The sequence below is a fragment of the Streptomyces sp. NPDC007983 genome, assembly GCF_042958345.1.
In the GTDB taxonomy this organism is placed as follows: Bacteria; Actinomycetota; Actinomycetes; order Streptomycetales; family Streptomycetaceae; genus Streptomyces.
Genome location: NZ_JBIBJI010000021.1, coordinates 56,185 through 113,845, shown reverse-complemented (window position 1 = coordinate 113,845; position 57,661 = coordinate 56,185). Strand labels below are relative to the sequence as shown.

General features: G+C 68.6%; 47 protein-coding genes and 5 pseudogenes (1 of these 52 cut by a window edge). 18 read left to right on the top strand and 34 right to left on the bottom strand.

Going from position 1 to position 57,661, the window contains the following annotated elements; translation table 11 throughout:
• Positions 1–336: 336 nt before the first annotated feature.
• The 12 genes and pseudogenes from ACFZCY_RS38850 to ACFZCY_RS38795 form a co-directional block, all read right to left on the bottom strand.
• Positions 337–1,407 carry a beta-ketoacyl-ACP synthase 3 gene (locus ACFZCY_RS38850; RefSeq protein WP_391184563.1) on the bottom strand — a complete coding sequence of 357 codons (1,071 nt, stop codon included), beginning with the start codon at positions 1,405–1,407 and terminating at the stop codon, positions 337–339.
• Positions 1,408–1,660: 253 nt separating this feature from the next.
• Positions 1,661–3,130 (bottom strand): wax ester/triacylglycerol synthase domain-containing protein, encoded by a 1,470-nt coding sequence (locus ACFZCY_RS38845; protein ID WP_391184560.1) that lies wholly within the window; start codon positions 3,128–3,130, stop codon positions 1,661–1,663.
• 382 nt (positions 3,131–3,512) lie between these two features.
• Positions 3,513–4,826, bottom strand: a complete 1,314-nt coding sequence (locus ACFZCY_RS38840) for a prenyltransferase/squalene oxidase repeat-containing protein (RefSeq protein WP_391184559.1) — start codon at positions 4,824–4,826, stop codon at positions 3,513–3,515.
• Between the two features lie 217 nt (positions 4,827–5,043).
• Positions 5,044–6,003 carry a terpene synthase family protein gene (locus tag ACFZCY_RS38835; RefSeq protein ID WP_391184556.1) on the bottom strand — a complete coding sequence of 320 codons (960 nt, stop codon included), beginning with the start codon at positions 6,001–6,003 and terminating at the stop codon, positions 5,044–5,046.
• Between the two features lie 659 nt (positions 6,004–6,662).
• Positions 6,663–7,018, bottom strand: a pseudogene (locus ACFZCY_RS38830) (isochorismatase family protein); the annotation flags it as partial.
• 341 nt (positions 7,019–7,359) lie between these two features.
• The gene (locus ACFZCY_RS38825) at positions 7,360–8,229 is read right to left on the bottom strand and encodes an urease accessory protein UreD (protein WP_391184553.1); all 870 of its coding nucleotides are present in this window, start codon (positions 8,227–8,229) and stop codon (positions 7,360–7,362) included.
• Positions 8,226–8,927, bottom strand: a complete 702-nt coding sequence (ureG, locus tag ACFZCY_RS38820) for an urease accessory protein UreG (protein WP_391184550.1) — start codon at positions 8,925–8,927, stop codon at positions 8,226–8,228. Before ureG ends, ACFZCY_RS38825 begins: the two co-directional genes overlap by 4 nt.
• Before the next feature lie 40 nt (positions 8,928–8,967).
• Positions 8,968–9,642: an urease accessory UreF family protein gene (locus tag ACFZCY_RS38815; RefSeq protein WP_391184547.1), complete on the bottom strand. Its 675-nt coding sequence runs from the start codon at positions 9,640–9,642 to the stop codon at positions 8,968–8,970.
• 75 nt (positions 9,643–9,717) lie between these two features.
• A complete protein-coding gene (gene ureC, locus ACFZCY_RS38810) occupies positions 9,718–11,739 on the bottom strand; it encodes an urease subunit alpha (RefSeq protein ID WP_391184544.1) in 2,022 nt (673 codons plus the stop codon).
• A 5-nt stretch (positions 11,740–11,744) separates the two neighbouring features.
• On the bottom strand, positions 11,745–12,458 hold the full coding sequence (locus ACFZCY_RS38805) for an urease subunit gamma (protein ID WP_391184580.1): 714 nt from the start codon (positions 12,456–12,458) through the stop codon (positions 11,745–11,747).
• A gap of 606 nt (positions 12,459–13,064) precedes the next feature.
• Complete coding sequence (locus ACFZCY_RS38800) at positions 13,065–13,334, bottom strand: IS3 family transposase (protein ID WP_391184577.1); 270 nt, start codon at positions 13,332–13,334, stop codon at positions 13,065–13,067.
• A gap of 515 nt (positions 13,335–13,849) precedes the next feature.
• Entirely contained in the window at positions 13,850–14,695 is an 846-nt protein-coding gene (locus ACFZCY_RS38795; RefSeq protein ID WP_391184542.1) for an NAD(P)H-binding protein, read from the bottom strand.
• Positions 14,696–14,775: 80 nt separating this feature from the next.
• Between ACFZCY_RS38795 and ACFZCY_RS38790 the strand changes: the two genes are divergently transcribed.
• On the top strand, positions 14,776–15,141 hold the full coding sequence (locus ACFZCY_RS38790) for a cupin domain-containing protein (RefSeq protein ID WP_391184540.1): 366 nt from the start codon (positions 14,776–14,778) through the stop codon (positions 15,139–15,141).
• On the top strand, positions 15,051–15,731 hold the full coding sequence (locus ACFZCY_RS38785) for a cupin domain-containing protein (protein ID WP_391184575.1): 681 nt from the start codon (positions 15,051–15,053) through the stop codon (positions 15,729–15,731). The genes ACFZCY_RS38790 and ACFZCY_RS38785 overlap by 91 nt, the downstream gene beginning before the upstream one ends.
• Before the next feature lie 447 nt (positions 15,732–16,178).
• On the opposite strand, the gene ACFZCY_RS38780 is transcribed toward ACFZCY_RS38785, so the two are convergent.
• Positions 16,179–17,090, bottom strand: a complete 912-nt coding sequence (locus ACFZCY_RS38780) for a LysR substrate-binding domain-containing protein (RefSeq protein WP_391184537.1) — start codon at positions 17,088–17,090, stop codon at positions 16,179–16,181.
• A 227-nt stretch (positions 17,091–17,317) separates the two neighbouring features.
• Here ACFZCY_RS38780 and ACFZCY_RS38775 point away from each other — a divergent pair, with 227 nt between their 5' ends.
• The 3 genes from ACFZCY_RS38775 to ACFZCY_RS38765 all read left to right on the top strand — a co-directional run bounded on the left by ACFZCY_RS38775 (position 17,318) and on the right by ACFZCY_RS38765 (position 19,535).
• The gene (locus ACFZCY_RS38775) at positions 17,318–17,770 is read left to right on the top strand and encodes an NADPH-dependent F420 reductase (protein WP_391184534.1); all 453 of its coding nucleotides are present in this window, start codon (positions 17,318–17,320) and stop codon (positions 17,768–17,770) included.
• Between the two features lie 91 nt (positions 17,771–17,861).
• Positions 17,862–18,797, top strand: coding sequence for an NAD-dependent epimerase/dehydratase family protein (locus ACFZCY_RS38770; RefSeq protein ID WP_391184531.1), 936 nt, complete (start codon positions 17,862–17,864; stop codon positions 18,795–18,797).
• 78 nt (positions 18,798–18,875) lie between these two features.
• Entirely contained in the window at positions 18,876–19,535 is a 660-nt protein-coding gene (locus ACFZCY_RS38765; RefSeq protein ID WP_391184572.1) for an NAD(P)-binding domain-containing protein, read from the top strand.
• Between the two features lie 136 nt (positions 19,536–19,671).
• On the opposite strand, the gene ACFZCY_RS38760 is transcribed toward ACFZCY_RS38765, so the two are convergent.
• Positions 19,672–19,797: a hypothetical protein gene (locus ACFZCY_RS38760; protein WP_391184528.1), complete on the bottom strand. Its 126-nt coding sequence runs from the start codon at positions 19,795–19,797 to the stop codon at positions 19,672–19,674.
• Between the two features lie 130 nt (positions 19,798–19,927).
• Between ACFZCY_RS38760 and ACFZCY_RS38755 the strand changes: the two genes are divergently transcribed.
• Positions 19,928–20,074, top strand: a complete 147-nt coding sequence (locus tag ACFZCY_RS38755) for a hypothetical protein (protein ID WP_391184525.1) — start codon at positions 19,928–19,930, stop codon at positions 20,072–20,074.
• 319 nt (positions 20,075–20,393) lie between these two features.
• Here ACFZCY_RS38755 and ACFZCY_RS38750 read toward each other — a convergent pair whose 3' ends face one another.
• Complete coding sequence (locus ACFZCY_RS38750) at positions 20,394–24,053, bottom strand: LamG-like jellyroll fold domain-containing protein (protein ID WP_391184522.1); 3,660 nt, start codon at positions 24,051–24,053, stop codon at positions 20,394–20,396.
• A gap of 533 nt (positions 24,054–24,586) precedes the next feature.
• Between ACFZCY_RS38750 and ACFZCY_RS38745 the strand changes: the two genes are divergently transcribed.
• The 3 genes and pseudogenes from ACFZCY_RS38745 to ACFZCY_RS38735 all read left to right on the top strand — a co-directional run bounded on the left by ACFZCY_RS38745 (position 24,587) and on the right by ACFZCY_RS38735 (position 27,596).
• Positions 24,587–25,603 (top strand): substrate-binding domain-containing protein, encoded by a 1,017-nt coding sequence (locus ACFZCY_RS38745; RefSeq protein ID WP_391184519.1) that lies wholly within the window; start codon positions 24,587–24,589, stop codon positions 25,601–25,603.
• A gap of 25 nt (positions 25,604–25,628) precedes the next feature.
• Positions 25,629–25,769 (top strand): annotated as a pseudogene (locus ACFZCY_RS38740) (carbohydrate ABC transporter permease); the annotation flags it as partial.
• A gap of 84 nt (positions 25,770–25,853) precedes the next feature.
• Positions 25,854–27,596: a trehalase family glycosidase gene (locus ACFZCY_RS38735; protein WP_391184517.1), complete on the top strand. Its 1,743-nt coding sequence runs from the start codon at positions 25,854–25,856 to the stop codon at positions 27,594–27,596.
• A 283-nt stretch (positions 27,597–27,879) separates the two neighbouring features.
• On the opposite strand, the gene ACFZCY_RS38730 is transcribed toward ACFZCY_RS38735, so the two are convergent.
• Both ACFZCY_RS38730 and ACFZCY_RS38725 read right to left on the bottom strand, forming a co-directional pair.
• Positions 27,880–28,815, bottom strand: a complete 936-nt coding sequence (locus ACFZCY_RS38730) for a hypothetical protein (RefSeq protein ID WP_391184514.1) — start codon at positions 28,813–28,815, stop codon at positions 27,880–27,882.
• Positions 28,816–28,829: 14 nt separating this feature from the next.
• On the bottom strand, positions 28,830–29,471 hold the full coding sequence (locus tag ACFZCY_RS38725; protein ID WP_391184512.1) for a TetR family transcriptional regulator: 642 nt from the start codon (positions 29,469–29,471) through the stop codon (positions 28,830–28,832).
• A gap of 92 nt (positions 29,472–29,563) precedes the next feature.
• On the opposite strand from ACFZCY_RS38725, the gene ACFZCY_RS38720 reads away from it, so the two are divergent.
• The 5 genes from ACFZCY_RS38720 (at position 29,564) to ACFZCY_RS38700 (ending at position 34,700) form a co-directional block, all read left to right on the top strand.
• Positions 29,564–30,535 (top strand): SDR family NAD(P)-dependent oxidoreductase, encoded by a 972-nt coding sequence (locus tag ACFZCY_RS38720; protein WP_391184510.1) that lies wholly within the window; start codon positions 29,564–29,566, stop codon positions 30,533–30,535.
• A gap of 4 nt (positions 30,536–30,539) precedes the next feature.
• The gene (locus ACFZCY_RS38715; RefSeq protein ID WP_391184507.1) at positions 30,540–31,673 is read left to right on the top strand and encodes a hypothetical protein; all 1,134 of its coding nucleotides are present in this window, start codon (positions 30,540–30,542) and stop codon (positions 31,671–31,673) included.
• On the top strand, positions 31,670–32,593 hold the full coding sequence (locus tag ACFZCY_RS38710) for an alpha/beta fold hydrolase (RefSeq protein WP_391184505.1): 924 nt from the start codon (positions 31,670–31,672) through the stop codon (positions 32,591–32,593). Before ACFZCY_RS38715 ends, ACFZCY_RS38710 begins: the two co-directional genes overlap by 4 nt.
• 71 nt (positions 32,594–32,664) lie before the next feature.
• Positions 32,665–33,576 carry a metal-dependent hydrolase gene (locus ACFZCY_RS38705; RefSeq protein ID WP_391184502.1) on the top strand — a complete coding sequence of 304 codons (912 nt, stop codon included), beginning with the start codon at positions 32,665–32,667 and terminating at the stop codon, positions 33,574–33,576.
• 23 nt (positions 33,577–33,599) lie between these two features.
• Positions 33,600–34,700, top strand: coding sequence for a 2Fe-2S iron-sulfur cluster-binding protein (locus ACFZCY_RS38700; RefSeq protein WP_391184500.1), 1,101 nt, complete (start codon positions 33,600–33,602; stop codon positions 34,698–34,700).
• A gap of 544 nt (positions 34,701–35,244) precedes the next feature.
• Here the strand turns inward: ACFZCY_RS38700 and ACFZCY_RS38695 are convergent.
• From ACFZCY_RS38695 to ACFZCY_RS38685, 3 genes are all read right to left on the bottom strand, one after another.
• Positions 35,245–35,688 (bottom strand): hypothetical protein, encoded by a 444-nt coding sequence (locus ACFZCY_RS38695; protein ID WP_391184497.1) that lies wholly within the window; start codon positions 35,686–35,688, stop codon positions 35,245–35,247.
• A gap of 766 nt (positions 35,689–36,454) precedes the next feature.
• Complete coding sequence (locus ACFZCY_RS38690) at positions 36,455–36,946, bottom strand: DUF6114 domain-containing protein (RefSeq protein WP_391184495.1); 492 nt, start codon at positions 36,944–36,946, stop codon at positions 36,455–36,457.
• A gap of 122 nt (positions 36,947–37,068) precedes the next feature.
• A complete protein-coding gene (locus ACFZCY_RS38685) occupies positions 37,069–37,683 on the bottom strand; it encodes a DUF6230 family protein (RefSeq protein WP_391184492.1) in 615 nt (204 codons plus the stop codon).
• 220 nt (positions 37,684–37,903) lie between these two features.
• Here ACFZCY_RS38685 and ACFZCY_RS38680 point away from each other — a divergent pair, with 220 nt between their 5' ends.
• Complete coding sequence (locus ACFZCY_RS38680) at positions 37,904–38,635, top strand: MerR family transcriptional regulator (protein WP_391184488.1); 732 nt, start codon at positions 37,904–37,906, stop codon at positions 38,633–38,635.
• A gap of 58 nt (positions 38,636–38,693) precedes the next feature.
• Here ACFZCY_RS38680 and ACFZCY_RS38675 read toward each other — a convergent pair whose 3' ends face one another.
• Positions 38,694–41,666: a GH59 galactosidase gene (locus tag ACFZCY_RS38675; protein WP_391184485.1), complete on the bottom strand. Its 2,973-nt coding sequence runs from the start codon at positions 41,664–41,666 to the stop codon at positions 38,694–38,696.
• A 169-nt stretch (positions 41,667–41,835) separates the two neighbouring features.
• Here ACFZCY_RS38675 and ACFZCY_RS38670 point away from each other — a divergent pair, with 169 nt between their 5' ends.
• The 3 genes and pseudogenes from ACFZCY_RS38670 to ACFZCY_RS38660 form a co-directional block, all read left to right on the top strand.
• Positions 41,836–41,997, top strand: coding sequence for a hypothetical protein (locus ACFZCY_RS38670; RefSeq protein WP_391184482.1), 162 nt, complete (start codon positions 41,836–41,838; stop codon positions 41,995–41,997).
• 199 nt (positions 41,998–42,196) lie between these two features.
• Positions 42,197–42,840 (top strand): annotated as a pseudogene (locus ACFZCY_RS38665) (integrase); the annotation flags it as partial.
• 3 nt (positions 42,841–42,843) lie between these two features.
• Positions 42,844–43,103 (top strand): annotated as a pseudogene (locus ACFZCY_RS38660) (transposase); the annotation flags it as partial.
• An 843-nt stretch (positions 43,104–43,946) separates the two neighbouring features.
• Here ACFZCY_RS38660 and ACFZCY_RS38655 read toward each other — a convergent pair.
• From ACFZCY_RS38655 to ACFZCY_RS38595, 13 genes and pseudogenes are all read right to left on the bottom strand, one after another.
• A complete protein-coding gene (locus ACFZCY_RS38655; protein WP_391184479.1) occupies positions 43,947–44,426 on the bottom strand; it encodes a winged helix-turn-helix transcriptional regulator in 480 nt (159 codons plus the stop codon).
• A gap of 23 nt (positions 44,427–44,449) precedes the next feature.
• Positions 44,450–44,977, bottom strand: coding sequence for a hypothetical protein (locus tag ACFZCY_RS38650; protein ID WP_391184477.1), 528 nt, complete (start codon positions 44,975–44,977; stop codon positions 44,450–44,452).
• A pseudogene (locus ACFZCY_RS38645) lies at positions 44,974–46,465 on the bottom strand (ABC transporter substrate-binding protein). Before ACFZCY_RS38645 ends, ACFZCY_RS38650 begins: the two are co-directional and overlap by 4 nt.
• Positions 46,466–47,245: 780 nt before the next feature.
• Positions 47,246–48,370: an LLM class flavin-dependent oxidoreductase gene (locus ACFZCY_RS38640; RefSeq protein ID WP_391184474.1), complete on the bottom strand. Its 1,125-nt coding sequence runs from the start codon at positions 48,368–48,370 to the stop codon at positions 47,246–47,248.
• The gene (locus ACFZCY_RS38635; protein ID WP_391184471.1) at positions 48,367–49,494 is read right to left on the bottom strand and encodes an LLM class flavin-dependent oxidoreductase; all 1,128 of its coding nucleotides are present in this window, start codon (positions 49,492–49,494) and stop codon (positions 48,367–48,369) included. The genes ACFZCY_RS38640 and ACFZCY_RS38635 overlap by 4 nt, the downstream gene beginning before the upstream one ends.
• A complete protein-coding gene (locus ACFZCY_RS38630; RefSeq protein ID WP_391184468.1) occupies positions 49,491–50,867 on the bottom strand; it encodes an NtaA/DmoA family FMN-dependent monooxygenase in 1,377 nt (458 codons plus the stop codon). Before ACFZCY_RS38630 ends, ACFZCY_RS38635 begins: the two co-directional genes overlap by 4 nt.
• Before the next feature lie 22 nt (positions 50,868–50,889).
• The gene (locus tag ACFZCY_RS38625; protein WP_391184465.1) at positions 50,890–52,104 is read right to left on the bottom strand and encodes an LLM class flavin-dependent oxidoreductase; all 1,215 of its coding nucleotides are present in this window, start codon (positions 52,102–52,104) and stop codon (positions 50,890–50,892) included.
• 71 nt (positions 52,105–52,175) lie between these two features.
• Positions 52,176–52,400: a putative leader peptide gene (locus ACFZCY_RS38620; protein WP_391184462.1), complete on the bottom strand. Its 225-nt coding sequence runs from the start codon at positions 52,398–52,400 to the stop codon at positions 52,176–52,178.
• A 97-nt stretch (positions 52,401–52,497) separates the two neighbouring features.
• Positions 52,498–53,898: an NtaA/DmoA family FMN-dependent monooxygenase gene (locus ACFZCY_RS38615; RefSeq protein WP_391184460.1), complete on the bottom strand. Its 1,401-nt coding sequence runs from the start codon at positions 53,896–53,898 to the stop codon at positions 52,498–52,500.
• A complete protein-coding gene (locus tag ACFZCY_RS38610; RefSeq protein ID WP_391184457.1) occupies positions 53,895–54,797 on the bottom strand; it encodes an ABC transporter permease subunit in 903 nt (300 codons plus the stop codon). Before ACFZCY_RS38610 ends, ACFZCY_RS38615 begins: the two co-directional genes overlap by 4 nt.
• Positions 54,794–55,723 (bottom strand): ABC transporter permease subunit, encoded by a 930-nt coding sequence (locus ACFZCY_RS38605; RefSeq protein WP_391184454.1) that lies wholly within the window; start codon positions 55,721–55,723, stop codon positions 54,794–54,796. The genes ACFZCY_RS38610 and ACFZCY_RS38605 overlap by 4 nt, the downstream gene beginning before the upstream one ends.
• Entirely contained in the window at positions 55,720–57,069 is a 1,350-nt protein-coding gene (locus ACFZCY_RS38600; RefSeq protein ID WP_391184451.1) for an extracellular solute-binding protein, read from the bottom strand. The genes ACFZCY_RS38605 and ACFZCY_RS38600 overlap by 4 nt, the downstream gene beginning before the upstream one ends.
• 19 nt (positions 57,070–57,088) lie before the next feature.
• Positions 57,089–57,661, bottom strand: the final stretch of a protein-coding gene (locus ACFZCY_RS38595) for an acyl-CoA dehydrogenase family protein (RefSeq protein WP_391184448.1). 624 nt of this gene lie beyond the right edge of the window; 573 of the gene's 1,197 nt are visible here — the last part of the coding sequence; the start codon falls outside the window, past its right edge; it ends in the stop codon at positions 57,089–57,091.

Below are 57,661 nucleotides of genomic sequence, written 5' to 3'. Positions count from 1 at the left end.
TTGAACTCCTCCGAATACCGCTTCGAGTACTGACTACCCACCTGGCACTACTTCCTCTGGAACCTCACGTCCCAGTCTCCAGGTGTCCAGTCACACGGGGAAGCTTCAGTCCTCACCACGTACGCGGAGCACTACAACGCCGGACGGGCTCACCGCGGCCTCGGCCTACGAGCACCCGACGACGAGCCGAACGTCATCCCCCTGCCCGCTGCCACAGTCAGGCGCCGACAGGTACTTGGCGGACTACTCAACGAGTACCACACCACGCCACCCCGACTGCCTCACCAACCACAGGAAACGCCCAGCTCAGCAGCCTGATCGGAATATTGACACCCTTCAGGCGCCGTTTCCAGCGAGGGGTTTGAGGTTCTTCGGCCACGTCAGGGTGGATGCTGCCCAAGTGAACCCAGCGCCGAAGCAGGCCATGAGGACTCGGTTTCCTGCCGTCAGTTGCCCTTGGGCCGCGGCGTGTGTGAGCAGCAGGGGGATGGAAGCCGCGGAGGTGTTGGCAACGTGGCTGATGTTGGACGGCACACGATCCGATGGGATGCCCAGGGCGTTGGCTACCGCTGCACCGATACGTGCATTGGCTTGGTGGACGATGAGCCGGTCGATGTCTTTGGGGCCCCATCCGGTGGCCGAGGCCGCGTCCTTTGCCACCTGACTCATACGGCGCACCGCGTGGCGAAACACTTCGTTACCCTGCATGTGGACGTACCGGCCATTGTCGTTGACCGGCGGTCCCGGTGAGGGATGACGCGAGCCCCCGTCCGGGATGCAGAGAGCTTCGGTGTGCGCTCCGTCGCTGCCCCATGCGACCGGTCCCAGTGCCCCCGCATCCTCTGCCCTGCCCGCCGTCAGAACGACTGCTCCCGCTCCATCGCCGAAGATCGGTGCCGTGGTTCTGTCGGTGGGATTGGTGATGGCTGACATTGTTTCCGCGCCGATGACCAAGACGGTTCGGGCAGTGGCGGAGTGGATGAGTCCCGCGGCGACCGTGGTTGCGTAGAGGAAACCGGAACAGCCGGCGCCGACGTCGAAGGCCGGGACGCAGGGCAAGCCAAGGCGGTGGGCCACAACCGGCGCGGTACTGGGCACAGGGTGATCGGGTGTGGCGGTGGCCAGCACCACGGCGTCGACGTGGGCTACTTCCGCGGATTTCATCGCAAGAGATCCGGCCTCCACGGCCATGTCACTGGTGGCTGTGTCACGGTCGGCCATACGTCGTGTGGCAATGCCGATACGGGTTCGGATCCACTCGTCCGAGGTGTCCAGGGTGAGGGAGAGGTCGGCATTGGTGATGACGCGGGATGGCAGCCAGGACCCCAGCCCCATCAGCCGCGCCGCTACACGTGACGATGGGCTGTCGCGTCGAGTGGGTACGGCGTTGGGTCCGTCATACGTCATTCGTGTGTCCTCTCGGTCGTCTCACCGCTGGCTCGAGGTCGTCCCCTCGCCCTTGGCGTTGGCCACTACGCCGGGCTGGGCGGGCCGGGCCCGGCCTTGTCGGCGTGCATCGGTTTGCGCGGTCCGTCGGCGTCGCCGTTCCGTATGAGGAGGCAGGGGGCAAGCGCGACTGGGGATGGTGTCCAGGATTGTCGTTCTGAGGCCGCCGGACGCTGCCGAACGCGCGTGGCGGGCCCACTGGCGCTCAGGGGACTTATAGGGCGGCGCGTTGGGCAACGAAATCAACGAGAGCGGCGACCGTGGGAATGTGAGCGAGCTCGCCTTCAGCGATGGCTAGGCCGAGGCGGTCCTCGAGTGTCATGGAGAGCACGGTGATGGCCATCGAGTCGATGCCCGCCTGGGCCTGCGTCGCCTCCGGAGTGATGGGCGTCGGGGGCAGGGCGGCCTGATCGACGAGGATGTTCTTGATGTAAGGGAAGTCGATGACGACGGGGGGTCCGCCGTCCGCCGCGGTGGGCGAGGCCGGGACTTCGTCCTTGCCGGGTGCCGTCGGTTGTTCGGGAGGGAGGCGGGTTTGCGTGCCACTCGGCTGGGTGGAGAGCTCTTGTACTGCCTCTTCGAACAGGGAGGGGAGTTGGTGCAGGCCGGGGGCGGCCGCGTCGGTGATGAAACAGACGCTGGTGGTGCCGTTGTAACTGCAGGCGACGATGGATGCGGGCTGGTTACGCGGGAGCCAGTTGAACGGCTGGATACGGGTGACGGGATCGTCCCGGTAGGCCAGCGGCCGGTGGAGGGCAACGTAAGAGGTGCTGATGGCTGCCCTGTCCGGGGTGGTCAGCCGGGTGGCCAAGGAGTGAAAGATCCGCGCTGGGGTGCGATCCATCAGCACGCGCATGGCGGCTCGCCGTGAAGGGTCTTTGACGGCTTTGGTGGCGGCAATGACGTGCTTGAGGCGGATGTCGACTGCCGACTCGTGGCAGGGCAGAGGTGCGGGCGCGAACGTGAACAGATTGCCGGGTCGGTCGCGTTCTGCCGGTCGACGCAGATTGACCATCGTGATGGCCGGCAGCGGTTTGCCGGCACCCCGTGGCCAGTTTTCGGAGCACCAGGTGCGCAGGGCTCCGCTCAAGGCGGCGAGGAAGGCGTCGTTGGTGTCGCCGCCGCAGGGAATGGCTGCGGTGCGCAGCTGCTGGGTGGCCACGTGTGACCAACTGGTGATGCGCTTGCCCGTGAAGGGATGCGTGGGATCGTTCCAGATGCCGTTGGCGGCGCAGGCAGCCAGTGTGTCGCGCATGGCGCCGAGGTAGGTGAGGGCTTCGGGGCGCGGTTCGGGTTCTGCGGTGAGTGAAGGGGCTGTGCCGAACAGGGTCTGGAGGGTGTTGAGGAGGCCCATGCCGTCCTGGGTGCTGTGGTGTGCGCGACAGCAGATGGCGTAGCGGCCGGGTGAGTAGCCGGTGATCATCGACACGTCCCACAGCGGGCCGTGGGTGGGCAGCGGGTGGGTCACGAGTTCCTGAAGAACCGCGTCGAGAGTTTCGGCACCGGGCAGGATGGCACGTTCCATGACGCGTGTGTGCAGGTCAGGAGCAGGGTCGCGCTGCCATCGGGCCTTGAGCCCCGAGCCGTGGAGGTAATGCGTGAGGCGGGGCAAACGGTGCAGGTTCGCCTGAAGGTGGCCGAGGAGTTCCTTGAGAGGTGGGGGCGTGCCTTCGAGGTGCAGCACGACTCCGATGGTCTGAGCGATCGAGGGATGGACTTGTGCCATGTGGTGCATGGCCAGATCTACCGGGGTGGGACGTGAAGACAACGGTGTTCTCCAAGCAGGCGCAGGGTAGGAGGGAAGGCTTCGGCAGGCCGGATCAGTCAGGGCGGCCGCTCATTCCGGAGCGAACAGGAAAATCCGCAGCGGCCGTCCGGATCGCCTGGCGTTCCTCTCGCAGGACGGCCGGATGTTCCGGGGCGAAACCGACACCGGCCGCGCCGCCCGTGACAGGGCAGGTGCGCCCCGCCGGCGATGCCTGAGGCCGCCTGCGGTGGAAGAGCAACATCATGAGGTCCTTCCGAGGTGCGATGGACTGCGGTGCTGCCCTGGAACGGCAAGCTCCTCAAGGAGTGACGCGGCGGGTGAGGTGCGCCAACGAGAGGAGGAGGAAGACGTCGGAGAGAACGGGAACGTGGTACGGGAGCGGCCTGGGCCCGACCATGTCAGGCGGCGCATCGATCCTGCCGTCGGAATGCTGCTGCGAGAGCAGATACTCCGCAGCCCGGACGGCGGGAAGATGGTCGGGCAGACCGGCTGCCACGATCAGTCCGTAGGCGGTACTGATGGCGTCGCTCGGTGTGCCGTCCTCCTTGCCCCAGCCGCCGTCGTCGTTCTGGATCGAGCGCACCAGCCGGACGATTCGTTCACGCACAACCGGGGCCCTGCCCGCGGTGAAGGGCCTGGTAGCCAGATGGGCGCGGAAGAGGGTGTGAAGCCGGCTGTCGCTCCAGCCCGGCGGGAAGGAACCGTCGGGCTCCTGACTGCCGGCGAGGAAGGTCATGGCCTCGTCGATGACACGCTGGTACCGGGAGCCCTGCGTCGCCAGAACGTTGATCACTGCGGCGGTCATGCATGCTTCTGATGGAGTGCCGGCGTAGGTGGGGAACCCGCCGTCCCCGCCACGCACGGAGAGCAGGGCCTGGATGCCGCACTGGACCGGGTTGCGGTAGGCGTGCGGATCCGACTCGTGCAGGAATTCCAGGGCCACCGTGGTGCAATCGGTATCGGCAAGCCGGGCACGATCCGTATAGGACCAGCCCCCGCTCGGATGCTGCAGCCGCAGCACGTGCTGAGCGATCCGCTCAAGAGAGCCACGCGGGGCACCGGCGGTACGCAGAGCAAGGCCGGCAGTGACGGCGGTCCACGTATCGGTGTCCGTGACGAACGGGACACCGCCGTCATCACGCTGATGCAGCAGCGCGGTTCGGATGCCGTCCCTCACGGTGGTGACGTTGCCTGGCAGACGAGACAGCGCGTGCAGGACAAGAAGGTGGATGAGCAGGTTGCCCTCCCACACCTCACCGGGACGCTGCGTGGACAGCAACAGGGCTACGTCTTCGCTGCCGATCATGTCCGATCGGGCCGCTGCGTAGGCGAGGACCACCTTGGCCGCAGTGACCTGTATCGACGCCCACGGATGCAGACCGTGCCGCGGGAACAGCTCACATCCACCAGACGGAGGTTCGGAGCCCAGCATGACGAGGATGGCCTGGAACACCAGGCGCTTTCGCGGACCGGTGAACCGCGGTGCTCGCGCTGCGAAATCATCAGCCGCCCGATAGGCTGATGCGGCCTGCGCTCGCTTCCTCAATACGATCGCAGTGAATGCCTCGTCCCACGAACTGCCATGACGGTGGGGCTGATGCAGGTAGCGCACGAGCCGACTGTGCGCTGATCGAAAGTCGCAGGACCGTCCGCTCCGCTCCAAAAGGGCCAGAAGTAAGGCCGATTCGAGTACTCGGCTCTCGCAGGGGTCGCGCAGGGCACCGTCCAGTCCGATGCGCCGCAGCAGGCAATCCGTCAGACGGCGCCGGGCGGTGCCGAGACCGGGTGGGAACACCCTGGCCGGCCAGTCGGGCAGGACGTGCCCGGCTTCAGGAGGTCTCATGTGATGTCCGTCGTCCCTCTTCAGCTCCGGGCTGGGATGACACCGCGTGCGGTGGAAGCCATTGGGCGTCGAACCGCCCGGTTCGGTCGAGCCAGTACAAAGAAGCATTCACCACGTCGCAGATGGCGGCGGTGTAGGCGGCTACGGATGCGCGTGCCGGCGAGGGCACGCCTCGCCCGTCCGAAAGCTTCAGGGCGAGGCTGCGGAAGTCCTGCAGCCTGGCGTCTCGCATGCTCACGACCGCGTTACGCGACTCGGCGAAGGAGCAGCCCCGCTCGCGTTCCAGCACGGTCAGAAGGTTGTTCTGACCCCGTCTGCGGTCGGCCTCGGCGGAGGCCAGGTCGTTGGTCCAGCCGACGACATCGGCGCCGGCGCACCGCAACGCCCGCAGACGCGCTCCTTCAACACACTGCTCGGGCAGTTCAGGTGAAGGCGCTGCGGCCGTGCACTCCACGATGTCCGTCATCGGAAGGAGCGTGATGGTCCGTCGGCGCAGTGCCACGTAAGAATCCAGGGGCAGCTGATGACATCGCTCGCGGTGGACGGCTTCCTCGCACGTGGCCCGGCTGAAGTCGGTGTAGTCGGCGATGAACCGATCACGCCACCGTGGCGACATCCGCGGAGCTGTACGTCGCCACAGGTCGGCCAACGCCACCTCGGGACCTGTGCTGTCCGGCTGCGGTTCCTCCCCGGCGAGTACGCTGAGCAAGCGCTGCAGGACGGACTCGGCCCGCGAAGCCGACGTTCCCCGCGAGTCACGGTCGAAGTAGTCGTCGATCAGGCAGATGAATGCAGACCACTGGGCCGTCAACGCCACATCCGTCTCGTCTGCTGTCGGCACCATCCGCTCGGCGAGCACATCCAGCCCCATGGCCGCCAGTCGCTGCTGTTCCGAGGCGCTGCCCGCCAGACCTACCTGTTGCACCCAGAGCAGGAGCTGCCTCACATAGCTCGGTCGACTACCTTCAGGGGGCTCGGGGCACGAAGGACCGCCGCTCACGCCTGGTCCCCCTGGTCCGGCATCGGCGACGCGTCAACGCGTCCGGCGATCGTGGCCAAGGGAGTGCCGACCGGCAGCACCGTTACGGAACCGAACGCCTTCGTGAACGCAGTGGCGCCTCCGGCGGCCGCGAACTCCTGTGCCGCGGCGGAAGACAGACCCCACCTGACCTGGTCGCCGACGGCAGCCTGAGCGTCCGCAGCTACGGCAATGGGCACAGCTGCGGTCGAAGACCACACGCAGACCACAGCCGCGATGGACACAGCACGATGGCGCATGAAAAGCCCTTCCTCGACGAACCAACAGCATGACGTGTCGACTTCTCCCCACATCAGCCATATATGACTGCTGCATGAAGAAACCACGCAGAGGAGTGCACCGGGGCCGTGAGTTCGAGCCCCTCCAACACCAGGCGACAGGTCCTCGAACCACAGCTGCGCATGGCGGGCGAGCGGCGGCAGCGTACGTGCCGGATATTGCGTCCGGGCAGGCCATGGGCTAGTTGAGCTTCCTGGCGACGAGCCACCAACTCGCCGTGCTGCGGTAGACCGTCCGCGGTTGACCTGACCCGCCAGGCACTCCTCACGGTCGGCCGCGGGGTTTGGGACGGGAGGCCTCGGGTGGCGGCGGAGCAGGAGGGTGCGTAGCTCGATGATCGCGGTGCTGGTGGTGTCGGCGGCAACCCGGCGGTGCAGTCGAGCAGGACCCGTACGGCGAAGCCCGCTCGTACGCCGTCGAGCGCGGTGGCCTTCACGCAGTGGTCGGTGGCGATGCCGACGACATCGAGATCGCTGACGTCGCGGGCAGGCAGCCAATCGGCCAGTGACATGCCGTCCTGGGTCGAGCCCTCGAAACCGATGTGGTGGTCGCGGGTGGCGACGATGTGCGCGTAACTCCGGTCGGAGGGCCGGACCAGGTCGGCGATGGCGACGGCCCTGTCCGCACCGCCCTTCACCGGAATACTGCGGCCACGAGTCGCGCACCTGACCGAGAGTCCAGCACCTGGCGCAGCCGATGCGGACGTCCGCGGTCGGGGCATCCGGGTCGATCGGCGCCGGGGTGGAGCCTCCGTCGGCCGGACGCGCTATGAGGTCGAGCGCAGCGGCGCCCGCCCCAGCCCGGCACTCCATGCCGAGCGGGGGCAACACCGAGTCCGACCACACCTCAACAAGCGCCCTCGTGCGCCTGGTCGGCCCCTGGAGCTGACCGGACGGCTCGTCTGACGATGCCAGGCCGTCCTGGCATCCGTCAGACGATCACGCCGCTACGAGCCGCGATACTTTCGCCGCCGTTCAACCGAATTCATGCGTCGGGGCGGGTAGTTGCTGATGCTCCGTTCATCTCACGCTGCCGCCGGCGACGGGACGGCGGGAGGGTGGCCTGTGCCGCGTCGAGAAGGTGACGCAGGCGAAGGCCGTCCGGGGCGATGGCGGTGATGAGTGCGGCCGGGCCGACGAGCGGTGTCAGCACGCCCTGGCCGTCTTCCGGGGTGCCACCGAGCAGGTGGACTTCGGGGGGCGTCTGCTCGAAGGCCGGGTCGACGATGAGGAGTTGCCCGGTCGCGCGGCTGTCGGCGAGGACGGCTGGGCCGTCCCAGGCGGGTGCACCTGGTCCGTACTCGGCCTGCTGGTCCAGCAGAGTGCGCCCGCCGCGTCGCACGGTGAGACGAGTCGCTACATGGCCGGGCGGTTCTCCGGTGCGCCCGAGGACCTGTTCTTCGCGCAGTACGAGCCTCGCGGTGGGGGCGAGGTCGACGGTCCAGGTCTGCCGCAGATCACTGCCGGTCGCGCAGATCAACGGCTTGGGCAGCCACCGGAGCTGTGCGTGTTCTCCCACGGTGAGCCGCACGTCGTAGGTGGCGTGCTCGGGCGTTGGGCCCCGCAGGGCGAGGGTCGCGGCGGCGGAGGTGATATGCAGCACGGCGCCTTGCTGTGCGGTGGCTTCGATGCGCAGCCGGTCGCCGCCGAGGGGCGCACTCATGGCGCCGACGACGCATACCCGAGCCTCGGTCCCTCGTGAGCGCAGGCGCCGCAGTTCGAAAGGCCCGTCGCCGTCGAGGACGGGCACGGTGGTGGTGCCGCCTCTGGTGGCTGCCGAGATACGAGCGGTAGCCCGTACGCCTGCGGCACCCCGTTGGGCGACAGCCCTGGTTGGTGGGGTTACGAGGGTCATGCGGGGGCCGCGGTCCAGTCGGTGAGGCGTTCGCGGACCCAGTCGGCGACCGGTTTGATGCCGCCCTCGCTCTTGAGGGAGGTGAAGGCGACAGGGAGGTGACCACGCTGGGCCTTGGCATCGCGGGCCATGCCCTCAAGGTCGGAGCCGACGTGGGGGGCGAGGTCGGTCTTGTTGACGACGAGGAGGTCGGCGGTGGTGACGCCCGGGCCGCCCTTGCGCGGGATGTCGTCTCCGCCGGCCACGTCGATGACAAAGATCTGGCCGTCGACCAGCCCCTTGGAGAACGTGGCGGTGAGGTTGTCGCCGCCGGACTCCACCAGGACCAGGTCGAGAGAGCCAACCTCGTCCTCCAGGTCCTCGACGGCCTCGAGGTTGGCGGAGATGTCGTCGCGGATCGCGGTGTGCGGGCAGGCGCCGGTTTCGACGGCCTTGATGCGTTCGGGCGGCAGGACGGCTTCGCGAAGCAGGAAGTCGGCGTCCTCACGGGTGTAGATGTCGTTGGTGACCACGGCGATGGACAGCTCGTCGCACAGGGCCCGGCACAGGGCGGCGACGGTGGCGGTCTTGCCCGAGCCGACTGGCCCGCCCAGGCCGATGCGCAGGGCGCGTCGGGTACCGTCGGGGCGCTTCGGGCCGGGGGCGCTGTAGGTGTGCCTGTCGGGGAACGTCTCGTCGAGATCGTGATCGAGATGCACGCGTAACTCCTGTCGTTTCGTGGCTTCGTGGTATGGGTGATCAGGAGGCGAACAGGCGTACCGCCCAGGCGGCGTGCTGCTGCGCGGTGATGTCGAGCAGCGGCGCGGAGGCGGCGGGCAGCGCGTCCATCCCCTCCTTCGGGATGCGTTGGGCTGCGGCGGCGGCTGCGGCTGCGGTCTGGTCGAGGTCGAGGGCCAGGCGAGCGAGGAGAGCGGTGGCGTCGAACGGGTCCAGGCTCAGCAGCCGGACGGCCGCCGCGGCCGGCCCGCTGACTGCTTCGTACCCGGCGGCATACGCCGCGTCCAGCGGTGCCAGCCCGGCCGACCGGGCGGCCAGACCCAAGACCACCGGCTGGTGCGCGCCCTGTGGCCGGTGCGCGGCCAGTTGGTCCAGCTCAGCCGACGTCCAAGTGGCGCGGGCCGCCCGCATCATCTGCCGCCCGAGTTTGCGGGCGGTGGTCCGAAGGGCCTGCACTGGGGTGCGGGCGTCGGCGGCCTCGTCCAGCTCCAGCGGGTCGTGGCCGGCGGCAGCCGCGGCGGCCAGTGCCGCCGCGACCAGGCCCGCGGTGTGCAGCCGCCCCCGGCAGAAGTCCTCCAGCGACTCCGGATCCTTGATGCGGCCCGCGGCCACGGCCGGTTCGGCTCCGCCGGAGTGCGCGTGCCCTCCGGCGGGGAACCGGCCGTCGGCCAGGACGAGCAGCGCGGCGCGGTTCATGTTTCGCAGGTCACCTTTCATGCCTCTTCTTCATGGCTCGCTTCTGTGTCACCGTGTGGTGCCTCTTTCGGAAGCTCAGAAGAGGAAGTACCGCTGCGCCATGGGCAGTTCGGAAACGTAGGCGCGGTCGACGATCTGGCCGTCGACAAATGTCGTCACATCTGTCACCTTCGCGCCGCCCACGATGACCTCGTAGGTGTCAGGGTCGATCACGACGTCGGGGGTGGCGTTGTTCTCCTTCATGTCGGCCTTTTTGACCTGACGCGTGTCCTTGATGGCCTTGAACTGCTTGTTCAACTTGCGCCGTTCGGGGCGACCACTGTCGTCGGCCTGCTTTGTGGCGGCAGCAGTGGTCTTCTTGGTGCCGACGTGATCGGCCTGTCGGGCGGCGAACTTGTCGATGGCCCGTTGCGTGACGAAGTTGTAGGAGATGGTGCCCGGTGCCAGGCCCGTGGCTCCCCACATCGGGCGCGGCAGAACCGGCTGTGGGGTGGGAATGGAGGCGTTGGCGTCGCCCACCTGCCCGTACGCGATCTGTCCGCCCTTGATGACCATGTGGGGTTTGACCCCGAAGAACTTCGGCTCCCACAGCACCAGGTCGGCCAGCTTGCCGGTCTCCACCGACCCGACGACGGCGTCGATGCCCTGGGCGAGCGCCGGGTTGATGGTGTACTTCGCGACGTACCGGCGGGCGCGCCTGTTGTCGGCCAGAGGCTCCTCAGCCTCCGGCGTCTTATCCGCCGGCTTCTTCCCCTTCGCCTTCTTCTCCTCCGGCAGGTCCCCCTCCAGGAAACCGCGGCGTACCTTCATGACGTGCGCGGTCTGCCAAGTGCGCATGATCATCTCGCCGATGCGGCCCATGGCCTGAGCGTCCGAGGACATGATCGAGATGGCACCGAGGTCGTGCAGGATGTCCTCGGCGGCCATCGTGGAGGGCCGGATCCGGGAGTCCGCGAAGGCCAGGTCCTCCTCCACCTTCGGGTTGAGATGATGGCAGACCATCACCATGTCGAAGTGCTCCTTGACCGTGTTGACGGTCAGCGGCCGAGTGGGATTGGTGGAAGCGGGCAGCACATTCGGCTCGCTCACCATCTTGATCATGTCGGGGGCATGGCCACCGCCGGCGCCCTCGACATGGAAGACGTGGATGGAACGCTTCTTGATGGCGTCAATGGTGTCCTGGACGAAGCCGGCCTCGTTCAGCGAGTCAGCGTGGAGCGCGAGCTGGACGCCGGTCTTCTCGCAGACGTCCAGACACTTGCCGATGACGGCGGGGGTGGCACCCCAGTCCTCGTGAACCTTGAACCCGATGACACCGGCGTCCACCTGGTCGAGCATGGACTCCTCCGACATCGTGGCGCCCTTGCCGAGCAGCCCGATGTTGACCGGGAAGGCGTCCAGCGCCTCAAACGTACGGTCGACGTGCCAGGACCCGGGGGTGACGGTGGTGGCCGTGCTGCCCTCTGCCGGACCCGTGCCGCCGCCAATGAGAGTGGTGACGCCCGCGGCCAGCGCCTCATCGACCTGGTCGGGGCAGATGAAGTGGACGTGCGTGTCGATCCCGCCGGCGGTGAGGATCCTGCCCTTGCCCGCGACGACCTCCGTATCCGGACCGATGACGAAGTCGGTGGGCGTCGGACCGATGCCGTTGTGGCTTACCCCGTCCTCGTGCAGACGGTTCATGGTCTCGGGGTTGTACGCCTTGCCGAGCGCGACGATGTTGCCGTCACGGATGGCGACATCGGCCTTGACGATGCCCCAGTGATCCAGCACGACAGCGCCGGTGATGACGGTGTCGGGCGGCAGGACACGGCTCTCGGAAGCCTTGCTGTTCTTGTCCCTGCCCGGGTCACGCGCCGCGATGGACTGCCCCATCGATTCACGGATCACCTTGCCGCCGCCGAAGACCATCTCGTTGCCGCTGCGTCCGGGTCCGCCCGACCAGTCGTCCTCGATCTTGATCCGCAGTGCCGTGTCGGCGAGGCGGATACGGTCGCGCGTCGTCGGGCCGAACCGGTCCGCGTAGGCGGCGCGGGTCAGGGGGTCGAAAGGCTTCGGCTCTTCGGGGCAGCAGGAACAGTCGGGGCACTGCGCCATGGACGTCACACCTGCTTCTCGTCGAACGAACCCGTGGTGTTGTCGAGCGAGCCGTCGATCTTCTCGGGCAGGCCCTTGACCTTTCCGCGCAAACCATGGACCACGCGCTCACCCTCGATGGGCACGAGCTCGACCTTTTCGGTGATGCCGGGCTCGAACCGTACGGAGCTGCCAGCGGGGACGTTCAGACGCTTGCCCCACGCCTCCTGGCGAGTGAACTCCAGCCCGTCGTTGGCCTCGGCGAAGTGGTAGTGGGAACCGACCTGGATGGGGCGGTCGGTCGGGTTCGTGACCGTCAGCTTCGTGACCTCCTTCTCCTGTCTGTTGCGCTCGTTGAAGACCACGACCTCGTCTCCCTCGCGGGGGGAGAAGTCGACCTTCCCCGGACAGACGATCGGCTCTTCGTCCTTGCCCACTTCAGGAAAGGGATCGTGGATGGTGACCAGCTTCGTGCCGTCGGGGAATGTGGCCTCCACCTGCACGTTCTCGATCATCTCCGGGACGCCCTCCATGACCTCCTCCCGGGTCAGCAGCTTCCGCCCGGAAGACATGAGGTCGGCGACGGTCCTGCCGTCCCGGGCACCCTCATACACATGCACGGTCAACAGCGCCACTGTCTCGGGGTAGTTGAGCAACACCCCCCGGGCACGCCGCTTCTCGGCGACATCCGCCGCCACGTGGATCATCAGGCGTTCTTGTTCATGTGGAGTCAGATGCATAGGCCCGCCCTGCGCTCGCCCTGCCCAGAGCTTCTGTCCTGGGCTCTGCTGCTGGGACCTGACCATGACCACTGACAGCCCGAGACGGAGTCGCCACGACTTCGCTTCCGTGCCGTCCGTGCCGCACAGCTTCCTTGGTTGTCCGGCCCCAACGTCGTGAGACGAGCATGGTCACGCGGACGGGACCGGAAACTACACACCACCAGACCACGCTCGTATGAGTGACAGCCGGATCGATTCAGCTGAAATCGACTCACCGGGGTTTCATCGCGGCCAACTGGCTTTCCCGGCCTCGCAAGGCACAGAGATCTTGATTTGCGCGGGGGAACCCGGGATGGATGCCGCCGCGTCCGTGGGCGAGCTCGTCGGCCTGGTACGCGACATCGCCGCCTCCACGGTCTGGACAATCCTGAAGGAGGCCGGGTTCGCCCCGTCGCAGCAGCGCATGGACCGCTCCTGGGCTGCCTTCCTCAAAGCTCAGGCCACTGCGATCGTGGCCACAAACCCGCCAACGCCCGTCCGCTGCGCCCGTTACCCACGCCGGTCACCGACCCGACCAGATCGCCCGCCTCGACATACGAAGACGGGAGCGTCCGGGCGGCACCCTCAACGAGTACCGGCAATGCAGCGCGACCTGGACAGATGATATTTTCGGCAAGGGCAGCGCTGCGGTGCGGGCGGTAGACCGGAGCGGCGCAGGACGCGCCGGATCTTGGCGGCCGCGACCCGATGGCCGAGCCGCCGCAGCTCTCCTTGAATCCTGACGTACCCCCAGGTCGGGTTCTCTCGCGCCAAGCGCTGGATGAGCGCGACCGTCTCTCCCGGCAACGCTGGCCGACCGGGTCCGACCGCCGTCTGGCGCCACTTCCAGCGCACCAAACGCCGGTGCCAGGTCAGCAGCCTGCCCGGGGTGACCAGCCGATGGCGGCGCAAGGCGGATGGCAGGTGCCGTGCGAGGGCGGAGAACACGACACGATCAGCCCATGAGAGCCGCGGCCGCTCGACCTGCCGAAGTACAGCGGTAAGCAGCCCAGTAGTCGACAGAAGAAGGTAGAGCAGTCGCAGACCCACAATCACTGATCATGCCCGTACTCGGGCGATCACAAAGCTCCAGGTCAACCACCGTACGGCAATAGGGACACACTTCAGGGCTTCTGACTCCACCAAGGCGGCGGACCGGGACGACCACGCGTGCGCGGTCGCATCGGTCTGCCACAGAGTGCAGTTCCCCCGTTGAACTCATGCGGTGTTGTATCGGCCTGCTTCTACTCAGGCCATCCTGCGGACCGGCAACCGGCGCCACAGGCCATTCAGGTTGATACGGCCCCCGCACATCACGATGGCGGGGGCGGCTGCGTGCGGTCGGTGACTGTCACCGACCGCCCGTCACGTCAGTCGCCCCACGCCCCGGCGGCGGTGGCGTCCGTCACGAACTGGGCGAAGGGACGGGCCGGGCGGCCCAGCGCGGCGTGCACACCGTCGGACAGGTGGCTGTCCATGTCCCGTCGGATCGGGCCGACCGCGTCGGCGAAGTCGTCCGCGTCGGCCTTGGGCCAGCCCTCGGCGACCAGTTCCGCGACGAAGTCCTCGGGCGAGAGGGGCACATAGCGCACCGAGCGGCCGGTGGCCTCCGAGATGAGGGCCGCCGCCTCGCCGATGGTGAGCGCACTCGGCCCGGACAGCTCGTAGGTTTTGCCCACGTGGTTGTCCTCGGTCAGCGCCGCGACCGCGACCGCGGCGATGTCCTCGGCGTCTACGAAGCTTGCCGCGCCGTCACCGGCCGGCAGGCGCAGTTCGCCGGCGAGCACCGCGTCCCGGAAGAAGCCCTCACTGAAGTTCTGCGCGAACCACGCCGGCCTCACGATGGTCCACTCCAGGCCGCAGTTGCGCACGGCGTCCTCGCCGTCGATGTGCGTCTTGCCCGCGATGCTGTCCTCGCTGGCGTAGCCGGGGACGTCGGTGCCGCGGCCGGACAACAGCACGACGCGCTCGACACCCAGCTCCTTGGCGCGCTGGACGAACGGCCGCGTCAGCAGCTCTCCGTCCTGCGACACGATGAAGACCTTCTTCACGCCGTCAAGGGCGGCGTCCCACGTGTTCTGGTCCATCCAGTCGAATCGAGGGTCGCTGGAGCGCGACCCCACACGCACCGGGGCGCCCTTCGCGCGGAGCTGGGTCACGGCGCGTCCGCCGACTTTCCCCGTGCCGCCGGTGATCAGAATCGGGTGCTCAGTCATGTGCCCACCAAATCCTGCCTCGCCGAGCGAAACCATGGTTGAAACGCCCATGCCGATGTCCGAGCGTCTACCTTGGAAGGGTGGACACGTTAGCGGATCTGCTGGACGGGGTACGAGCACGCGGGGCTGTGTTCACCCGGACCGTCATGAACCCTCAGTGGTCCCTGCGCTTCGCGAGCGGCGCCCAGCTGACCCTGGTGGCCTCGCTCAACGGCAGCGTCTGGATCACGCCCGCCGACGGCGAGCCGATCGAGGTCGGCTCCGGTGACATCGCCGTCCTGCGCGGTCCCGCTCCGTACACCGTCGCCGAGAACCCCGCGTCGCCGCCCCAGCAGGTCATCACGAGCGCGGACTACTGCGCGCGCACCGCCCGTGCCGTCGCGCAAGGCGAGCCGCCCTCGACCCGCGTACGTGCGGTGTCGGCGAAGCGGGCTCGGCCCTCCTGATCAGCGGTGCCTACGAGGGACGGGCCGGAATCAGCGACCGCCTCCTGGATGCCCTCCCGCAATTCATCGTCGTACCAGAACGGGACAGCGACCGTTCGCTGCTGGCACTGGTCACGGAGGAATTGCGGCGTGACAAGCCCGGCCAGCAGGCCGTGTTGGATCGCCTGCTGGACCTGCTGCTGGTGTCCACTCTGCGTGCCTGGTTCGACCGCCCCCAGAACCACGCCCCCGTCTGGTACCGCACCACGGACGACTCCATCGTCGCGAGCGCGCTGCGGCTGATGCACGACCACCCCGCCCACCCGTGGACCGTGGCGACCCTCGCCGCCAAAGCGGGCGCCTCCAGGTCCGGTCTGGCCCGTCGATTCGCCCGCCACGTCGGTGAACCTCCCATGTCCTATCTGGCGTCGTGGCGCGTCGCCCTGGCCGCCGACCTGCTCCGCGACACGGATGCCACGGTGAGTTCCATCGCCTGCAAGGTCGGGTATTCCAACACCTTCGCGCTGAGCGTCGCCTTCAAGCGCTGCCGCGGCATCACGCCCACCCAACACCGTGCTACCGCAGTGCGTACCCGGGAACTGAGCATCTGACCGAAAGCAGCGGCACCACCGGAGGCACTGTCCAGGGGGCCCATCCGGCTGTCCGGAACATGCGAGAACCCCCGCGGCCTGCGCGGCCGCCGGGGTTCTCGGGTCTCGGGTCCGCCGAGTCGTCACATCCGCCCTGATGGGGGCAGGTGCGTCGGGTTTCCCGAAATCTGCCCGCGGCACAGCGGCTGTCAGCGCGTCATGATGATTGATCGTGCTTCGGCTACACGCCCTGCTTGGCGACCAGGCGCTTGTCGTTCTTCCGGCCCTTGCCGATCGCGGTCTTGCCCATGCCGGCGCGCTGGTGGAAGTCGCTGTCGGTCGCGCCGGGCAGCAGCGCTGTGACGGTGACGCCGCTGCCGCGCAGCTCTCAGAGGTCGGCCGCAACAGCACCACTCCGTCAGGCCATTTCACTCTTCAGCGCATGATGAACGGGGTCAGTCGAACTACTCAAGCGTGCCTTGCGGCGACATCGCCTCCAAGCTGCCACATCTCATAGTTCCCACATTCTGCCGTGATCTCGGCCGTCGACTGAGCCGCAGTGACGAAGTCATCTACTACCGGCGAGGTGTGCGATGCCGCCACCGCGAGGCACACCTGGTCGGGCGCCAGATCCGGGATGGGCACATAGACGACGTCCGGATGCGAGTAGAACACGGACGCCGAACGGGCCAGGAAGGAGATGCCCCGTCCGGCCGCGACATGCTCGAGCGTCTCGTCCACCCCGCGCACCTGGTACCCGGCGTTGGGGAGCGGGCGCTTGGTGGGCTGCGTGCTCGGGTCACCGTGCCAGACCAGCGGTTCGCCGGCCAGGTCGGCCTCGGTGACCTCCTCCTTGCCGGCAAACCGGTGTCCGGCGGGCAGTACCGCTACCCGCGGCTCGGTGTACAACGGGGTGACGCGCAGGCCGGCCTCGTCGATGGGCAGCCGCACATAGCCGACGTCGATGCGGCCGTCGAGCAGCATCGCAGCCTGGTCGTCCCCTTCGATCCGCTGCACGTCCACGACCACGTCCGGGTGCCGGTCCTCGAACGCATGGGCCGCCGGGATGACTGCAACGCCGGCCCGGAAACCGACCATCAGCCGCCGCTTGCCGCTGGCGGCCGCGGACACCCGGCGGCGGACCGCGTGGGTTGAGGCGAGCAGCGGACCGGCGTCGGCCAGCAGTTGCCGGCCCGCATCTGTCAGCTCTACGCCGTGGCGATCCCTGGTGAACAGCGAGGCGCCGAGATCCTGCTCGAGCGCGCGGATCTGCCGGCTGAGCACCGGCTGTGCGATGTGAAGCTCATCGGCGGCGCGGCCGAAATGCAGCCGGTCGGCCACGGTGACGAAGTAACGCAGTTTGCGCAGATCCAGATCCATAGAAATCTCCAGCCCGGTGATACCTCCAGGGTATCACCACGGCTTCAATAGGTCTTGGACGCCACTCAGACCCGATGGCAGCATGAAAAACAGGCGCTTAAGGGCGTCGAAGTGAATTCGGCACAAGAATTCGACACTGGAATTTGACAGCAGGGCCAAAGCCCGGAAAGCAGGAACACCGATGAGCAGCGTCAGGGACGGCCGGGGCCGCCCCGACCGGGGACATCGTGATCCTCGCCGCGCCGTACGCCGGCGCGGCGGCGGTGGTGAGGGAGTACGGGGACGCACTGCGCGGCAAGATCATCGTCGACCTCACCCACCCCGTAGCCCCCGACCTGCAGGGCTTCGTCGTCCCCGACGACAGTTCCGGCGCACAGGAGATCGCCAAGGCGGCTCCCGACGATGCCCATGTCGTCAAGGCGTTCAACACTGTGTTCTCCCACGTTCTGGCGGCTGGCCCGGCCGAGGACCGCCCTCTGGACGTGTTCATCGCCGGCGACGACGCGCAGGCGAAGGCACGCGTGTCGGCGTTCGTCGAGAGCCTGGGGCTGCGCCCCTGGGACACCGGGGAACTGTTCATGGCGCGAGCACTGGAGAACGTCGGCCTGCTGGAGCTGGGCCTCATGAACCACTCCGTCAAGCACACCAATTTCTCCCTCGGCATCACCCTTCTCGGCTGAGCACGCCCCTACCACTACCTCTCGTGCCGCATTACGCCAGCTCACTTACGGCACGGGAAGACCCTGCACCTACCCTCACAAGGACAGTTAAATGCGCGTATTCGTCGCTGGGGGGACCGGCCATTCCGGTTCGTACATCATCCCCGAGCTCATCGCCGCCGGGCACGAGGTCACCGGCCTGGCCCGATCGGACACGGCCGCGGAGGCCCTGTCCGCGCTCGGCGCGAAGGTGCGCCGCGGCGACCTTCAGGATCTCGACGGGCTCAAGGAGGCAGCCTCGGGCTCCGATGGCGTCATCCACGTCGCCCACAGGCAGGATCTGCTTCCGTCCGGCGGGATGGACGCCGTGGCCGCTGCGGAGCTCCCGATCATGCTCGCGTACGGCGAGGCACTCGCGGGAACCGGAAAGCCGCTGGTCACGGCGGGAAGCATCGGCTCGCCCGGGAACCTGGAGCGGCCGGCCACCGAGGAGGACCCGGCCCTCCCCGCCGGCGAGGAGCACAAGGGCACCCTGCGGGTCCGCAACGTCGTGGAAAGGGCCGTTGTCGACCTCGCCGAGCAGGGGGTGCGGTCTTCGGTCGTGCGGCTCGCCACCATCGCCCACAGCACGACCGATCGTGCCGGCTTCCTCCCCACGCTGATCGCGCTCGCGAAGGAGAAGGGCTTCGTCGGCTACCCCGGAGACGGCGCGAACCTGTGGAACGCCGTGCACATCCGCGATGCCGCCACCTTGTTCCGCCTGGCGCTGGAGAAGGGTCCGGCCGGCAAATACTGGCACGCGGTCGAGGACGGGGGCATCACATTCCGCGACATCGCCGAGGCCATCGCCGGCCGCCTGGGCCTGCCCGCCGTGAGCGTTCCCAACGATGCCCTGATGACGCCGGGGTACTTCGGGTTCCTCACGAATATCGTCACGCAGAGCTACCCGGCGTCCAACCTCATCACCCGCCGGACCCTCGGCTGGGAACCCGCTCAACCCAGCCTGCTCACCGATCTGGACAACGGCCATTACTTCCCCGCCGGCTGACGTCGGGAACCCGGATCGTAACGAGCCCGGCAACCGGCAAGTTCGGCTCTTCTGAAGGACGTTGAGATTATGACAACTGTGGGATTCATCGGAAGCGGAAGCATCGGCAAGACCCTCGCGCGACTCGCTGTCAGGGCCGGGCACCAGGTGGTGCTCAGCAACTCGCGCGGTCCCGAAACGCTCGTGGACACGGCCGAGGAACTGGGGCCGCAGGCGTCCGCGGCGACGAGCGAAGAGGCCGCGGCGGCCGGTGACATCGTCGTGGTCACGGTGCCGGTGAGCGCCTTCCCCCACGTGCCCGCCGCGCCACTGGCCGGGAAGACGGTCATCGACACCTGCAACTACGGCCCCGAGCGTGACGGGCACATCCCCGAGCTCGACAGCAAGTCCCTCACCTCAAGCGAGCTGCTTCTGCGGTACATCCCGGACGCCATGCTCGTGAAAGCGTTCAACAACATCTTCTACAAGCACCTGCTGTCACTCGCCCGCCCGGCAGGGGCGGCCGACCGCTCCTACCTGCCGATCGCCGGGGACTCCGCGCCGGCGAAGGCGGCGGTGACCGAATTCATCGACTCCATCGGCTACAGCGTGGTAGACGCGGGAACCCTGGCCGACAGCTGGCGGCAGGCGACGGGCACGCCGGTGTGGGGAACACCGTACGGGCCGTTCTCGAACGAGAAGGGCCAGCCGGTCGGCGAGGACGCCATCCGCGCGGCACTGGCCACCGCAACGCGGTAACCGTCAATTAACGCGGACCGTGATGCGGTCCGGCCGTGCCATGCCCCCGCCCGGGAGATACCGGGCGGGGGCATATTTCGCGTGCAAGGGCGTCGAATCCAGCGAAGTGTTTGCCCCTGCGTCTCATCGCGCGGAGTCAGGTTTGACGTCGCTGGGTCAGATCGCGGACTGCTCCCTGGGCGGCCAACTGCCCGCGCAGATTCGTGTTGGCCTCCTTGAGCTGGTGGTTCTCGATCTCCAGGACCTGGACGATCCGGGCCAAGAGCTGCCTCCACAACGAAACACCGCCGAGAAGGCACACAACCCCGCACCGAGAACCCCCTGGATCGCCTGCCGTAACCCACTTGACCGGCCCCAAACGCACTTGACCGTTCAGCAGAGGAGGACGCGCTGTGCGGCCGACCACCGCCGCAAAGCCCGACCGCTCCTACGTCGACATCACCAGCTTCGAGACGGACATGTCCAACTTCCTCGGCGCACTCGTCGGGGTCGTCCCGCGCGGCCCTGTGGTGTGGACGTCGAGGAAACCGAAGCCCTGAGCGATCTGCACGGGGCGGCGTGACCGGCGCACGCACGGACCGGGAACGCCGAGAACTGCTGCACCTGACGCAGCGAGCAGCTCCTCGCCTTGGCGTACTCCATGCTCACCTTCGGCGAAATGCCGAAGCAGGCATCTCGCGGGACTGTGACACAGGCATACAGCGGCCCCATCGGCTGCGCGACAAACTGGCCCACGTACCGCACCGAAAGCTCAACGCCGACACGTACTCGCCGCCTCCGTCCCTGGCGGGTTGCGGTGGGGAGACGGTGCCCCCACCCGGTCTCCGTGCACGTCACCTCGCCGTCGCTGCGATCACCTCATCGCACCTCCCTCGCGTACGGCGCGACGGTGATCCGGTCGATCAGTGGCGCGTAACGGGAGCGGAGCAGCACCCCCGGGAAGGTGTCCGAGGCGTAAGTGGTGCCGTCGAAGTTCGGGAGTTCCTCGGAGCGGAGGGTGAGCGTGTTCTGTCCCTTCTTGAGCTGGACGGGGACGGTCAGCTCCCAGAAGTTGTTCTGGTGAAAGGTGTGCGGAAAGCTGACGCGCCGTGTCCTGGCGCCGTTGACGGTGAGGTCGGCGTGGCGGGCGAGTGGGTCCGGGTTGTAGTGGGTGGCCGGGGACTGCTCGGGGTTGGAGTACCGGATGCGCAGCGCGTACAGGCCGGCCTTGTCCGCGGCGACGGTGAACGTGGCCGTGTTGCCGTTGCCCGGGTCGCCGCCGATCCCGGTGATCGCCGTGCCGTCCGTGGCCAGCGAGAGCTGGGCCGGCGTGGCCGAGCCGGCGAGCTCGGCGTCCTGTGCCTCGTACGTACGCGCCTTGAGGTTGCCCTCGGTGGGCGTCACCGTGAGCCGGTCGACGAGGGTGGTGGCCGAACCTCCGGTCACCGTCACCTTGTTGACGCCGCCGGACAGAGAGACCGCCACGCTGTTCCCACCCTTGTCCAGGCGCAGGACGTCCTGGCCGTTGACGGCGAGCCGGGCGCCCGAGCCTTGCAGGGTGTCGACCTCGAGGGTGGCCTCGCGGTCGGCGGGTGAGTAGACCCAGAACGTGGCGGTCCCGTTCTTCGGGAGCCGGGCCGCGCCCGAGCCGGATGCGGGGGTCCTGGCGTGCTTCGGCAGGTCGTAGACGGGTTGCGCTCGGCCGTCCAGCCAGGCCAGTTCGCCCTCGTACACCTGGGTGGCGGCCGAAGCCTCGGGGAGGGAGAGGGTGAGGCGGTCGACGATGGCGTCACCCTTGGTGGCACGCTTGCCGTCGAGGCTTTTTGCGGCGAGCGTCAGGGTGTGCTTGCCCTTGGTGAGCTTCACCTTGGTGCCGGTGTGGTCCCACACCACCCACTTGTAGGCCAGCGGCAGGTGCAGCTCCTGCTCGCTGTCCGCCTTGCCGTCCACGCGCAGGAAGACGTTGGTGGGGCCCTGATCCTTCACCTTGTCGGAGGTGTTGAGGGAGTTGGCGAAAGCGCTCACGTCGTAGGTACCGTCCTGCGGTACGTCCACCGTGAAGTCGAGCGTGACGTCCGAGCCGGTGCGCAGGCCGCCCACGTCGTAGCCGCCGGATGTGTAGAACTTCGACACGTCGCGGGGCGAGCCCTCCGGGCCGTTCTTGGAGTAGCCGGAGCCGGTGTGGGCGGCGTCCTCCGCCTCGTACGACGCCTGCCAGCGCGTGGGTGGGGTCTGCGTGCCTTTCGCCTTCCCGGCCGGGCTGAGGACGATCTCGTACGCCGAGGACTCCTTCAGCTTCGGCAGCGCGCCGTCGCCGAAGTCGACGACCACCGTGCCGTCGTCACCGACCTTCAGGTTCTGCTCGGTGAGCAGCTTCGGGCCGGAGTTGTCGCCCACCTGCCCGCTCCAGTCGATCTCCTTCACCCAGGCGTGCACACGGTCCCCGAAGAGCTTCTTCGGGACGCCCGCGAAGGTGATGTGGCCCTTGCCGGTGGAGCCGCCGAAGATCAGCCGGGACTGCTTCTTCTTCTCATCGAGTGTGGCGACGCCCTGCATGGTGTAGTTCTCGCCGGGGAACGGCGGGGTCACCTTCACGGTGCGCCCACTCATCGAGGCGTACGAGTTGAGCAGCCACCACTGGCCGTTGCCGCGGCCCGACTGCACCGCGGAGTCGGAGAGGTTGCCGTCGATGTTCCAGTACGCGATGTCGGCGTCGACCTTGGACTCCTCGATCGCGGACACCCACTGGATCATCTGGCCGGGGACGGAGGTGTGGTAGTTGAAGGCGTACTCGTTGATGTTGATGGGGAGCTGAGTGCCCTCCTTGCCGGTGCCCTTGAACAGCTCCTTCTCCCACGCCCGGTATGTGGCGACGCTCCCGCGCACCGCCTCCGGGTGGCTCAGCTCGTGCCAGGTGATGACCTCGGGGAGGGTGTTGGCGGCCAGGGCGTGGCTGAGGAAGCCCTTCACCTGGTTGTAGAGGACGCTGGTGTTGGGGCCGGCTATGCGGGCGTCGGGCATCTTGCTCTTGATGAGCTTGTAGAAGTCGTCCCAAGCGGCGAAGAAGTCGTCCGGGTCGTCGAGCCAGCTGACCTTGTTGTAGCTCCACTCGCCGGTGCCGAACATGTTGCCCTCGGGCTCGTTGAACGGCACGAAGACGATGTTGTCCTGGTACCGCTCGGGCAGCTTCAGGACCTGGTCGACCTGCTTGGCGATCTTCGCCCGGTAGAGCTTGAGCTTCTCCTGCGGGGTGTCGCCCGGCCACTGGTACGGGAAGCCGCGGTGGATGTCGGTCATGTAGATGTACACGTCACCGTCGGTGGAGTCGGCCAGTGGCTTGACCACCTCCAGCGCGTCAGCACCGGGGTGCTGCGGGCCGTCCTGCGCCTTGGTGGAGACCGTGCGCAGGCCCATGCCCTCCATGAGGTTGTTGGTGGGGACGCCGTCCCCGTACACCCCGTAGAGGGTGCCGGAGCCGCCACCGTGGAACGCGCCGGTGGCCGAGCCGAGGTCGACGGTGAGCTGCCCCTCGCGGACCACGGTGACGGTTGCCTTCACCTTGCGTCCGGCCGCGGCTCCGGCCACGGTGAAGGTGCCCGGCTGTGCGTACTTCTCGGACGGCACGGCGTCCCAGGTGATCGGTGTGTCGCGGTCGTAGCCGTCGGAGAAGGACGAGCGGACCGATGCGGGCAGGGACGGGGCCGTTCCGGTGGTGGTGCGGGCCTCGAAGGAGGTCCGTGAGACCTGCTGGAGCGTGGGGACGTTCCCGACCGTGCCGGCCACCTGCTCGGCGCTCAGCGCCGTGTGCCACACGGTGAAGTCGTCGATCGCGCCCTTGAGCAGCGGATCAGGATAGAAGGACTTGCCGATGTAGCCGGCGGTCGCGGCCGAACTGTCCAACATCTCCCTGGCCTTGGTGGTCGTCGCGACGGAGGACACCGCCACGCCGTCGAGGTAGGTGGTGAGCCTGCCGGCGGAGGTGTCGAGGGTGACGGTAACCGTCCGCCATGTGTCGGAGGGGAGCGCCGCGTACCCGGAGACCTCGTCCTCCGCGCCCCCTCCGCCGGTGGTCACGGCGGTGCGCAGCACCTCGCCGTTGGACGGGGTGGTGAAGAGGTACTTGGTGGTGTCGGTGCCCAGATCGAAGATCCGCTGCCAGGACGACGTGTCGCTGCCCCACTTCACCCGGGCGGATATCGTCAGGTCGGCCGCTTCGCCGACCACTTCACGGGGCAGCCGGACGTACGCGCCGTCGGAAGTGGGCGCCCCGCCGGGCAGGGCGAGCGCCTTGCCTCCGTCCGTGCCCGTGACAGACCTGGCGGTGGAGCCGTTCACCAGGCTCGCCGTCAGGCCGTTGCCGGAACTGTCGGCGATCTTCCCGGACGCGAGGTCGTCCTGGTCGAAGGTGTAGCGGGCCGTGGGCTGGGGCGTATCGGTCGCTTGTGCGGGTACGGCCGGTGCGGCCAGCATGCCCGCACCGAGGGCCAGGGCCACGGCGGCCGGGGCCCGGCGCCGGGCTGATCTGTCAGCGGATGGCATGGATTGCGTCCTCAAATCTTTGAGTAACGGGTTCCGGTCGGCCCGCCTCGGCCGGCTGCTCGTGCGCATGCCGTTGCCAGTGAGGAGAGTCCGAGGTGACGCGCTGTCGAAACGGTTTCGTCGAATGCCCCGAGGCAAGGGGGCTTACGACATGGAAGCAAGAGTCCTCGGTGCCGCGACGCCCGGCACGGCCGCTCGCCCCGTTGCCGAAACGTCCTGGTAGCTCCTCCCCCACGATCGGTCTCACTCGCGACGGAAGGATCACTTCATCGAACCGGTTCGCAGGAAGCTAGCATCGAGAAAACCTCTCAGCAATACCGCTGACACAAGCGAAGTCCGCGGATCCTCCAGGTTCGAGGGCCGTTACGAGAAGTGTCGTTTCAGGTGTTGACAGTCGCCCGACCTGTTCCTACGTTCACTTCACGCGAACCGGTTCGACGACCGGTGGCCATTTTCTCCCCAACCCCCTGCCCACGCGAGTCAGGCACTCTGCCCCCACCGGACACCGAACCGGTTCGAGCAAGGAGTTTCCCGTGAACATCGGTGAGATCGCCCGACGGGCCGGTGTCTCGCGGAGCACCGTGTCCTACGCGCTGAGCGGCAAACGCCCCGTCTCGGATGACACCCGCCGGAAGATCCAGGAGGTCATCGACAAGCTGGGCTACCGGCCCAACGCCAGTGCGCGCGCCCTGGCCAACGGCCGGACCAGCACAATCGGCCTGGTCTTCCCGCCGGCGGGCAACCACTACACCGGGATGCAGCTGGATTTCATCGGCAGTGTCGTGGAGGCCGCCGCGGCCCACGACTACGACGTGCTGCTCTCCCCGAGCGGCGTCGACAGTGATCGCTCGTTCCAGCGGCTGCTGGCGGAACGGCGCGTCGACGGCGCCATCCTCATGGAGATCAGGCTGGAGGACGACCGGGTCGATCACCTGGCCGCCCTGGACCTCCCCTCCGTCGCCATCGGCCGCACCGCCCATCCGGAGCGCGGCTGGTGGGTCGGCCTCGACCACACCGCACTGACGGCGGCCTGCGTCCACCACCTCGCCGACCTCGGCCACCGCAGGGTCGCCTTCGTCAACCGGCCCGAGCAGCTCCTGCGGGCCGGGTACGAGTCCGCGCACCGGGGGCTGGACGGCTTCACCAAGGCGGCGGCCGAGCGTGGCCTCACGGAGCGGACGTACAGCTGCGGGGACGATGCCGCGTCGGGACAGGCATGCCTGGAGCGGATCCTGCGGGACGACCCGGACACCACGGGCCTGGTCACACTGAACGAGGCGGCCCTGGGCGGCCTCTACCGGGGGCTCGCCCAGGCCGGCCGCCATGTGCCGCGCGACTTCTCCGTCACCGGTGTCGTGGCCGGCCGCTGGGCGGAGACGGTGACCCCGCAGCTCACCGCGGCGGACGTACCGGCGGAGGCGATGGGCCGTCGCGCCGTCGACCTGCTCGTCGAGCGGCTCGACAACCCCGACGCGCCGGCTCGGCACCACCTGCTCGCGCCGCCGATCTCCTTGCGGGCCAGCACCGGGCCCGCCGCCGGCACCCCCTGAGGACGAAGCCCCGGCCTCCGCCACACACTCCACCGGCAACAACAACCAGGAGTGGAACGCCATCATGGCCACCGCCGTCGTGGCGTCACTGCCCGCCGCGGTGATCCTCATCCTCGCCCTGCGCTATGTGGCCGCCGGTGTGACCGCCGGCGCCGTCAAGGACTGAGCCCTCCCCGTCCCATCCCGTCACGACCGAGCCGCCTGGATGTCAGCCGGCCGATGCCTCCTGCTCCAGAAACGAGTCAGCGTCATGACCGCCGCCCGACCCGGTCCGGCCTTCTCCGTCCACGACATCCCGTTCAGTACGCACGGATCCTGGTTCGGCATCTCGCCCGTGGTGGCGGAGAAGACCCGTGCCGAGGACCTCCACCTCGTCTCGCACCAGAACGGCATGCACGCCGTCCTGCGGCTGACCCCCCTGGCCACAGCGACGGGCGACCGCGCCGAAACGCGCGTCGAGGCCACTGCGGGCCTGCTCAGCTGGATCGGTGAAGGCGGGCGCGTCGACCTCGCCTACGAGTCGCCGGACACCGTACGCCTGCGAGGGAGCGGCCTGGGCATCGGCGTCCGTGCCGCCGCGCAGGTCCTGACCCCGTTCAGCGGAACGTACTTCTTCGACGATCCGGCGACAGGCACGCATGTGTTCACGTCGTACGAGACCGGACGCCGTTACCGCGTCACCGTGCTGTCCGGCACCGTCACCGGCACGTCCGGGGCCCAGGCGCTGGGCAGCGCGGACCGCGGTCTCATCGTGACCGCGGAGGCGGACGGCGTCTGGGAGCTCGCGATCCAGGAACTCGACACCGCCCGCCCCCCGTACACGTCCTCGGCGGCCTTCGACGAGGTCGTGGAGACAGCACGGAGATCCTTCGCGGTCTTCGTCGACGCAGTGGCCCCCTGGCGCTCGTCCGCCACCCCGGCCGCCGAACTCGCCGCCTACGTCCTCTGGTCGGCGACCGTACGACCCACGGGTCTGGTCACTCGTCCCGCCGTGCTGATGTCCAAGCACTGGATGGACAAGGTCTGGAGCTGGGACCACTGCTTCAACGCCCTCGCCCTGGCAGCCGGCTGCCCCGAGCTGGCCCTGGACCAGTTCGCCCTGCCCTTCGACCACCAGGACGACAGCGGCGCCCTGCCCGACTCGGTCACCCACTCCGAGGTGCTCCACAACTTTGTCAAGCCTCCCATCCACGGCTGGGCCTTCGGCCACCTGCGCCGCCGGCTGCCGACGCCGCCCGGCCTGGCCCAACTGGCCGAGGTGTACGACAGGCTGGAACGCTGGACGGACTTCTGGCTCACCGCGCGTCGCGCCCCCGGCGCCGAACTGGCCCACTACCAGCACGGCAACGACAGCGGCTGGGACAACGCCACCACCTTCGGCCCCGAGCGGGTCGTTGTCACCGCCGACCTGTCCGCCTTCCTGGTCCTCCAGCTGCGCGAACTCGCTCAGCTGGCCGAGGAGCTGGGCAAGCAGGATGAGGTGGGCCGGTGGACGCGGGCCGCCGAGGAGATCCAGGCCGCGCTGCTCGACCAGCTCTGGGCCGGAGACAGGTTCCTCGCCAAGGGGGCCCGCACCGGGGACGCCTGGAGCAGCTCCAGCCTCCTCGACCTGATGCCCGTCGTGCTGGGCGAACACCTGCCCGGTGACGTCAGCAGCGCGCTCGCCGACCACATCAAGGCCCACCTGACGCCGTACGGCCTCGCCACCGAACTGACCACCTCCCCGTACTACCTCGCCGACGGCTACTGGCGCGGCCCGATTTGGGCCCCCGCCACCGTCCTCATCGAGGACGGACTGCGCCGAGCCGGCCACCAGCGCCTCGCGGACGACATCAGCACCCGCTTCCGCGCCCTGTGCGAAACCCACGGCTTCGCTGAGAACTTCGACGCCCTCACCGGAACGGGCCTGCGCGACCGCGCCTACACCTGGACCGCCAGCAGCTACCTCCTCCTCGCCGAAGCACACGCACACGTACACCGAGACGGCCGCTGACCGGCCGCCTCCCTGGAGCCACGGGACCGGACGGCCCCGCCCCCAGGAGCCGCACCACGCCAACACCAGATCACCGTGCTGGAACGCCAACTCGGCAAGGACAAGATCCGGTTCCTCCTCACACGACGCCATGCCGCCTCCTGCCGGCCCAAACGCCCGGGACGACCACGCACACGCCGCTTGTACTGCGAGAACCCGGCCTGTTCGAAAGTCTCGTTCGCCGAGCAGCTCGAGGGATTCACGGTGCGCTACCGGCGCCGCCCTGCGACGTTGAACGCCAAACTCAGTCGCGGTTCTCCCAGAACAGTCTTTCCTTCCTGTCCGGATCGGTGACGATCCGGCACCTGGCGTCGGGCCACATCGTGGAACGGTCGGTCAGGGTGTAGGCGGGCCATCTCGGGCACGCCCTCCGCCGTGGGGCGGCCCGTGTGAGCGAAGCCCGCCCACAGTCCCTCATATGCCGTGCGGTCGCCAGCCGTCCCGGCGACTGATCCACGTTGAGGATGTAGTCGAGGTTCTTGTCGGTGTTGGCGAATTTGAGGTTGATGTCCGACGCGTGCGGTGAGCCGACGGGGAAATCGGTGCCGGGCACCAGGGTCGGGCTCGGGTAGGCGAGCTGGTACATGAATACGGGCGCGGCGTGCTGAGCCCGTTTGGCCTCCGCGATCTTGACCGCGTCGCGCCAGATGGGCGAGGTGGTGATCGCGAAGTAGAGCTGTGCCGACGTCGCGCCGGGCCGCGACGCATGGAAGGTCCCGATGATCTGGTCGAGTTCGGCGCCCTGATACGTGCTGCTCAGTCTGCTGCGCAGGCCGGCCTCGTCGATCCTGAAGATGCCGGGCGGCCCGAAAAGGCTGAAGAACACCGTTTCGTCACGGCAGGTGCCGCACATCAGCGGCTTATCGGCCGAGAAGGGCGCGGCGCCGTCGGCGAAGGGGTGCCGCGGGATGACGGTGCCGTCGACGAAGGCGCCGAAGCCGGGGAGCGGGCCAGGGTCGCCCCACGGCGGGGCGCCGTTCGCGGCTTCGGACTGCTGGATCTCGAGCAGCCTCGCGGCCGGAATGTCATGGAGCCGGGGACCGACCGAGGCTGGGCGGAAGCCGGCACGGTTGCGCCGCGCGCTGGTCGGCCTGCCGCTGCCGAAGGCCGCCGACGGAGCGCCGGGCCGTTGAACAGGGGTCGTGGGCTGCCGTCCGGTGCAGCAAGCTCCTGAAGGCATCCGGGCCTGCGTGATCAGGGCTGATCGCTGATGGTTCGGCAGGCCGCGATGAACAGGGTGTAGCACAGGTCGATCAGTTCTTCGACGGTGGCGTTCTGGTGGCCGAGCGTCCAGTCCACGAGGAGTTCGTTGACTCCGCCGACCAGGCTCATCGTGGTCATGGCGAGCCGGCTGGAGGAGGCTTCCGGGCCAGGGTGCGGTCCGACGACCGCGGCGACCATCGCGGCGAATTCGTGCAGGACCTCACGGCGGCGCACTTCGAGGCGGGGGCTGGCGCCCACGACCTCGATGAGCACCAGGCGGGCCTTGCGGGCGTCGCCGGCCAGAGTGCGGATGAAGACCTCGAGGCCGGCGCGCAGCTGGGCGTCGACATCGGGGGCGGCAGCGGCTGCGGCCTGCGCGGTTTCGGCTGTGATCGTAGCGATCAGCTCGTTGTAGACCCCGGCGAGAAGGTCTTCGCGGTCGCGGAACGACTCGTAGAAGTAGCGCTCGGTCAGTCCGGCATGCGAGCACACCTGCTTGACGGAGACCGAGGCGTATCCGGCCGTGCCGAACAGGTCGAGGCCCGCCTGGATGAGGCGGGTGCGGCGCTCCTGCTGTCGTTGCGCCGCATCGCGTCCGCCGTAGCGCCGCCCGACGGTCGGTGTGCCGGTCATGTCTTCCCTTCGCAGAGGTGTTGACACCGGTGTGCTCTGAACTGACACTCTAGCTTGTCAGTTCATCTGACACGGCATCTTGTCAGACACGCGTGGGGGCCGCTTGCCGCTCAGCGTTCCGCTCATGCTCAGGGCAAGGAAGGGGCTCGACCGTGGCAGCACCGCCCAGGAACCCGTACACGTTCAGCCGAAGAGACCGCGACAGGCTCCCCCGCACAGAACCGCTGACCGACCGAGTGATCGCGGTCACCGGGGCGGGCCGCGGAATCGGGCGTGCCGTCGCAACCCGGCTCGCCGCAGCCGGAGCCGCCGTGGCGATCGGCGATCTCGACGCGGAGCTTGCCATGGAGACGGCTGATGCCATCGGCGCGCATCCCGGTGGCCGACTGCTCGGGCTGTCTCTCGACGTCACCGACACACATTCCTTCGAAGACTTCCTGCGCACCGTTGAGACCCAGCTGGGGCCGATCGACGTACTGATCAACAACGCCGGAATCATGTGGGTGGGCCCGTTCGAGGAAGAGCCGGAGGAAGCCGCCCTGCGCCAGTTCGACGTCAACGTCCACGGCGTACTGCGTGGGATGAAACTCGTGATCCCGGGGATGCGGAAACGCGGTCGCGGCCACGTAGTGAACATCGCCTCCGCCGCCAGCAAGGTCGCCCCGGCCGGCGAAGCGACCTACGCGGCGACGAAGCACGCCATCCACGGCTACAGCACAGCCGTCCGCGCCGAACTGCGCGGCACTGGCGTGCACGTGTCTTTGGTGATGCCCGGTGTCGTGGACACCGAGCTGGCCGTGGGCACCGCGACCGGCCCCGCTCTACGCCTGACGACAGATCAGGTAGCCGACGCGGTGCTGGACGTCGTGCTGCGCCCTCGGTTCGAGGTCTTCATTCCCCGCCAGATAGCCGCCCTGACCCGGTTGGCCGCGCTGCTGCCAGGCCGTGCCCGCGACGCCCTGCATCACCTCCTTGTCCCCGACCAACTCGCCGCCCTGTCCGACCGGGCGGTCCGCGCGGCCTACGAGCAGCGCACCCGGACCGCTCGCCATCCCGAAAGATGAGCCCGTGACCACCACGCCCAAGCCGACGCCCAGCGCGAAAGCCCAGGACGCCGCCGCTCCGCGTCCCATCCCCGAATTAGCAGGTGTCCACGACGTATGGCCCCGCGGTGACCGGCTGCGCGCCGTGCGCCGCGCCGCGGCCACCTACCGTGAGCGGTTCGTCCAGCAGGGCCGCATCCACGCCGTCCGCAGTTTCGACATCGCCGCCGCCCCGTACCCGACCCGTTTCGGCTTCCACGGTGCCGCGCTCGCCGTCAACCCATTCGTGAGCATTGTCAACCGGATGCTCGTCGTGCAGTTCGACGGCTTCGACGGTGAGCTGAAAACACTGGTGTGGGAGCCGACCGTCGCCGCCGGAACGGCTCAAGCGCCGTTCTACGCCCAGCTCAAGCGTCTGGCGGGGGACTTTCTCACCGACCACGTCTTCGCCCGCTACTACCAGGACCCGAACACCGTCCTGCCCTCCTGCGGTCTGCGACCCGAGGACGTGGACTTCGTCAGCTTCGACCACCTGCACGTCCAGGACGTGCGCATGATCATGGGAAGTACCAGCACCATTCCCGGCGAACGGGCGCCCCGCGAAGCGCTGTTCCCGCGCGCCCGGCTGTTGGTGCACCGCAGGGAGCTGGGCACCTTCGAATCGACGCATCCGATGCAGTGGGCCTGGTACGTCGACGGAGGCATGGACGGGGTACCGGGCGAGCGCATCACCGCCTTCGACGGCGATGTCGAACTCGGTGTCGGCGTCAGCCTGCTGTGGACCCCCGGCCATACGGACGGCAACCACTCCCTGGTGCTGAACACCCCCGACGGGGTGTGGGTCTCCTCCGAGAACGGCATCTCGGCCGACAACTGGCAGCCCGAGCTCTCCCGCATCCCCGGGGTGCGCCGCCACGCCGCGTTCTACGGCCGTGAGGTGGTGCCCAACGCCAACACCCTGGAGGACTCCCTCGACCAGTACGACTCCATGGTCAAGGAGAAGACCCTCGCCGGCCCCAGCCGGCGCGATCCGCGCTGGCTGCAGATCCTGCCCTCCTCGGAGCTGGCCCCCTTCAAGCGGCAGTGGCCGGTGCTGCCCAGCTTCACCCACGGCGGTCTGAACTACGGCGAACTGACCCCTGCCGGTGGTGGCCGATGACCGGCCCGGCCGCCCGCCGGATCGCCGCGGACGGCGTGGAGTTGGCCGCCTACCAATGGGGAGCGTCCGCGGCTCCTCCAGTGGTGCTGGTCCACGGCTATCCGGACACCAGCGCCGTGTGGCGCCCGGTCGCCGAGCGCCTGGCCGACCGCTTCCACGTCACCGCCTTCGACGTGCGGGGAGCCGGTGCCTCCCACCGGCCCAGGGGTCTGCGCGCCTACCGGATGTCCCACCTGGAAGCCGACCTGGAGGCGGTTCTCGACGCCGTGAGCCCCGACCGCCCGGTGCACCTGGTCGGACACGACTGGGGATCGATCCACTCCTGGGAGTCGGTCACCGGCACCCGCCTGGCCGGGCGGATCGCCTCGTTCACCTCAATCTCCGGACCCAGCCTGGACCACGTCGGCCACTTGATCCGTGCCCGCCTTCGGCCGCGGCATCCGGATCTGCCGAAGATGCTGCGGCAGGCCGCACGGTCCTGGTACATCGCCTACTTCCATCTTCCGCTCCTGCCCGCCCTGACCTGGAGAGCACTGGGACACCGCTGGCGCGCCTTCCTCACCGGCTCCCAAGGCGTGCCCGGGCACACCCCCTACCCCGCGCCGACGCTGGCCCGCGACGCCGTGTCCGGCACCGCGCTGTACCGCGCCAACATGCTGCCCCGCCTGCTGCGTCCCCGAAACCGGCCGACCACCGTCCCGATTCAGCTCATCATCCCCACCCGCGACTTCTGCGTCACCCCGGTGCTGTCGTACGGAGTGGAGCACTGGACTCACCAGATACAACGGCGCCCGATCGACGCCGGGCACTGGGTACAGCTCAGCCACCCCGAGGAGATCGCGTCCCGGATCGCGGAATTCGCCCACCGCGTCGAAGACGGCTCCCGCCGCAATCCGAACGACACCACGCACCCGATCTGACAGACCAGCAGTACTGGACGACTGCCTGACCGCCCCTTCGCACACACCGATCGCTGAAGAAGGAACCTGTCATGTTCCGAGCCGCACATGCCCGCCTGGAGCGTCCGTCCGAGCCCATCGACCACCACGACCTGGTGCTGCAACCCCGGGACGTCACCTTCGACTGGGGCACCACCCCGCTGCACTGGCTGCCGGGTGAGCCCTTCGCGACTCACACCTTCGATGTGCTCCACCTCATGCTCCCCGAGCTCGAACGCTGGTTCGTGCGCACCTTCGAGCAGGCACTGCCACTGATCACCGATGACCGGCTGCGCGAGGACGTACGCGGCTTCATCGGCCAGGAAGCGATGCACGCCGAGGCGCACCAGGAGGTCCTGGAGCACCTGCTCACCAAGGGGCTGGACCCGGCTCCGTACACCCTGCAGTCCGAATGGATCTTCCGAAGGGTGCTCGGGGACCGGCCGGAGCTGACGCCGGCCGCCACACACGCGCACCTCCTCCAACGGCTCGCCCTCATAGCAGCCTTCGAGCACTTCACCGCGTATATGGGTCACTGGATTCTCAGCAACGGGCACCTGGACCAGGCCGGGGCGGACCCCGCGATGCTCGATCTGTTCCGCTGGCACGGCGCGGAGGAGGTCGAACACCGTTCGGTCGCGTTCGACCTGCTGGTGCACCTCGATCCCCGGTACCGGCGCCGCGTGGTCGGCATGCTCGTCACCGCTCCGGTGCTGACCCGGCTGTGGATCCGCGGAGTCCGCTTCCTGATGAGCGCCGACCCCGAACTCGACGATCGGGTCAAGGTCCGCTTCCGCGACTACCTGGCCGCGGCCCGCAAGGACCTGTTGCCCCGGCCGGGGGCGTTCGCCCGCTCGGTGCTGCGCTACTTCCGCCCCGGCTACCACCCGACCCAGGAGGGCTCGACTCAGCAGGCGGTCGCCTACCTGGCGGCGTCCCCTGCTGCCCGAGCGGCTGCCCGATGACCCGGCAACCAGTGAGGCATCCCATGGACATCAGCACACCCGTCACCCGGCCGCCGGACCTGTACGGCAGACCGCGCAGCGACTCCTTCATGCAGAAGCTGGCGGCTTTCAGCGACAACGCGGTCAGGGGCCTCGCGCGGCGCAGCACTCCTCCCAGGCGCCCGCCGGCCACCGAGGTGCCCGTGATCCGGGAACTGGTGGTCGCCGCCAAGCGCCAAGAGGCCGAGGATGTCGTCTCCCTGCAGCTGGCAGCACCCGACGGGGGAACACTCCCGCCCTGGCAGCCCGGCGCCCACATCGGACTGCACCTGCCCTCCGGCCGCAAGCGGCAGTACTCTCTGTGCGGCGACCCTGCCGACAGGTACCGGTACCGCATCGCGGTGCGCCGCATCGCCAACGGCGGAGGCGGTTCGGCCGAGGTACACGACGCCCTCGGAGAGGGTATGCGGGTCGCCATCACCGGGCCCCGGAACGCCTTCCCCTTCGCCGCCGAAGCGTTCATCCTGCTCATCGCGGGCGGCATCGGAATCACCCCGCTCCTGCCCATGGCTCGGGAAGCCGCCCGACGCGGGCTGGACTGGAGGCTCGTGCACACCGGCCGCAGCCGCGGCTCGATGCCCTTCGCGGCAGAGCTGGCCGAACTCGCAGCCGCAGCCCCTGGCCGGGTCTCCATCCGTCCTGACGACGAGTCCGGCGTGCCCGAAGCAGCCGATCTCTTGAGCTTGAGCCCGGCGGCGGGTGCGGTGTACTGCTGCGGGCCCGCGCCCATGATCGACGGCATTCGGCACGCGTTAGGTGGTAGCCGCGCGCCGGCCCTGCACTTCGAGCGTTTCGCCCCGGCCCCGATCACGGACGGCCGTCCCTTCGAACTTCAGCTGGGCGACACCGGACGGGTTCTGCCAGTGCCGAACGACCGCTCCGCCCTGGATGTTCTCCACGAGGCCCTGCCCGACCTGCCGTTCTCCTGCCGCCAGGGGTTTTGCGGCACCTGCCGGGTACGGGTGGCCCATGGCCGTGTCGATCACCGTGACCGTCGGCTCACGGCCACCGAACGTGCGGCCGGCGCCATGCTGCCCTGCGTCTCACGTGCACCGGAAGGAGAGCGGTTGGTGCTGGAGATGTGACGAAGGCCGAGCACCCGTAGAGCGCGGCCGTTGCCGCGAGGAATTCAGCGGCAGGGTTGATACCCGACCCGGGCGCGACGCACTGCCTGGACGGTGAGACGGTCCATCTGGGACGACACCGGCCAGATCCAGCGGCAAGTCGAGCCACCAGCCCGGCCACCGGGCGCAGCGCGAACGGTTGACGGGACATCACTTGGCTGATCCTCACCCCAATCTCCGACGCTTCCCGCGCTGGTGTCGCGGATGGCGCCGTGGTCGAAGTGGCGCGTCCCGCACCCGGCACTCGTGTCGGCTGCCTCGCTGCATGGCCTGGTCCCCTCCGCCCCGCCCCTGGAACACGCCTCGCGCATGAAAGACAGCCCCGTCGGCGGGGCCGAGCACATCGCCCGCCGCATCCGCCGCCGTGCCGCAACCCGCCCCCGACGAACAGACCATGGCCGCGGTGTCGCCGCTGCACCAGCAGACCACCGTGCGCGCGACACAGCCCCGCGGCCAGGTGTCGTCATCCATGACCACGACCAGCCACAGCCGCTTGCGGCCGGCTTCAGTGAGGCGTTCCGTACCCGTGGATCCCCGGGATGGCGAGTTTCCCGCCTGTCTGTCCGGCCTGGTCGATGTCGGCGTCGTACAGGCCGAGTTGGAGCTTGAGACCGAGTTTGCCGATCGTGTCGTAGAGCCACTCCGGGACGGTGTCCGGGGTGAGGTGCAGGCGGAGGACGGGTGGTGCGGGAAGGTTTTCGACGCTGGAGACGGTGCCTGTCAGGCTTTCGACGTACATGGTGATGTCGTCGCCCCGGAGGGTGGACGTGGACCCGGGCGCTCCATCGATGTGCTGGATTTGCGGGCCGGCGGATACCGCCATTTTCAGGTCACGGATCGTGACAGCCGCCGCGGAGAACTTGAGTACCCGCTTCGGTCCGTCGGCTGTATTCACGGTCACCACGCCGTGGAAGACGAGGTCGTGCAGTTCGAGGCGGCTCCCCTTCATGTTCCATGGCTCGGCGGAGAATCGGCCGGCCTGATGGTCCTCGGGGGCCTTGAGGTCACTGATGTCGCAGGTGCGAGCGGTTCCTCGGGTGGGCTCCGGCCGGGGCGACGGATGAGCGGTCCGGTGGCTGGGGGCAGGTGATGCGGGCGTCGTGGACAGCCGTAGCCCGGACGGTGCTGTGGCCTCGGGCCTCGAAGTGGCCGAGCTTGGTGAGGGGCTCGCGTGGAGTGAAGGGCTCGCGTCAGGTGACCGGCTTTGCTGCTCGGCGTCGTCGCGGAAGAGGGGACCGAGGATGTCCGTCAGGCTTGTTGTGGCGGAGGTTGCGCTGGGAGAGGGGGCGGGAGTGACGGCCGGTGCTGGGGGCGGGCCCGCTCCCTCGTCGTCCGTGTGCTCCGGCGGCCTGACGGGCTCCCCGCTCGGGTGAGCGCTGGACGTGCGGGGATCAGCGGACGGGGTGGGGCTTGCGGGAGTCTCCGTCGCAGAGGCTGATGTGCCGTCGGGACGGGCACAGTCGACACCGTGGTTTCCAGGTCCGCCCGGCCCCTCTTCGGAAACGGAGAGCGCCGCGGTGGCACTCGTGTCGGCGGACTCGGGCAGGCGTTGACTGCCCAGGATGAGGGCGGTCGGCAGCGCGGTCAGCGCGAGAGCCCTCCCGACCGGCAGACGCAGGCGTGTCAGCGCGGACGTACGGGGGATGGCGTGCCGGCCTCTCGGCGGTTGAGCGAAGCGGGGTTCTGCGGCCTCGCCGTGGGTGTCGGGCGACTGGTCACTCACTCCCCTGTCCTCCCACTCGGCTGACGACGGCTGACGGCCCCTCAGCGCCGTCGGGTGCGTCCTCCGGATGCCCGGCCCCGTCCACCGGGCCCCATGCCAGAGCCAGGAGTCCGCCCGCCGCCGCGAGCAGCGTGCCGACGAAGAATCCGCCGAAATTGGATATGGGAAGCGACAGCACGCCGAGGAACACCGCGACGCAGCCCGCGAAGAACCTGATCACCGGCTGGAACCAGAGGAGTCCGCCAAGGACGATCAAAGTCAGGCCGATGACCAGGGATCCGGCCCCCGCGGTGGTGGACATCGCCACGGACAAGCCGCCCAGGGAAAGGTTGTAGTAGGGGAAGTAGATGATGGGCGCAGCGGCAAGGAGCACCAGCAGACCCGCCCAGAAGGGGCGGGTCCGCCGCCAGGCCCGGAAGTCCTGGCGAGCGCGGGCGAAGCCGCTGTCACTGTGGGGATGTGCGGGTGCGCCGGCACTCGTCATGTGGCAGCTCCCAAGTCGTAAGTGGGTGAGGGTGTCCGCGAGGACGGTGGGGGCACTGCCGCCCCCCCCTGGTCAGTCGCCGGTCGCTTCCGCGCGCGGGAGGCGAAGGGGCGGGATCGAGGTCAGAAGCAGTCGTGGCGGCCGGCCGCGATGTCCATGTGCAGGCCCGCCAGTTCGAACGTTCCCGCAGTCGTGGCCCAGACCGTCTGGTGGGCATCGATGATCTCGACCGCGTCCGCCTGCTGGGCGTAGCCGTTGGGATCGACGTGGTCCTTCGGGTTGACCTGACCCTTGGTCATCGAACCGGTGGCGACGCCGATGTCGACGTTATTGAAGGTGCCGCGCTTGGCCTGGAGGTCGGTCATGTCGATGTACAGATCCTTGGCCTTGACCGGCGTGCCCGACCCGCCGGCCTTGAGCGACATCGTGTAGGTCCCGAGGACGGGAATGTCCACCGGGACGGACTGGCACATGTCGGTGACCTTCGCGTTCTTGATGGACGAGACGGAGACGGGCACGTGCTTGCCGTTCTTGGCGACGTCCACCGTGGCGTAGTTGCCGAATCCGGTGCCGCTCAGCTTGCCGGCCGAGACCTGGAAGGCGGAACCGGAGATGCTGAACGAAGCGGCCAGGGAGCCCTGGGCCATGGAGACGGCGACCGCCGCCGCGGCTGCCACGGTCGGCACCGCACCGATGGCGAAGCGCTTCCAGTGGGTCTTGCCGATTCGCTGGGACATTGTGTGGTTCTCCGTTGTCGAGGCGTACGAGACGACCGGACCCAGAACCGACTCGCCCGGGCCCAAGGCGGGGAAGAACCACGGCTGGGGTGTGGCCGTGGTGATGCAGGCGGCTCCCGCGAAGTGGGCACGCCGAAGAAGCACTCGATAGTGTTACTACCGAGTACCCGATAGTGGCACTATCGATCCCACCGGGGCAACCCCCGGTAACGCGATACTGGTGGGACAGTTGAGCGTGAGGGAGCGCATGAGGATTTCAGAGCTCAGTCGCCGGTCCGGGGTGCCGGCGGCGACCATCAAGTACTACCGACGGGAGGGGCTGCTTCCCGAGGGCCGCGCGCTGAACCCGACGGCGGTCGAGTACGGCGAGGAGCACATCCAGCGGCTCCGTCTGATCCGTTCTCTCATCCAGCTCGGCGGACTTTCCGTCGCGCGGACCCGTGAAGTGCTCGATGCAGTCGACCGTCCACTGGATGCGTTCGAGACCCTGGGCGTCGTCCACCACGCACTGCCCGTGCCCTCCGCCGACAAGAACGCGAAGGGCATCAAGGACGACGACGGGCCGGACGGCGCTGTTGACGAAGCGGCGTCGGGCGAAGGAGCCGCAGCGAGCGTCGACGCTCTCATCGAGACGATGGGCTGGCGGATCTCCGATGCATCGCCGCACCGCCCGGCACTCGCCGAAAGTCTCGCAGCGCTGAGCCGCCTCGGCAGCGCCTACACAGCCGACGATCTCATCCCCTACGCACGGCTCGCCACATCCACCGCGGACCTGGACTTCGCACAGCTCGACGGGATCGAGGACCGCATCGCCCTCGCCGAGCGAGCGGTGGTCCTCACCGCGCTGTTCGAGCCGGTCGTCAGGCTTCTGCGGCGACTGGCCCAGGAGGACGCGAACCACCGTCGCCATCATCGCCGTGCGTGCGTGCGGGGTGAGCATCCGGCGGAGTGACACCTCGGCGGGGCCGCCGAGACACGGCAGGGCACCTGGGCCTGCGGGTCCAGGGCGCCTACTGGGCGGCGGCGCCGTCCTTGCGCACCAGCCGGTCGTGAGCCTCTTCGATCCTGTCCGTGATCTGCTCGACGCCGATGGCGTCAAGGCCCTTCTGTCCCGCCACGGCAGCCTTCGCCGCCGACGACGCGGAGTCGAACAGGGCCCAGGAGTCGGCCGTGTAGTCCGCCCGCGCCGGACGTCCGATCTTCTCCAGGGCGCCCCGGATCGGTGTCGTGTCCACAGTACTGTCCACGTCCCCGGAGATGGCGTTGAATGCGTCGAGAACGATCTTTCCGGACTTGAGGACGAACCTCGCCGTGTGCGCGCCGTCGGGCAGACCGCGGAGCGCGTACGTCGCGAGGCGCTTGTCGGTCGCGGCCGTCTTCGCGTCCCGTGCGATCAGCTTTCCGTCGACGTAGACGTCGAGGACGGCGGTGCCGTTGTTGCCGCCGATGACATCGATGCCCGTGCCGGTGAACGGGACGGTGAACGACGCGCCGGCGGTCGTGCTGGTCGACGTGGACCGGTACCAGTCCATCGCGTCGCCGAGGGCGGCGTTCCTGTTCCACGTCCCGTCGTATGTGACCGAGCTGTCCATGTTGTCGAGCTGTGCGCGGGCGTAGGGCGTGTACCCGTCGATCTTCTCGACCTTCAGGTTGTCGAACGCCGTCTTGTGGAAGTCGGTTCCGAGCTTGACGCGGCCTTCGGTCTGCGGAGTCGGGTCCTGGTACGTGGAGACGGCTTTGCCGTCGATGTAGGTCGTGATCGTCGCGCCCTTCGCCTCGATGGCGAGGCGGTAGCTGTCGGATGCCGCGACCGTTCCCGACGCGACGGCCGTGCCGTATTCGTAGAACGTCCAGGCGCCGGTCGGTCCGATGCGCACGTTGTAGGCGGCGTCGCTGATCGCCATGCCCTTCTGCTGACGGACGCCCAGGGCGGCGAGTCCGCCGTCCGGGTCCGGGAACGAGACGTCGACCGTGGCCCGGTAGTTCTCCCAGCGGAAGTCGCCGACCGTCGTGTTCGGGGTGTTGCGGTTCCAGGCGCCGGTGTCCTTCATGGACTGGTCCATGTACTGGTACAGGACATTGTTGCCGCTGGCGTCCTCACCGACCTCCCAGGCGCCGGTCTGGTCGACCATGTAGCGAGGCTGATTGCCGCGCGACCTCAGGTAGGGCTGGGACGCCTTGTGCGCGCCGTTGCCGGTGCCGACCTGGACCTTGCCCTCCTCCTCATACCCGAAGTCGTCGGCGTACAGGACGTTGTCGCGGGTGTTGTGCTTCTTGCCGGTCGCGTCGGTGTCCAGCACCGTACGGTCCCGGGACTCTGGCAGGCGTTGCTTCGTCGCCTTGTCGTGGCTCTTGTCGAGCGTCGTCAAGGTCACGATCGACCGCGGCTTGACCGTGTAGGTGTAATACCTGTCACCGCCGGGCCGGATCTCGTCGACGAGGCGCTTGAAGTTCGCGTCGTAGGGCCGGCCTGCGTCCGGCCCGCGGGTTTCCCAGATCTCCATGGTCGGGTCGGAACCGAGTCGCATGTTCTCGGCTTTGATCCGGTAGGTCTTGGGCTGGTCGCTGTCGTTGACGACGATCGTCGAAAAATCCTTCTTACGGGGATCGGCGAGCGTCATATAACTGGGGGCCCCGTTGGAGCCGTCGAGGTCGACGGTGCCGCTCACCCCGCTGTAACTGGCCTCCGGCACGGTGCGCCAGATGCCCGCCGTGTTCGTGTCGTTCTCCCAGCCAGTCCTCGCGAACTGGGTGAAGTGCTGCATCACATAGAGGGCCGCGTCGTAGTGGAGGTAGCCCGACCACGGGTCACGCGCGCTGACGAGTTCCTTGTGGCTGTACTGCGCGCCTTCGTAGAAGGAGCCGATCGCCGGCTGGAAGATGTAGTGCGTCCGCTTCGAGTTGGCGTAGCTCTTGACAGAGCGGTTCGCGAGATCGAGGGCGCTTTGGACGCCGCCGATGCCGGTGCTCGTTCCGTTCGGGCCCTCGGTGTTGTTGACGCGGTAGTCGGTGTAGCCGAAGGAGGCGGTTCCCTCGCTGTACCAGACTTCCTTGTCGTCGTCGTACTCGTTCTCACCGGTCGCCAGCCTGGTGTACGGCAGATTGGTGTCGCTGCCGGCGGCCCCGTCGTGCCGGTCCTCGGTGGTGTAGTGGTAGCCGACCGCGTCGACGATGCCGAAGAGTTCCGCGTCGCTGAGCATGGACGGCCCGATATTCAGGGTGTTGTTCTCGTCGGCGGCGATGATCTTGATGTTGTGGTATGCCTTCTCGGCCTTCTCCCGCTTCGCCGCCGGGATGCCGTAGCGGGGATCAGCGAAGTCCGTGTCGGTCAGAATCGCGCTCTTGTACCACTTGATGAAGGCCTCGTTCGGATCCCGCGTCTCGTTCGTGTCCGGGTCGACGTAGTCGACCATGTACCCGTATTTCTCGTAAGCGTCGAGGATCGTCTCCTTGTACCACGTGTACATCTCGTCGGCGCCGGTGCCCTTGTTCCATTCGTTCTGAACCCATTGGGGCATGACCCAGCGGAGAATCGAGACCTTGAGCTTCGGGTTGACCTTCTTGGCGTCCGCTGCCAGTTGGAAGCCCGGGGAACGCGACGCGTCGGCGAGTTCGTCCGCTGTGCGCATGGTCGCCGGATCGGAACCGGTCGACGTGTTCGTGTCCGAACCCATCTCGATCTTGACATGGTTGATCAGGCGGTTCTTTCCACCGAACAGCACTCGGATGAGCTGCCAGTACCGGCCGGGGTGCTCCGCCTTGTAGTCCATCAGGAGGTTGCTCGTGCTGTTGCAGCTGAGCACGCCGAGGCCCTTGTAGGTCAAACCGTTCACGTTGTCGGCGCGAACGTCGTCCCCGTTGACCACGACCTCTACCGGATCGTCCGCGGCGGGGGCGGCGGGGGCGGTGATCACTCCGGCCGCGAGTGCCATGGTGGTTGCCGCGACAAGCGACATCCAGCCGAGTCTTCGCTGTGTGCCCATCCCGCCTCGACTCCTTCTTCTCGTAGCGCGCACCGACGCCAGACGTTCGAGATACCGAAAGATGTCCGCAATTCCGGAAGGACCGTACGCAGTAAGCGATTTCTACGTCAATCCCTATGCACTCACGGCAATTGAGGTCGCCTGGGCACCCTCACCGACTGGAAAGCGCTTGGACGCCGAGGTGGCCGTCGCCGGATACTGCCGACTTCTGGGCACCATCGGTATCAACTACATCGCGCCGCTGATCGTCGCCAAGCTCGTCGGCCGCATCGTCGGCGGCGGTGTCACCTGTCGGGCTCGAAAAGTCATCGCTGCTGATCAGGCGGCATAGCGGTACTCGTTGATGACGCCGCCGAGGACGCGTGTGCGCAGGAGTCTGCGTGCATCGAGGTCGCGCAGGGGTGGTGCGCTTGCCAAAACCCTCATCCGCCCTGATGGAGACCGCTTCTTCGGGTCCGGGAGATCTTCGCCGCGGTCGCTCGGTCCGACGCTCTGGCGCAGCTGCTGTCAGCGCGTCATGATGATCGATCGTGCTGCTCCGACTGGCTTACCTGAGTGCGGCGAACGCGTTCGCGATGCTTCGCCTGCTGCCGATGACCGACCAGGACAAGGACGCGGAGATCCTCGCCCTGCGCCACCAGATCACCGTGCTGGAACACCAACTCGGCAAGGACAAGATCCGGTTCACGCCGAGCGATCGGGCGTTCCTGGCGGCGCTGCTGCACCGGCTGCCACCGCACGTCCTGCGACGGTTACGCCTGCTCGTACGCCCCGATACGGTACCGCGTTGGCACCGCGACCTCGTCAAACGCCGCCATGCCGCCTCCTGCCGGCCCAACGCCCGGGACGGCCACGCACCGTGCGCTCGATCCGCATCCTGGTGCTGCGGCTGGCGAAGGAGAACCCGAGCTGGGGGTACAGACGTCTGCACGGCGAGCTGCTTGTGCTGCGGGTGAGGGTGGGTTCGTCCACCGTCTGGGAAATCCTGAAGGAGGCCGGCATCGACCCAGCGCCCGAGCGGAACTCCAGTACCTGGGCCACCTTCCTCCGCGCTCAGACTGATGCCCTGCTGGCCTGCGACTTCACGGAAACAGTCACCCTGTCGGGGACACGGATCTACGTGCTCGTGGCGATCGAACACGGCAGTCGCCGGATCCGCATCCTGGGCGCCACCGAGCTGCACCTTGTGCTGCTGAAGAAGCTGCGGGCGGCGAACAAGCTCGACTGGTCCAGGGCGGTGACCGATTCCTCCCATGTCCGGGCGGCTCGACGGGCCCCAAAGCGGTCCCAGCCCGGTCGACCGCCACGCCCGGGCAGCAGCACCACGTCCTCGCCGACGGGCAGGGCATCCCGCTCGCGGTGTCGCTGACCAGTGGAAACCGTAACGACGTCACTCAACTGCTGCCGCTTCTCGACGAGATCCCAGCTGTGACGGGGGAGCACAGCGGCGGCCGTTCGCACGCGGCGCCATGTTCCGGGTTGCGTTGCGCTTCGCGGGCATCCGTCCGCGCATGCTCCCATGGAGAAGGTGACGGTACGAACGCCCGAGAGGCTCAGAGCTTCTCGGCGACGTGCTTGCCGAGATCGAGTTCGACACCCTGAGGCTGCTGCAAGCCGCGCTCGAAGAGGCTGCGCACGTGATCCGCGTTCTCCGGGCGCCCCGACGACGGTCAGATCGGGGTCCTCCTCCATGCGGGTCACCAGATCGGCAAGCTGCTCGACGGTGTCCAGGTCGATGAGGTTGATCGGGGCGTTCTCGAAGGTCACCTTCCAGTAGGACGGCGACACCGCATGTACATGAAATTGCGAGTGATTACTCATGGGGACGACCCTAGAGGCGCTGACTTTAAAAATGCAACCCAGTAGGCACGTGACTGTGCCCCCACTTTCGAGGGAGGCGGCGAGTTCGAGGGGCGCCGGAGTGTCACCGCATCGGTGCTGAGCAGGCACTTCCGTCGTCCGGCTGCGCGGATGGCGCCGCGAGCCGCCGGAGGAGGAGGTGATGCAGGCGGGGTTCTTACTGCTGTTCATGGCGCAGTCCGCGAAGGCTCTCGCGCATCCCGACGCGGCAGCACGGAGTGTCAGGAGGGAGCCTCGGTGACCGCCCGGACCCTCAAGAGATCCATGGACCCAGGAGTGCTCACTGGAGTGCGGGCAGGCTCTCTGTGTACCGCCCCGGCGCGGGTCCTGTGGGCCGCCGGCTCCCCCGCCGTTCCGCCGCATTCCGGGTACCGCTGCAGTCGGCGGGGCGGGATCGGGAACTCGTTGGCGGGGACGCGCTCAGCCGGACTGGCCGAGGGACGAGTTCTGAGGGTCAGGTGCTGCCATCAGCGACACATCCTCCATGGGGACCTCGCGACCATCCTCATCGAGGAACCCCACGTGGACGGCCCGACCCGTGGAGCGGGTCCGCTGGGAAGCGGAGGGACCCGCGGGCCGCGGACGGTGACGGTCACCCCACTGCTGCAGTGCACCCAGGACGGGCTGCAGTTCGAGCCCGGCCGGCGTCAGATGGTAGCTCTGCCGGTGCCTGCTGCCGGCCTCCTGGTATGTCAGTGTCCGCAGCACTCCGGCATCGACGAGAACCTTGAGTCGGTCACTGAGCAGGTTCGACGCGATGCCGAGAGCTGACCGGATTTCAGCGAACCGGTGCCTGCCGTAGAGGACCTCACGCAGCACCAGCAGAGTCCACCGCTCGCCGAGTATCTGCAGGCTCCGCTCCATGGAACAGGCCGGCTCGTCATCCATGGGGCCGGACACGTGCCTTCCTGACGGCACAGAACTCACCTCCACATCGACGCCGGGTACTCGTTCCGGGGGCCACGTACGCCCCGCAGCCCGCACCGTATACCTGAGTTTACTATCACCAACCAGATGGCGCGTACGCCTGCCGGGCGGGCCGTCCCGCCGCCGACGCCGCCATCCGATCCGTCCCGTGCCCCGCGCATGACGACCGGTGCGCACAGTGCCGAGGCGATCAGCAGGGCGACGACCAGCGAGGCGCCCATCAGGCTCAGCGATACCTTGAGTCCGGAGAGCACCGAGGGGAGGACGTCGGTGCCGGACACCCAGGAAAGGCCGAGGTCGCCGCGGGCCAAGCCGACTGCCCAGGCGGCCAGTTGCATGAGCGGGCCGGTGTCGAGACCGAGGTCCTCGCGGATGGCCGCCAGGGTTTCCCGGGTAGCCTCCTGCTCGGCGGACCTGGCGCGCAGCAGGCTCAGCGCGGGGTCCTTGCCGGACAGCCAGGGCAGCAGTCCTATGACGGTGACGACCGCCGCGAGCGCGGCGGTGCGGGCTGCGGCGGTCTTCACTTGACGTGGGTGTCGGCGGTGACGAGCAGGCGTTCGCGCGGATCCTTGGCCGAACCCACGACGCGCGCGGCGTCCCCCTGGATGACCCGCTCGTGCAGCATCGGGATCGCGGCGTCGGTGTTGAGGATCGCCGCTTCGGCCCGCAGGATCGCCGTGCGGCGCTGTTTTCCGGCAGGTGACGCGGCCGCCTTGTCGAGGGTCTTGTCCACGGCCTTGTCACGCAGTTGTGGGATGTTGAACGAACCGTCGCTCGCGAAGTCGCTGTACAGGTACGCGGCCGCGTCGCCGGAGTCCAGCACGGTGGCACGGGAGAGGATGAAGGCGTCGAACTTCCCGGCGAGGGCATCGGATTCGATGTTCGCGTACTCGCGCACCACCAGCTTCACCCTGAACCCCGCCTTGTGGAGCTGCTGTTGCAGTGAGGCAGCGGCTTCGGGCAGCTCGGCCCGGTCCGTGAAGGTTCCGATGGTGACCGTCTTCCCACGTGGGTCCCCGGCCTTGGTGGTGTTCGTCCGGCCCGGGCGTTTCTTCGCCCACGGAATGGCCGGACCGAGAAGGCCCTCCGCGACATCGGCCCGTCCTTCGTGGACGCCGTCGACCAGGGTCTTGGCGTCGATCGCCTCGCGGGCGGCGGCGCGCAGGGCGGGGTCGGCGAAGGCTCCCCGCTCGGTGTTGAGGTACAGCGTGTTGGTGCGCGGCATCGGCACCTCTGTGATCTGGTCCTTCTCCAGCAGGGACGCCTGGGAGACCGGAACGGACTCCACGATGTCGGCTTCACCGCTGCGCAGCGCGGCGGCGCGCGCGGTGCCGTCCGGCACGAATCGCACGTCGATGCCCGGCGCCTTGGCCTCGTCCCCCCAGTAGTGCCCGTTGCGGTCGAGCGTGGCCGTACTGGTGCCGTTCACCTTCTTCAGCACGAAGGGCCCCGTCCCCGCGCCCACCGGATTCACGGTCTTCCCCCGGTACGCCTTGGCCGCAAGGATCGACAGCTGGGGGGAGGAAAGCCGCTGGGGAACCAGGGGGTCTTCCTCGGCCGTGGTGACCATCACGGTGTTGCCCCTGGTGGTGACGGTCAGATCGACGCCGTCGAGGATGCGTGGCTTCGGCGCGGCATCGGCCGCCGTGGTGAGCGAACGGGGCCGCGTCCCGAGCCGTGAGCTTCGTGCCGTCGTGGAAGGTGACGCCCTGGCGGATGGTGAAGGTCCAGGTCTTGTCGCTTGTCTGCCGCCACTTCTCCGCGAGCGCGGACTCGGGGTCGCCGTTCGCGTCGAGCGTGGTCAAGGTCTCCGCGGTGCTCCAGCGGGAGAGCTTGAAGGCGTCGTCGCTGAGTGGAGACAGACCGGAGCGGGGCGGCTGCATCATCACCACCCTGATCCGTTTGCCCCCGGTGGCGGAATCGCCTGGGTCGCCAGCCGTGAAGCAGCCGGTGAGCGTGAGGGCGGAAGCGGTGGTCAGGGAGAGAGCAGGCAGGGCCCTGGGCAGGCGCACGGGAATCTTCCAGGTCATTGAGCTGGGGATTTACTCGCCCTTGACCGTAGCATTGATAATCATTTTCATCAATGGGTACTGGTGGCGAGGACGGCGACCCACGCCCCTCTTCTTCTCGGAGTCCTCCAAGCTCCGCCCTGCCCCATCCCCGGAGCGCACCGCTCTGCGAGACGCCGACGCCGACGGAACGCTGTGACCGCCACCGCGTCGTGTAAGGGCTCATACCGGAGGGGTGACCGATGAGCCTGCGGGCCAATACTCAGCAGGCAGCCGGGGCGGGACGTGGCAAGGCAAGGCTTCAGCGCGGAATCGGGATTTCGAAGCGCACCGCGCCAAAGCCCGACCGCGCTCCAGGTGTGCGGCTGACGGACGCCCATGCCGTGCGGCCGGCCACCGCCGCCGACACCGACGGGGCATGCCGCGTCATGCTCGACACGTTCTACCGGGAGTGCGACTGCGGCTACATCCCCGCGTGGCACCACGACGTGGAATCCGGGGATGTCCCCCATGTCCGTGCCACCGCTGCGGTCTCCGCTCGGACGCCGCATTGTCGTCTTCGAGCCGCACCAGGAAAAGGAGTCCTTGAAGTGCCCGTTGAGACTGCTTAGCACACTATTTTGCATCTAGCCGTCCGCACACGCCCCGCCTGACGCACTTGTCGCCACGACGCCACGCAGCCCGGCACCGCGCCCGGCAGCGACTGACGCCGCGACCCGGCGGTGGGCCTCACACCGTGCGACCCACCGCCGGTCGATCGCCGGGAGCGGAGTTCGTTCCGGCTCATCTGCGGTGCCACTCCTGGGCCAGCAGTTCGTAGGAGCGCACCCGGTCGGCGTGGCGGTGGGTGATGGTGGTGATGAGCAGTTCGTCGGCGCCGGTGGCTTCCTGAAGTCGTTCGAGCTCGTCGGCGACGCGCCCGGGCGAGCCGACGAACTGGGTGTCCACCCGGTCGGCGACCAGCGCCCGGTCCGCCTCGGTCCAGGAATGGGCGCGCGCCTCTTCGGGGGTGGGAAACGGGATGGCGCCCTCGGCGGTGCGGATGCTGCGCACCCACGGGCCGTAGCCGGCGGCGAGTTCCCGAGCGGCCGCGTCGTCCTCGGCGACGACGACATCGGCGGAGACGCCGACGTAGGGCTTGTCGAGTACATCGGACGGCTGGAACCAGGCGCGATACGCCTCAGCCGCTTCAAGGACGGTGGCCGGGCTGACGTGGTAATTGGCGGCGAAGCGCAGTCCGTTGCGCCCCGCGACCTGGGCGCTCTGCCCGCCACTGCTGCCCAGGATCCACACCTGCACGTCGGCGCCCTCGCCGGGGATCGCGTGTGCTTCGACGCCGTCGGCGGACCGGTAGTCGCCTCGCAGCAGGGCGAGGATGTCGTCGAGCTGCTCGCCGTAGTCCTGTGCTCGGGCGTCCGGCTGCTGGAGCAGCTGCCGCTGGAGCGCGATCCGGGGCGACCCGAGCAGCTGGCCGAAGAAGAACCTCGGCGGGATGCGCAGGCCGTTGGGGGCGCGTCCGTCGACGACGGGAGTCGTGGCCGACGGGAATTCGGGGCGCTCGGTGGGACGTCCGCCCGAGCGGCCGAGGCCCAGGTCGAGTCGCCCGGGATGGAGGGCGTCGATCAGGCCGAACTCCTCGACCGTGGACAGCGCGGTGCGGTGGCCGAGCTGTACGGCGCCCGAGCCGAGGCGGATGGTGGAGGTGGCGGATGCGGTCAGGGCCAGCAGGACGGCCGGTGAGGTCCCGGCCACGCCCGGGTTGAGGTGGTGTTCGGCGAACCAGTAGCGGGCGTAACCGAACCGCTCCGCCTGCTGGGCGAGATCGATGCTGCGGCGCAGGGCCTCGGCAGCGGTGGAGCCGGAGGAGATCGGGACGAGGTCGAGGACCCCGAGGGGGATGCCGGTCACGGTCGCAGTCCTCCTTGAGCCCCGGCGTGCGGGGCAGCGGACTCGGGCGCGGTACGGGGTGTGGGCCCGGCGAGGACCGGAGCCCAGGGAAACGGCGGATCGGGGATGTCACGGCGCAGCACGGGGGCGATGTCGGACTGGAAGAGTGTGAGTGAGGCGCGGTGCTGGGCGTCGGTGAGGCCGCCCGCGTCCGCGTGCAGGTGCAGCACGGTGTGTCCGAACCGCTCGTGGTAGCGGTGCACCTTCTCGATCACCTGCTGCGGGCTGCCGATCAGCGCGGAGCTGCGCTCGACGAAGTCCTCCAGGGTCGGGAACACCGGCTCGATGCCCAGCTGCTTCTGGAATGCCAGACGGCCCTCGAAAACCGGCCGGTAGTCGTTGATCGCGTCCTGGGAGCGGCGCGTGGCGTAGTAGCCGGCGGTTCCCGCGCCGACCACGGCCCGGGCGGGCTCGTGGCCGTAGTGGACCCACCGCTTCCGGTAGTAGCGGATGAGTTCGGCGTACGGCTCCATCGGATGGGTGACGTTGGCCGAGAAGAGTGGGTCGCCGTACCGGGCGGCGAGGTCGACGGACTCCCGGCTCGTCGCGCTGCCGTGCCAGACCCGGATGGGTTGCTGGAGGGGTTTCGGCCACACCTCGGCCTCGGTCAGCGCGGGGCGGAAGCGCGGCGAGGCGGTCACCTTGTCCTCGCGCCACAGCCGGCGGAACAGCTCGTAGCTCTCGGCGTTGCGCTCCCACTGGTCCTCGGTGGCGACGTGGAACAGCTCACGCTGGGCGGTTCCATTGCCCTTTCCGATGATCAGGTCGAGGCGACCGTCGGCCAGGTGGTCCAGGGTCGCGTAGTCCTCGTAGGCACGCACCGGGTCGAGCAGGCTGAGGGTGGTGACGGCCGTGAACAGCCGGATGCGGGAGGTGAGCGCGGCGAGGTGGCTGAGCACGACCGGGGGCGAGGAGGAGATGAACGGCCGTTCGTGGCGTTCGCCGACGCCGAAGCCGTCGAAGCCGAGCTCCTCCGCCAGCAGCGCGTTGGCGATCACCTCGCGGAAGCGCTCACGGGTCGGTTTCTGCACGCCCGTCACCGGGTCCGGGGCGTGCACGATGAGGGTGATGGCCAGGAACTTCATGAGGCCGCCCGTTCCTGGTGCGCCTCGGTGACGGGGTGGGCCAGACCGAGGTGGTCGCGCAGGGTCGTGCCCTCGTACTCGGTGCGGAACACGCCGCGTTCCTGGAGCAGCGGGACGACGGTGTCGGCGAAGACGTCGAGGCCGCCGGGGGTGATGTGCGGGACGAGGATGAAGCCGTCGGCGGCGTCCGCCTGGACGAGTGCGTTGATGGTCTCGGCGACCGTGGCCGGGGAGCCGATGAAGGTCTGGCGGTTGCCGGTCTCGATGACGAGGTCACGGATCGACCACTGGTTCGCCTCCGCCAGCTCCCGCCACTCCCGGGCGACGGCCAGCGGGTCGCGGTAATTCCGTACCTGGGCGCGGCCGCGGGCGATGGTGTGCTCGCCGGGGTCCGGGTCGATGTCGGGGAGCGGGCCGTCCGGGTCGTACGCGGACAGGTCACGGTTCCAGACGAACTCCAGATGCTTGATCGCGGTGGCGCCGCTGACCTGCTTGCGCCGCACCTCGTGGGCCAGCTCCTGCGCGTCGGCGTCGGTGTCGCCGAGGACGAAGGTGGCGGCGGGCAGGATCAGCAGCTGGTCGGGGGTACGGCCGTGGCGGGCGAGGCGGCTTTTGACGTCCGCGTAGAACGCCTGCCCTTCCTTGAGGGTCCCGTGCCGGCCGAAGATCGCGTCCGCACTGGACGCGGCGAACTCCCGGCCTTCGTCGGAGTCACCGGCCTGGAAGATCACCGGACGGCCCTGCGGACTGCGCGGGACGTTGAACTGCCCGGCGATGTCGAAGTGCTGTCCCCGGTGGGCGAAGGCCCCGGCCCGTGCATCTGCGAGGAAGGCGCCGGATGCCTGGTCGGCGACGATCTCGTCGCCACGCCAGGAGTCGAACAGTTCGGTGGCGGTGGCCAGGAACTCCTTCGCCCGGGAATAGCGCTCCTCCTGCGGAAGGAAGCCGCCACGGCGGAAGTTCTCGCCGGTGAAGGCGTCCCACGAGGTGACGACGTTCCATGCGGCGCGGCCGCCCGACAGGTGGTCGAGGCTGGCGAACTGGCGGGCCACCTCGTACGGCTCGTTGAAGGTGGAGTTGATGGTGCCGGTCAGGCCGATCCGTTCGGTGACGGCGGCGAGCGCGGACAAAACAGTGAAGGTGTCCGGCCGTCCCACCACATCCAAGTCGTATATTTTCCCTCCCTGTTCGCGCAGGCGCAGTCCCTCGGCGAGGAAGAGGAAGTCGAACTTGGCGCGTTCGGCGGTGCGCGCGAAGTGCGCGAACGAGCTGAACTCGATGTGGCTGCCCGCGCGCGGGTCGCTCCATACGGTGGTGTTGTTGACGCCGGGGAAGTGGGCCGCGAGATGGATCTGCTTGAGCGCCTTGCTCATGGTCGGTGGTCCCTCCGGCTGCTCAGACGGTGGCGTAGCGGTTGGCGGGGCGCGAGAGTCCCAGCAGCCCGCGCAGGGTGTCGGCCTCGTAGGTCGTGCGGAAGGCGCCGCGGCGCTGGAGTTCGGGCACCAGCCCCCGGGTGATCGCCTCGAGGTCGTGGCCGATCACCCCCGGGCGCAGCCGGAAACCGGACAGTCCGGCCCGCTGCCACGCCAGGAGCAGGTCCGCGAGCTGCCCGGGGGTACCCGTGAACACCTTCGCGTCGCTGGTGTATGGGGAGCCGGCAAGGCCGTCCAGGCGCTCTCGGCGGCTCGCCGCCGCGCCGGGGGTGTCGTCCAGGAACACCACCAGGTCGCCGAAGACGTGCAGGGGCTCCTCCGCGCGCCCCGCGTCGGCCTGCGCGGCGCGGATCTCGGCCACGATGGCCTCGGCCTGGCCGCTGTCGTGGGGGGTGACGTACCCGATGTCGGTGGAGCGGCCCACCAGCCGGTACGGCACGCTCTGGTGTGCCAGCGCGGTGACGACGGGCTGTCCCTGGGGTGGCCTGGGGGTGATCGAGGGGCCCTTGACGCTGAAGTGTTTGCCCTCGAAGTCGATGTAGTGGAGCTTGTCGCGGTCGATGAAGCGGCCGGTGGCGGCGTCCCGGATTTCCGCGTCGTCCTCCCAGCTGTCCCACAGACGGCGCACCACCTCGACGTAGTCGGCGGCCTCCGCGAAGAGTTCGTCGGTCAGCTCCCGGGCGGCCGGGGTGTTCAGGTCCTCGGCACCGAGCGGCGGGATCGTGCGGCGTCCGAAGTGCTCCGCCTCGTGTCGGCGCCTCGACACCCGGATCCGCAGACCCGCGCGACCGGTGCTGACGTAGTCCAACGTGGCGATCGCCTTGGAGATGTGGAACGGCTCGGTGTGCGTGGCGACGATGGTCGGCACCAGCCCGATGTGCCGGGTCAGCGGCGCGACGCGGGCGGCGATGAGCACCGCGTCCAGCCGGCCGCGGACCTGGTCGGTGCGGTCGTCGGGCTCCGTGCGGCGCGAGGACTGGAGCGCGAGCCCGTCTTCGAAGGTCACGAAGTCGAGGAGGCCGCGTTCGGCCTCGGCGACCAGATCGGTCCAGTACTCGGCGGTGAACAGGTCCCGGGGCCGGGCCTGCGGTTCGCGCCATGCGGCCGGGTGCCAGCCGGCACCGTCGAGCGCGACGGAGAGATGGAGCGGCGAAGGGCGTGAAGGAGACGCGGACACGACAAAAGTGCCTTCCTGATCGACCGTAGGGGACCGCCGGCCCCGCTGTCAGGGCCGACGGGAGAAACGGATCAGGAACAACACAGGGCGGCGGCCACCCGCTGCAGATCGATGTGGGGCCGGGAGTACAGATGGACACGGCGGCAGGGCGCGATGACCAGGACACGCCGACAGCTCACCTGCCGCACCCCGCTCACCTCCGCCCCTTCCGCCCGTCGGGACCCAGGGTCCCGTCCGTGCCTTCGCAAAACGCTACGCAAGGCCGCGACGCCGCGCAATCGTGCGACCACGCGCATCCAGCTTGTCGGTTGCCAACACTCCAGCCGGTCCGGCTATTCCTCCGAAAGGCGAGTGAGCGCCGCCTCGTTGGCAACAGCTGCTGCCCACTCCCGCCTACGCGTGACGTTCTCGGGCGGCGCGTTCGCGGTGCCGGGCGGCGGGATGGTCCGCGGCGACCCTGGCGCTCCCCTGGCCGCCCACGCGCTCGCGCAGCGTCGCGCCGTCGTAGGTGTGCGGTATGCGGCCACGCGCCCGTAGTTCCGGGACCACCAGGTCGACGAAGTCGGTGAAGGTGCCGGGGGTGATGGCGTACGCGAGGTTGAAGCCGTCGATGTCGGCCTCCTCGACCCAGCGTTCCAGTTCGTCGGCGACCGTTTCGGGAGAGCCCACGACGACCGGACCGATACCGCCGATGCCCAGGTAGCGGGCGACCTGTTCGGGGGTCCACTCACGCGAGGGGTCAGCGGTGGAAAAGATCGTCAGGGCCGAGCGGACGGCATCGGTGTCGACGTACTCCAGCGGCTCGTGAGGGGCGAGTTCGGACAGGTCCAGCCCGCTCCAGCCGCCATAAAGGGCGAGGGCACCCTCGTAGGAGGCGTACGAGATCAGGTCGGCGTACTTGGCCTGGGCCTCCTCGTCCGTGGGCGCCGTGATCGCGGTCAGCAGGATGTAGATCTTCACGCTGTACGGGTCCCGGCCCTCGGCCTCCGCCTTGGCCCGGATGTCGTCGACGACGCGGCGCGTGGCCCCCGGGCTGACCGCGTTGATGAAGACGCCCTCCCCGTGCCGGGCGGCGAAGGCCCGCCCGCGCGGTGAGGCACCCGCCTGGAAGATGACCGGGGTGCGCTGCGGCGAGGGTTCGCTGAGGAAGACGCCGGGCACGGCGAAGTGCCTGCCCTTGTGGGCGATGTCGCGGATACGGCCGGGCTCGGTGTAGACGCCGCGCTCGCGGTCGCGGACCACCGCGTCGTCGTCCCAGGAGTACTCCCAGAGCTTGTAGCAGACCTCCAGGAACTCCTCGGCCATCTCATACCGCTCGTCGTGGCCGATCTGCTGACCGAGCCCGAGGTTGCCGGCCGCGCTGGCCAGGTAAGAGGTCACGACGTTCCAGGCCACCCGCCCCTTGGTGAGGTGGTCCAGGGTGCTCAGGGTACGGGCGAGCTTGTAGGGCTGCTCGTAGGTGAGCGACACGGTGATGCCGAACCCCAGGTGCTGGGTCACGGCCGCCATCGCCGAGACGGCGGGCAGCGGGTCCGACAGCGGGATTTGCGCGCCCTGGCGGACGGCGGCGTCGCGCGAGCCCTGGTAGACGTCGTACACGCCGAGCACGTCGGCGATGAAGAGCGAGTCGAAGCCGCCGCGCTCCAGCAGCCGGGCGAGAGCGGTCCAGTAGGCGAGGTCGGTGTAGCGGTGGGCCTGGTCGTCGGGGTGGCGCCACAGCCCGGGCGACTGATGGCCGGCACAGGCCATGTCGAAGGCGTTCAGATGGATACGGCGAACGGACGGGTGAGTCATTTGACGGCTCCAGCGGAGAGGCCGGACACCAGGCGGCGCTGGGCGGCCACGGCGAGGACGTACACGGGGGCGATGCCGACGAGGGAGACGACGGCCTGCTGGCCGAACTGCACGGACTTGTCGCCCTGGAAGAGCGAGAGCGCCACCGGCAGGGTCTGCGAACCGCTGTCCTGGGCGAAGCTGAGGGCGAAGAGGAACTCGTTGTAGCTGAGGAAGAAGCAGATCAGCGCGGCGGCCGCGACGCCGGGGCCGATGAGCGGCAGCACGATGCGACGCAAGGCGGCCCAGGTGCCGAGCCCGTCGAGCCAGGCCGCCTCCTCGATGTCCTTGGGCACCGCGCGGACGAACCCGTCGAGCAGCCAGATGGCGACGGGGACGTTGGCGAGCCCGTCGACGAGTACCAACCCGGTGACGGTGTTGTTCAGCCGCAACTCCCGCAGCAGGAAGAAGAGCGGGAGGATCGCCACCACCGGGGGTGCGCAGTAGCTGGAGAGGATCACAGAGGCCAGCCGCGCGCCGCGGCGTCCGGCACGCGCCGTGAAGTAGGCGCCCGGAACCGCGATGAGCAGAGTCAGGACGACGGAACCGGTGGCGACTGCCCAGGAGTTGGCGATGTAGCGCCCGAGGCCGAGGGCGTGGAAGGCATCGGGCCAGTTCTGCCAGAACAGATGCGAGGGCAGCAGGCCGCCGTTGAGCACATCGTCCCGGGAGCGCACGGACAGGGACATCACGTACAGCACCGGGACCATCGTGGCGACGGCGACGAGCGCCAGCAGGGCGGTGGCCGGGGCCCCGCGGCGGCGGGCGCGGCGCCGGCCGGGGCGCGGCCCGGCAGAGGTCGGCTCGGGGTCGGCCGGCCGCGGTGTCCTGGTCTCGCGGGCGAGTTGGGCCGTGGTCATGCGGCCACCTCCTGACGGCGTGTGCGGCGCAGCGTGACGACGCTGGTGACCACGCCGATGAGCAGGGAGAAGAGCACCGTCGCGGCGGCGGCGCTGCCGACGTCGAAGTCCTGCAGGGCGGTGCGCTGGATGTCGTACGTGCTGGTCGTGGTGGAGAAACCGGGACCGCCCGAGGTGACGACGTACACGATGTCGAACACCTTGAACCCGATCACGAGCTTGAGCGTCAGCACGGAGAGCAGGGTCGGCTCGATGTACGGCAGCACGACCGAGCGGACGGTCCTCCAGCGCCCCGCCCCGTCCAGGGCGGCGGCCTCTCGCAGCTCGTCCGGCACGCCGAGCAGGGCGGCGTACGTCAGCAGCATGACGAACGGTGTCCACTGCCAGGTATCGATGATGACCAGGGTGACGAACGCGCTGGTACTGCCGCCGAGCGGGTTGACGCCGGGCAGCCCGAGGCCGTGCAGTGCTCCGTTGAGGGCGCCGCCGACCGGGGCGAGCAGCAGCTTCCACGCCACGCCGACCATGACGGGCGGGGTGACCATCGGCAGCAGCAGAAGGGCGCCGAGGGTGCCGGGACGCCGGGCCCGCGCGCGCAGCAGCAGCGCGAGCGCGACGCCCAGCGACATCTGCACCGTGGCGGCGGCTACCGCGAAGAGCGCCGACCGCCACAGCGAGCCGGTGAAGGACTCGCTCTCCAGAGCCGTGCGGAAGTTGTCGAAGCCGGTCCAGCGCTGGAGCGGCTGGGCGAGCGTGGAACTGCTGAACGTCAGGCCGAGCAGATAGACCAGCGGATACCCGGCGAAGATCACCAGGAAGAGCACGGACGGTACGGCGAGGATGGGGGGAACGCGGGTGCTCGGTGCCGAGGCCGGCCGCAGCCGGCGGACGGCCCGCTTCGCGGGGTGTCCTGCGGGCGAGGTCATCCCGTGCCGCCCTTCAGCTGCTTGGCCCACGCCGCCTGGGTCTTCTCCAGTGCCGTCTTCGCGCTCTGCTTGCCCTGCAGTCCGAGGGCGAGTTCGTCGACGAGGCTCTGCAGCAGTTGCGGTGCCTTCGGCACGGTCGGCCACGGGAGCGGGTCTCCGGCCAGTCCGGTGCGGACCACGTCGTACGAGTCGGGGGACGCCTTCTTGAACGCGTCGGCGTCGAGGGTGCTGGTGCGGATCGGGTCCGCGCCCGCGTCGTTCTTGCCGAGCACGAGGAGGTTCTGCTTGGCCGCTGTGGCCCACTTGATGAAGGCGGCCGCGGCCTCCTTCTGCTTCGACGCCTTGGAGACCGCGAGCCCGAAGCCCGCGTCGAGCGAGGTGCGCGGCGTGGTGTTGTCGCCGCCGACCGGCAGGGTGGTGACGCCCCATTTCCCGGCGACCTTGGACTGCTTGGGGTCCTCGGCGCGCTTGGCGAAGTCGGTCCAGAAGTCCAGCATGGCTCCCTTGCCGTCCAGGAAGGCGGGCAGCGCCTGGTCGAAGCCGATCTGCAGGGGGGTGGGCAGGGCGTCGGGCGCTGCGGCGAAGAGGGCCTCGGCGGCGGCGAGCGCCTCGGGGGTGTCCAGAGTGGGGTTGCCGGAGGCTCCCTTGTCCAGGAAGGTGCCGCCGTATCCGGCGAGGCGGTTGGCGAAGGCGCAGCCGAGGATGACCGGCACCTGCTGTGCCTCGATGATGGCGCCGTAGTACGCGCCTTTGGCATCGCGGGTGATCTTCTTGGCGGCCTCGTTGTAGTCGTCCCAGGTCTTGGGAGGCTCGACCTTGTGCCGCTCGAAGATCTCGGTGTTGTAGAAGAGGATGTGGGTGTCCCCGTCGTACGGAAGTCCCCAGCGCTTGCCGTCGTAGCGGGTGTACGGGTCGTAGAGCGAGGGCAGGAAGTCGGCCTCGTCGATGTCCTGGTGGGCCTTGATGTACGCGGTCAGGTCCTCGATGACACCGCCCTGCGCGAGGGTGCCGACGGCGGCGTACCAGTACATGAAGACGTCGAACTGGCCCGCCCCGGACTGGACGTCGAGGATGGCCTTCGAGGTGAGTTTGTCGTACGGGACCGGCGTGACCTTGAGCTTGGCGCCGGTGGCTTCCTCGAAGGGTTTCCTGAGGTACTGGAACGACAGGGCGTTGGGCTGATTGGCGAGGATCTTCAGCGTGACGCCGTCCAGGTCGGGCTTGGCGTTCGGGTCCAGGCCGGCACCTTCCGCGGACCCGCAGGCGGCGAGGAGGGGACCGGCGGCGGCGAGGGTGGCGGCGCCGGTGGTGGCACGGAGGAGCTGTCTGCGGGAGAGCGGTGACATGGGAGGTTCTCCTGGCGTGTTACGTGTACAGGGTGAACGGCGGGTGGGTGCCGTTGAGGAAGTGGTCGCCGACTTCGCGGAGCTTGTAGGCGACGGGGTCGTGCAGCGTGTGGGTGCGGGCGTTGCGCCAGAATCGGTCGAAGCCGTACGCGGTGGCGGTGGAGCGGGCACCGGTGACCTCGAGTATCCGGGCGGTGATGTCGAGGGCTGCCTTGGTGGCGGCGACCTTGGCGGTGGCGACGGTGGCGGCGATCTCGCCGCGCTCGTGCCCGGTCAGCTCGTGGCCGCGGTCCAGCCCGCTCTGGACGGCCTCCGCGGCCTGGTCGGCCAGGGCGCGGGCGGCGCGGGCGGCCACGGCGAGTTCGCCGTAGGCGGCGAGCACGTACGGGTCCTGAGTGGCCGACTCCACCCCGGACAGCAGCCAGGGCCGGGTGGTGGTGCGGGTGTAGTCGGCCGCGGCGGCCAGGGCGCCTTCGGCGATGCCGAGGTAGAAGTGGACGAACACCAGCTGGATGGCCGGGGTCACCAGGGTGGCGAAGGGAGACAGCGCCCCGTCGTCCTGGGAGAGGGAGCCGAGGATGTCACCGGCCGC

What these genes read in the sequence shown, in the direction of transcription:
- ACFZCY_RS38725 (WP_391184512.1), bottom strand. Translation starts at nt 29,471, where the DNA reads ATGACCGGCACACCGACCGTCGGGCGGCGCTACGGCGGACGCGATGCG.
- ACFZCY_RS38805 (WP_391184580.1), bottom strand. Translation starts at nt 12,458, where the DNA reads ATGCATCTGACTCCACATGAACAAGAACGCCTGATGATCCACGTGGCG.
- ACFZCY_RS38695 (WP_391184497.1), bottom strand. Translation starts at nt 35,688, where the DNA reads ATGAAGGGGAGCCGCCTCGAACTGCACGACCTCGTCTTCCACGGCGTG.
- ACFZCY_RS38710 (WP_391184505.1), top strand. Translation starts at nt 31,670, where the DNA reads ATGACCGGCCCGGCCGCCCGCCGGATCGCCGCGGACGGCGTGGAGTTG.
- ACFZCY_RS38700 (WP_391184500.1), top strand. Translation starts at nt 33,600, where the DNA reads ATGGACATCAGCACACCCGTCACCCGGCCGCCGGACCTGTACGGCAGA.
- ACFZCY_RS38600 (WP_391184451.1), bottom strand. Translation starts at nt 57,069, where the DNA reads ATGTCACCGCTCTCCCGCAGACAGCTCCTCCGTGCCACCACCGGCGCC.
- ACFZCY_RS38615 (WP_391184460.1), bottom strand. Translation starts at nt 53,898, where the DNA reads ATGACTCACCCGTCCGTTCGCCGTATCCATCTGAACGCCTTCGACATG.
- ACFZCY_RS38815 (WP_391184547.1), bottom strand. Translation starts at nt 9,642, where the DNA reads ATGAACCGCGCCGCGCTGCTCGTCCTGGCCGACGGCCGGTTCCCCGCC.
- ACFZCY_RS38685 (WP_391184492.1), bottom strand. Translation starts at nt 37,683, where the DNA reads ATGTCCCAGCGAATCGGCAAGACCCACTGGAAGCGCTTCGCCATCGGT.
- ACFZCY_RS38795 (WP_391184542.1), bottom strand. Translation starts at nt 14,695, where the DNA reads ATGACTGAGCACCCGATTCTGATCACCGGCGGCACGGGGAAAGTCGGC.
- ACFZCY_RS38780 (WP_391184537.1), bottom strand. Translation starts at nt 17,090, where the DNA reads ATGGATCTGGATCTGCGCAAACTGCGTTACTTCGTCACCGTGGCCGAC.
- ACFZCY_RS38630 (WP_391184468.1), bottom strand. Translation starts at nt 50,867, where the DNA reads ATGAGCAAGGCGCTCAAGCAGATCCATCTCGCGGCCCACTTCCCCGGC.
- ACFZCY_RS38610 (WP_391184457.1), bottom strand. Translation starts at nt 54,797, where the DNA reads ATGACCACGGCCCAACTCGCCCGCGAGACCAGGACACCGCGGCCGGCC.
- ACFZCY_RS38735 (WP_391184517.1), top strand. Translation starts at nt 25,854, where the DNA reads ATGACCGCCGCCCGACCCGGTCCGGCCTTCTCCGTCCACGACATCCCG.
- ACFZCY_RS38690 (WP_391184495.1), bottom strand. Translation starts at nt 36,946, where the DNA reads ATGACGAGTGCCGGCGCACCCGCACATCCCCACAGTGACAGCGGCTTC.
- ACFZCY_RS38730 (WP_391184514.1), bottom strand. Translation starts at nt 28,815, where the DNA reads ATGCCTTCAGGAGCTTGCTGCACCGGACGGCAGCCCACGACCCCTGTT.
- ACFZCY_RS38825 (WP_391184553.1), bottom strand. Translation starts at nt 8,229, where the DNA reads ATGACCCTCGTAACCCCACCAACCAGGGCTGTCGCCCAACGGGGTGCC.
- ACFZCY_RS38620 (WP_391184462.1), bottom strand. Translation starts at nt 52,400, where the DNA reads ATGCGCGTGGTCGCACGATTGCGCGGCGTCGCGGCCTTGCGTAGCGTT.
- ACFZCY_RS38750 (WP_391184522.1), bottom strand. Translation starts at nt 24,053, where the DNA reads ATGCCATCCGCTGACAGATCAGCCCGGCGCCGGGCCCCGGCCGCCGTG.
- ACFZCY_RS38850 (WP_391184563.1), bottom strand. Translation starts at nt 1,407, where the DNA reads ATGACGTATGACGGACCCAACGCCGTACCCACTCGACGCGACAGCCCA.
- ACFZCY_RS38635 (WP_391184471.1), bottom strand. Translation starts at nt 49,494, where the DNA reads ATGAAGTTCCTGGCCATCACCCTCATCGTGCACGCCCCGGACCCGGTG.
- ureC (WP_391184544.1), bottom strand. Translation starts at nt 11,739, where the DNA reads ATGGCGCAGTGCCCCGACTGTTCCTGCTGCCCCGAAGAGCCGAAGCCT.
- ACFZCY_RS38605 (WP_391184454.1), bottom strand. Translation starts at nt 55,723, where the DNA reads ATGACCTCGCCCGCAGGACACCCCGCGAAGCGGGCCGTCCGCCGGCTG.
- ACFZCY_RS38770 (WP_391184531.1), top strand. Translation starts at nt 17,862, where the DNA reads ATGCGCGTATTCGTCGCTGGGGGGACCGGCCATTCCGGTTCGTACATC.
- ACFZCY_RS38705 (WP_391184502.1), top strand. Translation starts at nt 32,665, where the DNA reads ATGTTCCGAGCCGCACATGCCCGCCTGGAGCGTCCGTCCGAGCCCATC.
- ACFZCY_RS38675 (WP_391184485.1), bottom strand. Translation starts at nt 41,666, where the DNA reads ATGGGCACACAGCGAAGACTCGGCTGGATGTCGCTTGTCGCGGCAACC.